Origin of the sequence: Amycolatopsis viridis (genome assembly GCF_011758765.1) — a bacterium.
Taxonomy (GTDB): domain Bacteria; phylum Actinomycetota; class Actinomycetes; order Mycobacteriales; family Pseudonocardiaceae; genus Amycolatopsis_E; species Amycolatopsis_E viridis.
On the sequence record NZ_JAANOU010000001.1, the window covers coordinates 2,695,737 to 2,752,243 of the forward strand.

General features: G+C 72.6%; 58 protein-coding genes (2 of these 58 cut by a window edge). 44 read left to right on the plus strand and 14 right to left on the minus strand.

Going from position 1 to position 56,507, the window contains the following annotated elements; genetic code table 11:
- The 15 genes from FHX46_RS13305 to FHX46_RS13375 all read left to right on the plus strand — a co-directional run.
- A protein-coding gene (locus FHX46_RS13305; protein WP_167113872.1) for an adenosylmethionine--8-amino-7-oxononanoate transaminase crosses the window boundary here: on the plus strand, positions 1 to 477 show its end. Its footprint begins 795 nt before the window's first position; only the last 477 of its 1,272 coding nucleotides appear in the window; the start codon falls outside the window, past its left edge; its stop codon occupies positions 475 to 477.
- Positions 474 to 1,655 carry an 8-amino-7-oxononanoate synthase gene (locus tag FHX46_RS13310; RefSeq protein ID WP_167113875.1) on the plus strand — a complete coding sequence of 394 codons (1,182 nt, stop codon included), beginning with the start codon at positions 474 to 476 and terminating at the stop codon, positions 1,653 to 1,655. The genes FHX46_RS13305 and FHX46_RS13310 overlap by 4 nt, the downstream gene beginning before the upstream one ends.
- Positions 1,656 to 1,883: 228 nt before the next feature.
- On the plus strand, positions 1,884 to 3,398 hold the full coding sequence (locus FHX46_RS13315; RefSeq protein WP_167113878.1) for a sugar transferase: 1,515 nt from the start codon (positions 1,884 to 1,886) through the stop codon (positions 3,396 to 3,398).
- A 25-nt stretch (positions 3,399 to 3,423) separates the two neighbouring features.
- Positions 3,424 to 4,080 (plus strand): PIG-L deacetylase family protein, encoded by a 657-nt coding sequence (locus FHX46_RS13320; RefSeq protein WP_167113880.1) that lies wholly within the window; start codon positions 3,424 to 3,426, stop codon positions 4,078 to 4,080.
- Complete coding sequence (locus FHX46_RS29020) at positions 4,077 to 5,150, plus strand: class I SAM-dependent methyltransferase (protein WP_167113883.1); 1,074 nt, start codon at positions 4,077 to 4,079, stop codon at positions 5,148 to 5,150. Before FHX46_RS13320 ends, FHX46_RS29020 begins: the two co-directional genes overlap by 4 nt.
- Before the next feature lie 214 nt (positions 5,151 to 5,364).
- Positions 5,365 to 6,639 carry a class I SAM-dependent methyltransferase gene (locus FHX46_RS13330; protein WP_167113886.1) on the plus strand — a complete coding sequence of 425 codons (1,275 nt, stop codon included), beginning with the start codon at positions 5,365 to 5,367 and terminating at the stop codon, positions 6,637 to 6,639.
- Complete coding sequence (locus FHX46_RS13335) at positions 6,640 to 7,443, plus strand: glucose-1-phosphate cytidylyltransferase (protein WP_167113889.1); 804 nt, start codon at positions 6,640 to 6,642, stop codon at positions 7,441 to 7,443. It begins immediately after the preceding gene.
- Positions 7,443 to 8,468, plus strand: a complete 1,026-nt coding sequence (locus FHX46_RS13340) for an NAD-dependent epimerase/dehydratase family protein (protein ID WP_167113891.1) — start codon at positions 7,443 to 7,445, stop codon at positions 8,466 to 8,468. The genes FHX46_RS13335 and FHX46_RS13340 overlap by 1 nt, the downstream gene beginning before the upstream one ends.
- A gap of 72 nt (positions 8,469 to 8,540) precedes the next feature.
- Complete coding sequence (locus tag FHX46_RS13345; protein WP_167113894.1) at positions 8,541 to 9,467, plus strand: glycosyltransferase family 2 protein; 927 nt, start codon at positions 8,541 to 8,543, stop codon at positions 9,465 to 9,467.
- Positions 9,464 to 11,620, plus strand: coding sequence for a glycosyltransferase (locus tag FHX46_RS13350; protein ID WP_167113897.1), 2,157 nt, complete (start codon positions 9,464 to 9,466; stop codon positions 11,618 to 11,620). The genes FHX46_RS13345 and FHX46_RS13350 overlap by 4 nt, the downstream gene beginning before the upstream one ends.
- Before the next feature lie 31 nt (positions 11,621 to 11,651).
- A complete protein-coding gene (locus FHX46_RS13355; protein WP_167113900.1) occupies positions 11,652 to 12,011 on the plus strand; it encodes a hypothetical protein in 360 nt (119 codons plus the stop codon).
- Positions 12,008 to 13,249 (plus strand): lipopolysaccharide biosynthesis protein, encoded by a 1,242-nt coding sequence (locus tag FHX46_RS13360; protein ID WP_167113903.1) that lies wholly within the window; start codon positions 12,008 to 12,010, stop codon positions 13,247 to 13,249. Before FHX46_RS13355 ends, FHX46_RS13360 begins: the two co-directional genes overlap by 4 nt.
- A complete protein-coding gene (locus FHX46_RS13365; RefSeq protein ID WP_167113906.1) occupies positions 13,246 to 15,270 on the plus strand; it encodes a hypothetical protein in 2,025 nt (674 codons plus the stop codon). Before FHX46_RS13360 ends, FHX46_RS13365 begins: the two co-directional genes overlap by 4 nt.
- Complete coding sequence (locus FHX46_RS13370; protein WP_167113908.1) at positions 15,267 to 15,830, plus strand: acyltransferase; 564 nt, start codon at positions 15,267 to 15,269, stop codon at positions 15,828 to 15,830. The genes FHX46_RS13365 and FHX46_RS13370 overlap by 4 nt, the downstream gene beginning before the upstream one ends.
- Positions 15,827 to 16,057 (plus strand): hypothetical protein, encoded by a 231-nt coding sequence (locus tag FHX46_RS13375; protein ID WP_167113911.1) that lies wholly within the window; start codon positions 15,827 to 15,829, stop codon positions 16,055 to 16,057. The genes FHX46_RS13370 and FHX46_RS13375 overlap by 4 nt, the downstream gene beginning before the upstream one ends.
- 5 nt (positions 16,058 to 16,062) lie before the next feature.
- Here the strand turns inward: FHX46_RS13375 and FHX46_RS13380 are convergent, their stop codons facing one another.
- Positions 16,063 to 17,442, minus strand: coding sequence for a hypothetical protein (locus tag FHX46_RS13380; protein WP_313886119.1), 1,380 nt, complete (start codon positions 17,440 to 17,442; stop codon positions 16,063 to 16,065).
- A 69-nt stretch (positions 17,443 to 17,511) separates the two neighbouring features.
- On the opposite strand from FHX46_RS13380, the gene FHX46_RS13385 reads away from it, so the two are divergent.
- From FHX46_RS13385 to FHX46_RS13405, 5 genes are all read left to right on the plus strand, one after another.
- Positions 17,512 to 18,348 (plus strand): glycosyltransferase family 2 protein, encoded by an 837-nt coding sequence (locus FHX46_RS13385; RefSeq protein WP_167113917.1) that lies wholly within the window; start codon positions 17,512 to 17,514, stop codon positions 18,346 to 18,348.
- Positions 18,349 to 18,380: 32 nt separating this feature from the next.
- Positions 18,381 to 19,181, plus strand: coding sequence for a glycoside hydrolase family 16 protein (locus FHX46_RS13390; protein ID WP_313886120.1), 801 nt, complete (start codon positions 18,381 to 18,383; stop codon positions 19,179 to 19,181).
- An 80-nt stretch (positions 19,182 to 19,261) separates the two neighbouring features.
- On the plus strand, positions 19,262 to 19,879 hold the full coding sequence (locus FHX46_RS13395; RefSeq protein ID WP_167113920.1) for a malonic semialdehyde reductase: 618 nt from the start codon (positions 19,262 to 19,264) through the stop codon (positions 19,877 to 19,879).
- Between the two features lie 74 nt (positions 19,880 to 19,953).
- The gene (thrS, locus tag FHX46_RS13400; RefSeq protein WP_167113923.1) at positions 19,954 to 21,990 is read left to right on the plus strand and encodes a threonine--tRNA ligase; all 2,037 of its coding nucleotides are present in this window, start codon (positions 19,954 to 19,956) and stop codon (positions 21,988 to 21,990) included.
- Positions 21,987 to 22,535 (plus strand): HIT family protein, encoded by a 549-nt coding sequence (locus tag FHX46_RS13405; protein ID WP_167113926.1) that lies wholly within the window; start codon positions 21,987 to 21,989, stop codon positions 22,533 to 22,535. Before thrS ends, FHX46_RS13405 begins: the two co-directional genes overlap by 4 nt.
- Before the next feature lie 57 nt (positions 22,536 to 22,592).
- Here FHX46_RS13405 and FHX46_RS13410 read toward each other — a convergent pair whose 3' ends face one another.
- Positions 22,593 to 23,141 (minus strand): YceI family protein, encoded by a 549-nt coding sequence (locus tag FHX46_RS13410; RefSeq protein ID WP_167113929.1) that lies wholly within the window; start codon positions 23,139 to 23,141, stop codon positions 22,593 to 22,595.
- Positions 23,142 to 23,239: 98 nt separating this feature from the next.
- Here FHX46_RS13410 and FHX46_RS13415 point away from each other — a divergent pair, with 98 nt between their 5' ends.
- The 6 genes from FHX46_RS13415 to FHX46_RS13440 all read left to right on the plus strand — a co-directional run bounded on the left by FHX46_RS13415 (position 23,240) and on the right by FHX46_RS13440 (position 27,571).
- A complete protein-coding gene (locus FHX46_RS13415) occupies positions 23,240 to 23,746 on the plus strand; it encodes a MarR family winged helix-turn-helix transcriptional regulator (RefSeq protein WP_167113932.1) in 507 nt (168 codons plus the stop codon).
- 147 nt (positions 23,747 to 23,893) lie between these two features.
- On the plus strand, positions 23,894 to 24,502 hold the full coding sequence (gene pgsA / locus FHX46_RS13420; RefSeq protein ID WP_167113935.1) for a phosphatidylinositol phosphate synthase: 609 nt from the start codon (positions 23,894 to 23,896) through the stop codon (positions 24,500 to 24,502).
- Complete coding sequence (locus tag FHX46_RS13425; protein WP_167113938.1) at positions 24,502 to 25,419, plus strand: phosphatidylinositol mannoside acyltransferase; 918 nt, start codon at positions 24,502 to 24,504, stop codon at positions 25,417 to 25,419. The genes pgsA and FHX46_RS13425 overlap by 1 nt, the downstream gene beginning before the upstream one ends.
- Positions 25,416 to 26,555, plus strand: coding sequence for a glycosyltransferase family 4 protein (locus FHX46_RS13430; RefSeq protein WP_167113941.1), 1,140 nt, complete (start codon positions 25,416 to 25,418; stop codon positions 26,553 to 26,555). Before FHX46_RS13425 ends, FHX46_RS13430 begins: the two co-directional genes overlap by 4 nt.
- Positions 26,552 to 27,046: an NUDIX hydrolase gene (locus FHX46_RS13435; RefSeq protein ID WP_167113944.1), complete on the plus strand. Its 495-nt coding sequence runs from the start codon at positions 26,552 to 26,554 to the stop codon at positions 27,044 to 27,046. Before FHX46_RS13430 ends, FHX46_RS13435 begins: the two co-directional genes overlap by 4 nt.
- Positions 27,047 to 27,055: 9 nt before the next feature.
- A complete protein-coding gene (locus tag FHX46_RS13440) occupies positions 27,056 to 27,571 on the plus strand; it encodes an XdhC family protein (RefSeq protein WP_167113947.1) in 516 nt (171 codons plus the stop codon).
- 37 nt (positions 27,572 to 27,608) lie between these two features.
- Here FHX46_RS13440 and FHX46_RS13445 read toward each other — a convergent pair whose 3' ends face one another.
- Positions 27,609 to 27,953, minus strand: coding sequence for a hypothetical protein (locus FHX46_RS13445; protein ID WP_167113950.1), 345 nt, complete (start codon positions 27,951 to 27,953; stop codon positions 27,609 to 27,611).
- Between the two features lie 33 nt (positions 27,954 to 27,986).
- Positions 27,987 to 30,110, minus strand: a complete 2,124-nt coding sequence (locus tag FHX46_RS13450) for an elongation factor G-like protein EF-G2 (protein ID WP_167113953.1) — start codon at positions 30,108 to 30,110, stop codon at positions 27,987 to 27,989.
- Between the two features lie 203 nt (positions 30,111 to 30,313).
- Between FHX46_RS13450 and pdxS the strand changes: the two genes are divergently transcribed.
- The 13 genes from pdxS (at position 30,314) to FHX46_RS13515 (ending at position 43,064) form a co-directional block, all read left to right on the plus strand.
- On the plus strand, positions 30,314 to 31,228 hold the full coding sequence (pdxS, locus tag FHX46_RS13455; RefSeq protein WP_167113956.1) for a pyridoxal 5'-phosphate synthase lyase subunit PdxS: 915 nt from the start codon (positions 30,314 to 30,316) through the stop codon (positions 31,226 to 31,228).
- Between the two features lie 73 nt (positions 31,229 to 31,301).
- On the plus strand, positions 31,302 to 31,937 hold the full coding sequence (gene pdxT / locus FHX46_RS13460) for a pyridoxal 5'-phosphate synthase glutaminase subunit PdxT (protein WP_167113959.1): 636 nt from the start codon (positions 31,302 to 31,304) through the stop codon (positions 31,935 to 31,937).
- Positions 31,934 to 32,686, plus strand: a complete 753-nt coding sequence (locus FHX46_RS13465; protein WP_167096023.1) for a YebC/PmpR family DNA-binding transcriptional regulator — start codon at positions 31,934 to 31,936, stop codon at positions 32,684 to 32,686. The genes pdxT and FHX46_RS13465 overlap by 4 nt, the downstream gene beginning before the upstream one ends.
- 244 nt (positions 32,687 to 32,930) lie before the next feature.
- Positions 32,931 to 33,449 carry a DUF4262 domain-containing protein gene (locus tag FHX46_RS13470; RefSeq protein ID WP_167113962.1) on the plus strand — a complete coding sequence of 173 codons (519 nt, stop codon included), beginning with the start codon at positions 32,931 to 32,933 and terminating at the stop codon, positions 33,447 to 33,449.
- A 97-nt stretch (positions 33,450 to 33,546) separates the two neighbouring features.
- Complete coding sequence (gene ruvC / locus FHX46_RS13475; protein ID WP_167113965.1) at positions 33,547 to 34,176, plus strand: crossover junction endodeoxyribonuclease RuvC; 630 nt, start codon at positions 33,547 to 33,549, stop codon at positions 34,174 to 34,176.
- Positions 34,173 to 34,760, plus strand: coding sequence for a Holliday junction branch migration protein RuvA (ruvA, locus tag FHX46_RS13480; RefSeq protein ID WP_167113968.1), 588 nt, complete (start codon positions 34,173 to 34,175; stop codon positions 34,758 to 34,760). The genes ruvC and ruvA overlap by 4 nt, the downstream gene beginning before the upstream one ends.
- A gap of 39 nt (positions 34,761 to 34,799) precedes the next feature.
- Positions 34,800 to 35,843 (plus strand): Holliday junction branch migration DNA helicase RuvB, encoded by a 1,044-nt coding sequence (gene ruvB / locus FHX46_RS13485; protein WP_167113971.1) that lies wholly within the window; start codon positions 34,800 to 34,802, stop codon positions 35,841 to 35,843.
- A gap of 98 nt (positions 35,844 to 35,941) precedes the next feature.
- Positions 35,942 to 36,349 carry a preprotein translocase subunit YajC gene (gene yajC, locus FHX46_RS13490; RefSeq protein WP_167113974.1) on the plus strand — a complete coding sequence of 136 codons (408 nt, stop codon included), beginning with the start codon at positions 35,942 to 35,944 and terminating at the stop codon, positions 36,347 to 36,349.
- Positions 36,350 to 36,484: 135 nt separating this feature from the next.
- Complete coding sequence (gene secD / locus FHX46_RS13495; RefSeq protein WP_167113977.1) at positions 36,485 to 38,059, plus strand: protein translocase subunit SecD; 1,575 nt, start codon at positions 36,485 to 36,487, stop codon at positions 38,057 to 38,059.
- A gap of 1 nt (position 38,060) precedes the next feature.
- Entirely contained in the window at positions 38,061 to 39,299 is a 1,239-nt protein-coding gene (secF, locus tag FHX46_RS13500) for a protein translocase subunit SecF (RefSeq protein ID WP_167113980.1), read from the plus strand.
- A 4-nt stretch (positions 39,300 to 39,303) separates the two neighbouring features.
- Positions 39,304 to 39,822 (plus strand): adenine phosphoribosyltransferase, encoded by a 519-nt coding sequence (locus FHX46_RS13505; RefSeq protein WP_167113983.1) that lies wholly within the window; start codon positions 39,304 to 39,306, stop codon positions 39,820 to 39,822.
- A gap of 106 nt (positions 39,823 to 39,928) precedes the next feature.
- On the plus strand, positions 39,929 to 42,268 hold the full coding sequence (locus tag FHX46_RS13510) for a RelA/SpoT family protein (protein ID WP_167096042.1): 2,340 nt from the start codon (positions 39,929 to 39,931) through the stop codon (positions 42,266 to 42,268).
- A gap of 22 nt (positions 42,269 to 42,290) precedes the next feature.
- Complete coding sequence (locus FHX46_RS13515) at positions 42,291 to 43,064, plus strand: enoyl-CoA hydratase-related protein (protein WP_167113986.1); 774 nt, start codon at positions 42,291 to 42,293, stop codon at positions 43,062 to 43,064.
- A gap of 6 nt (positions 43,065 to 43,070) precedes the next feature.
- On the opposite strand, the gene FHX46_RS13520 is transcribed toward FHX46_RS13515, so the two are convergent.
- Positions 43,071 to 43,928: a peptidylprolyl isomerase gene (locus tag FHX46_RS13520; RefSeq protein WP_167113990.1), complete on the minus strand. Its 858-nt coding sequence runs from the start codon at positions 43,926 to 43,928 to the stop codon at positions 43,071 to 43,073.
- Between the two features lie 144 nt (positions 43,929 to 44,072).
- Here FHX46_RS13520 and FHX46_RS13525 point away from each other — a divergent pair, with 144 nt between their 5' ends.
- Both FHX46_RS13525 and FHX46_RS13530 read left to right on the plus strand, forming a co-directional pair.
- Positions 44,073 to 44,693, plus strand: coding sequence for an MBL fold metallo-hydrolase (locus tag FHX46_RS13525; protein WP_167113995.1), 621 nt, complete (start codon positions 44,073 to 44,075; stop codon positions 44,691 to 44,693).
- Positions 44,694 to 44,704: 11 nt separating this feature from the next.
- The gene (locus FHX46_RS13530; protein ID WP_167113998.1) at positions 44,705 to 45,358 is read left to right on the plus strand and encodes a hypothetical protein; all 654 of its coding nucleotides are present in this window, start codon (positions 44,705 to 44,707) and stop codon (positions 45,356 to 45,358) included.
- On the opposite strand, the gene FHX46_RS13535 is transcribed toward FHX46_RS13530, so the two are convergent.
- Positions 45,315 to 45,593, minus strand: coding sequence for a hypothetical protein (locus FHX46_RS13535; RefSeq protein ID WP_167114001.1), 279 nt, complete (start codon positions 45,591 to 45,593; stop codon positions 45,315 to 45,317). The genes FHX46_RS13530 and FHX46_RS13535 overlap by 44 nt on opposite strands.
- A gap of 87 nt (positions 45,594 to 45,680) precedes the next feature.
- The gene (locus FHX46_RS13540; protein ID WP_313886121.1) at positions 45,681 to 47,252 is read right to left on the minus strand and encodes a YibE/F family protein; all 1,572 of its coding nucleotides are present in this window, start codon (positions 47,250 to 47,252) and stop codon (positions 45,681 to 45,683) included.
- A gap of 130 nt (positions 47,253 to 47,382) precedes the next feature.
- On the opposite strand from FHX46_RS13540, the gene FHX46_RS13545 reads away from it, so the two are divergent.
- A complete protein-coding gene (locus FHX46_RS13545) occupies positions 47,383 to 47,787 on the plus strand; it encodes an SsgA family sporulation/cell division regulator (protein ID WP_167114004.1) in 405 nt (134 codons plus the stop codon).
- A 58-nt stretch (positions 47,788 to 47,845) separates the two neighbouring features.
- On the opposite strand, the gene FHX46_RS13550 is transcribed toward FHX46_RS13545, so the two are convergent.
- The 5 genes from FHX46_RS13550 to FHX46_RS13570 all read right to left on the minus strand — a co-directional run bounded on the left by FHX46_RS13550 (position 47,846) and on the right by FHX46_RS13570 (position 52,773).
- Positions 47,846 to 48,073 carry a hypothetical protein gene (locus tag FHX46_RS13550; protein WP_167114006.1) on the minus strand — a complete coding sequence of 76 codons (228 nt, stop codon included), beginning with the start codon at positions 48,071 to 48,073 and terminating at the stop codon, positions 47,846 to 47,848.
- Between the two features lie 34 nt (positions 48,074 to 48,107).
- A complete protein-coding gene (locus FHX46_RS13555) occupies positions 48,108 to 50,213 on the minus strand; it encodes a transglycosylase domain-containing protein (protein WP_167114010.1) in 2,106 nt (701 codons plus the stop codon).
- 77 nt (positions 50,214 to 50,290) lie between these two features.
- Positions 50,291 to 51,007 carry a WbqC family protein gene (locus FHX46_RS13560; RefSeq protein ID WP_313886122.1) on the minus strand — a complete coding sequence of 239 codons (717 nt, stop codon included), beginning with the start codon at positions 51,005 to 51,007 and terminating at the stop codon, positions 50,291 to 50,293.
- A 13-nt stretch (positions 51,008 to 51,020) separates the two neighbouring features.
- Positions 51,021 to 51,674: a YdcF family protein gene (locus FHX46_RS13565; RefSeq protein WP_167114016.1), complete on the minus strand. Its 654-nt coding sequence runs from the start codon at positions 51,672 to 51,674 to the stop codon at positions 51,021 to 51,023.
- Positions 51,675 to 51,681: 7 nt separating this feature from the next.
- Positions 51,682 to 52,773 carry a helix-turn-helix domain-containing protein gene (locus FHX46_RS13570; RefSeq protein WP_167114019.1) on the minus strand — a complete coding sequence of 364 codons (1,092 nt, stop codon included), beginning with the start codon at positions 52,771 to 52,773 and terminating at the stop codon, positions 51,682 to 51,684.
- A 237-nt stretch (positions 52,774 to 53,010) separates the two neighbouring features.
- Here FHX46_RS13570 and FHX46_RS13575 point away from each other — a divergent pair, with 237 nt between their 5' ends.
- Entirely contained in the window at positions 53,011 to 53,634 is a 624-nt protein-coding gene (locus tag FHX46_RS13575; protein WP_167114022.1) for a TetR/AcrR family transcriptional regulator, read from the plus strand.
- Complete coding sequence (gene mmuM / locus FHX46_RS13580; RefSeq protein WP_167114025.1) at positions 53,631 to 54,506, plus strand: homocysteine S-methyltransferase; 876 nt, start codon at positions 53,631 to 53,633, stop codon at positions 54,504 to 54,506. Before FHX46_RS13575 ends, mmuM begins: the two co-directional genes overlap by 4 nt.
- On the opposite strand, the gene FHX46_RS13585 is transcribed toward mmuM, so the two are convergent.
- Both FHX46_RS13585 and FHX46_RS13590 read right to left on the minus strand, forming a co-directional pair.
- The gene (locus tag FHX46_RS13585; RefSeq protein ID WP_167114028.1) at positions 54,472 to 55,362 is read right to left on the minus strand and encodes a UbiA family prenyltransferase; all 891 of its coding nucleotides are present in this window, start codon (positions 55,360 to 55,362) and stop codon (positions 54,472 to 54,474) included. The genes mmuM and FHX46_RS13585 overlap by 35 nt on opposite strands.
- Positions 55,350 to 56,507: the 3' portion of a cytochrome P450 gene (locus tag FHX46_RS13590; protein ID WP_167114031.1), read on the minus strand. The gene runs 75 nt beyond the window's last position; only the last 1,158 of its 1,233 coding nucleotides appear in the window; its start codon lies off the right edge, out of view; the stop codon is at positions 55,350 to 55,352. The genes FHX46_RS13585 and FHX46_RS13590 overlap by 13 nt, the downstream gene beginning before the upstream one ends.

Below are 56,507 nucleotides of genomic sequence, written 5' to 3' on the forward strand. Positions count from 1 at the left end.
GCCGGGAACGTCGTGCCGGACGTGCTGTGCGTCGGCAAGGCCCTCACCGGCGGCTACCTGTCGCTGGCCGCGACGGTGTGCACCCGCGAGGTCGCTCGTGGACTGTCCGCGAGCGACTCCGGCGTCCTCATGCACGGCCCGACGTTCATGGGCAACCCGCTGGCCTGCGCGGTCGCCTCGGCCAGTCTGGACCTGCTGTCCACAGGGGACTGGGCGGGCGATGTGCGCCGGATCAACGCGGGTTTGCAGGCGCTGTCCGCGATCGACGCCGCCGACGTGCGCGTCCTCGGCGCGGTCGGGGTGGTCCAGCTCGACCACCAGGTCGACGTCGTGAAGGCGACCGAGGCGGCGCTGGCCGAAGGCGTCTGGATCCGGCCGTTCCGCGACCTGATCTACACCATGCCGCCCTACGTGTGCACCGACGACGACATCGCCCGGATCTGCGCCGGGATCGCGGCCGCGGCGGCGGTCGCATGAGCACCTGGGCGGACTGGCTCGCCGCGCAGCGCACGGCGCGGGAGGCCGCCGGCCTGCAGCGCGTGCTCCGGCCGCGGGCAGCCGACGACGACCTCATCGACCTGGCGAACAACGACTACCTGGGGTTGGGCGGCCATCCCGCCGTCCGCCGGTCGGCGGCCGATGCCGCACTCCGGTGGGGTGCCGGTGCGGGTGCCTCCCGTCTGGTGACCGGCACGACCACGCTGCACGCCGAGCTGGAGCGCGAACTGGCGGGGTTCACCGGCCGCGAGGCGGCGCTGGTGTTCTCGACCGGCTACCACGCCAACCTCTCCGCGGTGACCGCGCTCGCCGACCGGGACACCCTGATCGTCTCGGACGCCCACGTCCACGCGTCCCTGATCGACGCCGCCCGGCTGTCCCGCGCGGCGATCCGCGTGGTGGCCCACAACGACGTCGCCGCGGTCCGGGCGGAACTCGCCGCGGCCGGCGGCCGGCGGGCGCTCGTGCTGACCGAGTCGGTCTTCTCGGTTCTCGGCGACACCGCGCCGCTGGTGGAGCTCACCGAGGTGTGCGCCGCCCGCGACGCCCTCCTCGTCGTCGACGAGGCGCACGGGCTCGGCGTGCTCGGCGACGGCGGCCGGGGCGTGCTGCACCGCCTGGGCCTCCACGACCATCCGCACGTGGTCATGACCGCCACACTGTCCAAATCGCTCGGTGCCATGGGCGGCGCGGTCCTCGGTTCCGCCGCGCTGGTCGACCACCTCGTCAACCGGGCACGCCCGTTCATCTTCGACACCGCACTGGCGCCGGCCGCCGCGGCGGGAGCGCTGGCGGCGCTGCGCGTCCTGCGCGGCGCGCCCGACCTGCCGGCCCGCATCCACGAGCGTGGTGCCGAGCTGGCCGGCCGTCTCGGGGTGCCCCGCTCGGCGGGCGCGGTGCTGTCGGTGCCGATGCCGTCGCCGCGGCGGGCGGTCGCCGCCCAGGCGGAGGCTCTTGCGGCGGGCGTGCGGGTCGGTTGTTTCCGGCCGCCGTCGGTACCCGACGGCATCTCCCGGCTGCGGATCACCACCCACGTCGGACTCGACGAGGCGCGCTGGGCGCGCGCCATCGAGGTCCTGGCCCGGGTGATCGCGGATCGCGCGGAACCGGCGCCGTGGGGCGCACGGGGTGGCCAAATAACCGGCTACCAACAGTAGTTGTGTGCGCCTGAGCAACGGGAGCCGTCCGGCACCTCGACAGCCCCGAACGGGGGGCCGGGAACGCCGGGAATGCCGTGGAGTGGCGTGTAACGCCGCTCCGAATACCACCGACTCCAGGGCAGACGTAGCCCCAGACGGGGTGCGCCGAGCAAGAGGCACGGTTACTGACCGTAATCGTCGGCGTGGTCGGGGCGCCGGCACCAGCCGGACGTCGCGGGAGGTCGGATGGAAGAGCCGGTGCGGAAGCCCACGCCGCTGGGGGAAGCGCTCGTGGGCTCCGAGACGCCAGCGCCCGCCCGGCTGCACGCTGTCGGCCCCGCGGACAAGGCCACCCCGCGCGCCGCGGCCCAGCCCTGGGAGATCCGGTACCGCGCCGCCGTCATCGCCGGTGACGTGGTCGTCACCCTGGTGGTCGTCGTCGCCGGTGCCCTGCTCATCCTGGACCTCACCGGGCGCCCCTACTTCCTGCACGCCACCGGCACCGCCGGCGCGATCCTGTGCGCGCTGCCGCTCAACCGCGCGTGGAGTCAGCACGTGCTCGGCGAGGGCACCGAGGAGTTCCGCCGCCTGGGCCGCAGCCTGCTGGTCGCCGGGGTGGTCGTCGCGCTGGCCGGTCTGCTGTTCGGCGCCCTGGACGTGCAGCCGTGGGTCTTCTACGCGGTGCCGGCCGTCGCCGTGCTCGCGTTCCCGCTGCGGTACGGGCTGCGGCAGGTGCTGCACCGCGCCCGCCGCGCGGGGGAGTGCATGCACCCGGTGGTGGCGGCCGGTTCCCCGGAGACGCTGCGGGACCTCATCGACCGGACCCGCAGCGAGACCCACGTCGGCTGGCAGGTGTCGGCGGTGTGCACCGCGACCGGGCAGGGCGAGCACGGCACCGGGGAGATCGGCGGCATCGCCGTGGCGGGCCGGCTCGACGACCTCGCCGACCAGGTACGCCGCGGCGGGTACCGCGTCGTGGCGGTCACCTCCGATCCGCAGTGGACACCGCAGCGCCTCCAGCAACTGGCCTGGGACCTCGAGGGCACCGGCGCGGAGCTGGTCGTGGCGCCGGTGCTGATGGAGATCGCCGGCCCGCGGCTCAACGTCTCGGGTGTGCTGGGCATGCCGCTGCTGCGGGTGTCCGCGCCGACGTTCACCGGCGGGCGGCGCGTGGTGAAGGACGTGGCCGACCGGCTGGGCGCCGCGGCGCTGATCCTCCTCACCGGGCCGCTGCTGCTCGGCATCGCGGCGCTGATCAAGCTCAACGACCGCGGACCGGTGTTCTACCGGCAGCTGCGCGTGGGCCGCGACGGCCGCACCTTCACGATGATCAAGTTCCGCACCATGGTCCTGGACGCCGACCGGCTGCGCAGCGGGCTGCTGGCCGACAACGAGGGTTCCGGACCGCTGTTCAAGCTGCGCCGCGACCCGCGGGTCACCCGGGTCGGTGCGGTGCTGCGCCGGTACTCGCTCGACGAGCTGCCGCAGCTGTTCAACGTCCTGGGCGGCACCATGTCGCTCGTCGGGCCGCGCCCGCCGCTGCCGGCCGAGACCGCGAACTACGAGCGCGCCGCGCGCCGCAAACTGCTCGTCAAACCCGGCATGACGGGCCTGTGGCAGGTCAGCGGCCGCAGCGACCTGTCGTGGGAGGAAAGTGTCCGGCTCGACCTGCGGTACGTGGAGGACTGGTCGCTGGCCCTGGACTTGGCGATCCTGTGGAAGACCCTGCGAGCCGTCGCCGGAGGCCGCGGCGCCTACTGACCGCGGTTCTGGCACGCTTCGGGAGGTGCAGGCAGTTTCCTTCCCCGATCTCCGTTCGGTCGCGCTGCTCGGCGCCCACTGCGACGATGTCGCCATCGGCGCCGGCGGCTCCTTGCTCACCCTGTGCGCGCACCGCCCCGGCCTCGAGGTGCACGCCCTGGTCCTGTCCGGCGGCGGCACCGCCCGCGCCGCCGAGGAACACGCGGCGCTGACCGAGTTCTGCGCCCCGGCCCGCGTCACGCTGACCGTCCTGGACCTGCCGGACGGCCGGATGCCCGCGCACTGGGACGCGGTCAAGGACGCGGTCACCGCGCTGCGCGGCCGCGTCACGCCGGACCTGGTGTTCGCGCCGCAGCCCGGCGACCGGCACCAGGACCACCGGCTGCTCGCCGAGATCGTGCCCACCGTGTTCCGCGACCAGCCGGTGCTCGGCTACGAGATCCTCAAGTGGGACGGCGACCTCGGCCGGCCGTCGGTGTACCAGCCGCTGACCGACGAGGTCGCCGAGGCGAAGGCCGACCTGCTGGCCAAGCACTACCCGTCGCAGCACGGCCGGGACTGGTACACCCGCGACGCGTTCCTCGGCCTGGCCCGGCTGCGCGGGGTGCAGCAGCACACCCGCTACGCGGAGGCGTTCTACGTGGACAAACTGGCGCTGGCGCTGGGGACGGGGGAGCGGTGACGACCTGCCGTGCATGCGGTGCGACCGACGGGGAGATCGTGCTCGACCTGGGCGAGCAGCCCCCGTGCGACCTGTTCCCGCCGGCCGCCGACCCGGGTCCGGACCCGGTGTGGCCGCTGCGGATGTGGATGTGCGCGCGGTGTGCGCTGGCCCAGCTCGTGGAGGATCCCGGTACCGCGGAGGAGCCGGCCGGTGTGGAACCGAAAGCGCTGACCGACCAGGCCGCCGACGCGGTCGGACGGCTGGTGCGCGCCGGGATCGCGCGTCCCGGGGCGACCGTCGCCGAGTTCGGCAGCCCGCACGGCGGCTCGTGGCTGCCGTTGCTGCGGGATGCCGGGATGCGCGAGACGGCCGGGGACGAGCCCGCGGACGTCGTGGTGGACTCCTTCGGGCTGATGCACGAACCGGACCAGCGGGCGGCGATGGCGCGCCGCGCGGCCCGGCTCGCGCCCGGCGGCGCCCTGCTGATGCAGTTCCACTCGCTGGCCGCGATCGTGGCGGGGGGACAGTGGAACGCCTTGCGGCACGGGCACTTCGCCTACTACTCGGCACCCGCGGCGATCACGCTCGCCGCCTCGGCCGGACTGCACCCCGGCCGGAGCTGGGCCTTCGACCTCTACGGCGGCACGGTCCTGCTGGAACTGCGCCGCGACGCGGAGCCGGACGAGACGACCACCGCACTGGTCGCGGCCGAGCGGGCTGCGGGGGTCACGCAGATCCCGGTCGTCGCCGGGCTGGGCCGGGCGGTGGACGCGGGCTGCGACCGGGTGGTGACGCGGCTGCGGGAGCTCGCGGGGCGCCGGGTCGTCGGTTACGGTGCCGCGTCCCGCGCGGTGGTACTGCTGCGGCGTGCCCGGATCGATGTCGATCTGCTGCCGGAGATCGCGGACGTGTCCCCGGCGAAGCAGGGCCGGCGAATGCCCGGCACCCGGATTCCGGTGGTCTCGACCGACGCCCTCACCCACCCGATCCCGCAGGCCGTCCTGCTGTTCGTCCCTGATCTCGAGCCCGAGGTGCGCGCGGCCTTCCCGCAGCTCGACGGGGACCACTGCGAGTGGATTCCCGGCTGAGCCGCGCGGGGGTGAAATGATCGAATAGAGCAATTCATCTGATGTTGGTTAATCACTGTCCGGCGGGGAATTACAGAGAGTGTGCTGATTCACTCGATCGGCGGCAACCGACCACCCGGTTACTCGTAACGCCTCCCCCCGTGATCCCTATAGTCACGTTGGTGAAGCCCCGCTCCAGGACGGGGTGACGTGACCACACGGGAGTAGCCGACACATGCCAGCCGAGCCGCTGTCCTGCCGCCTGTGCGGTGCGCCTGGCCTGTGCAGTGTTGTCGATCTCGGCGCGAGCCCGCCGTGCGAGTCGTTCCTCGCCCCCCAGGATCTCGACGCGCCCGAACCGGCCTATCCGCTGCACCTGCGGATTTGCCCGGCGTGCCTGCTGGTCCAGCTGCCGCCCCTGATCGATCCCGTGGAAACGTTTACCGAATACGCCTATTTTTCGTCCTTTTCCCACTCCTGGCTGGCGCACGCGGCCGAATTCGTCGGCACTGCCGCCGCCCGGCTCGGTCTGGGCCCGGACTCGTTCGTCGTCGAGGTCGCCAGCAACGACGGCTACCTGCTGCGCAACGTCGTCGCCCGCGGCGTGCGCTGCCTGGGGATCGAACCGTCGGTGAACGTGGGTGAGGCGGCGCGCGCGGCCGGGGTGCCGACGCTGACCGCCTTCCTGTCCGCGGAGACCGGCGCTGCGGTCCGTGCCGAGCACGGGCCCGCGGACCTGGTGGTGGCGAACAACGTCTACGCGCACATCCCGGACATCCTCGGGTTCACCCAGGGGCTGCGCGCCCTGGTGGCCGACGACGGCTGGGTCTCCATCGAGGTGCAGCACCTGCTCCGCCTCGTCGAGCTGACGCAGTACGACACGATCTACCACGAGCACTTCCAGTACTACACGCTCGCCACGGCGCAACGGGCCCTGGCGACGGCCGGGCTGGCCGTGACCGATGTCGAGCTGCTGGACACCCACGGCGGTTCGCTGCGCGTGTGGGCCCGCCCGGCGGAGGCCGCCGGCGAACCGGGTCCGCGGGTGGCCGAGGTGCTGGCCCGGGAGCGCGCCGCCGGGCTGCACGACCTGTCCGGTTACCACGGTTTCGCGCACCGCGTCGGCGAGATCCGCCTGGCCCTGCTGGAGTTCCTGATCGGCGCGAAGCGCCGCGGCGAACGGGTGGTCGGCTACGGTGCGCCCGGCAAGGGCAACACCCTGCTCAACCACTGCGGGATACGGCCGGACCTGCTCGAGTACACGGTGGACCGCAACCCGTACAAGCATGGCCGGTTCACCCCGGGCACCCGCATCCCCATCCTGGAGCCGGAGCGGATCGCCGCCGATCGCCCGGACTACGTGCTCGTGCTGCCCTGGAACCTGCGGGCCGAGCTGACCGAGCAGCTGCGGTACGTGGCCGAGTGGGGCGGCCGCCTCGTCTTCGCGATCCCCGAGCTGGAGATCGTCTCCCTGGAACTCCCCGTGCCGCTGGCTGTCGAGGTGAACTGAATGAAGGTGGTGCTGTTCTGCGGTGGCTACGGCATGCGCATGCGCAACGGGCCCGCGGACGACGTCCCGAAGCCGATGCAGCTGGTCGGCCCGCGGCCGCTGCTGTGGCACGTGATGCGCTACTACGCGCACTTCGGGCACACCGAGTTCATCCTGTGCCTGGGCTACGGCGCCCGGCACATCAAGGACTTCTTCCTCACCTACACCGAGACCGCGTCCAACGACTTCGTGCTGCGCGACGGGCGGGTGGAGCTGCTGTCCACCGACATCAGCGACTGGTCGATCACCTTCGTGCACACCGGCATCGAGTCGCCGATCGGTGAGCGGCTGCGCCGGGTCCGGGAGCACGTCGCGGGCGAGGAGATGTTCCTCGCGAACTACGCCGACGTGCTCACCGACGCCCCGCTCGACGTGATGGTCGCCAACCTGGCGGAGTCCGATGCGGGCGCGTCGATGATGGTGGTGCCGCCGCAGTCGTCGTTCCACTGCGTGGAGTTCCGCGACGGCTCCAACCGGGTCGCCGGGATCAGCTCGGCGAGCCGGCTGCCGCTGTGGGAGAACGCCGGCTACTTCGTGCTGCGGCAGGAGATCTTCGACCACATCCCGGAAAACGGCGACCTGGTCGAGGACGGCTGCGCGGCACTGGCCGAAAAGGACCGGCTCATCGCCTACCCCTACCGCGGGTTCTGGCAGCCGGCCGACACGTTCAAGGAACGGGCCGCGCTCGACGCGGCCTACGAAAGCGGCGCGCGGCCCTGGATGCTGTGGGAGCAGCCGTCCGCGATCCCGGCGGGGGTGCGGTGATGCGCGTCCTGCTGACCGGGCACCAGGGATACCTGGGATCGGTGATGGCGCCGGTCCTGCGCGCGGCCGGCCACGAGGTGCTCGGCCTCGACTCCGGCCTGTTCGCCGCGTGCGTGCTCGGTCCGCCGCCCGACGACCCGCCGGGCGAGCCGGTCGACCTGCGGGACGTCCCCGCCGCCCGGCTGTCCGGGGTGGACGCGGTGATCCACCTGGCGGCGCTGTCCAACGACCCGCTCGGCGCGCTAGCGCCGGAACTGACCTACGAGATCAACCACACGGCGTCGGTGCAGCTGGCGAAACTCGCCAAGGACGCCGGTGTGCGCCGGTTCCTCTACGCCTCGACCTGCTCGGTCTACGGCGCGGCGGGGGACGACCTGGTGACCGAGGACGCGCCGCTGCGCCCGGTCACCCCGTACGCGGAGTCGAAGGTGCGGGTCGAGGACGACCTGCACGACCTGGCCGACTCCGGGTTCAGCCCGGTGTACCTGCGCAACGCGACGGCCTTCGGGTTCTCGCCGCGGCTGCGCGCCGACATCGTGCTGAACAACCTGGTGGGCCACGCCGTGCTCACCGGGCAGGTGCGGGTGCTCTCCGACGGCACGCCCTGGCGGCCGCTGGTGCACGCGCACGACATCGCCACCGCCTTCGCGGCGGCGCTCACCGCCCCCACCGAGGCGGTGCACGACCGGGCGTTCAACGTGGGCACCGAGGTCAACAACCTGACGGTGCGCCAGATCGCCGAGTCCGTGGTCAGCGCGGTGCCGGGCTCGCAGCTGCTGATCACCGGCGAGGCCGGTCCCGACCCGCGCTCCTACCGGGTGGACTTCTCCCGGATCCGGCAGGCGCTCCCCGGATACCGGGCGGAGTGGACGGTGGACGCCGGCGCGCGTGAACTGGCCGGGCACTACACCCGCCACGGCCTCACCCGGGACGCCTTCGCGCAGCGCTACACCCGGCTGGCGTGGCTGAAGGCCGAACAGGCCCGCGGCGCACTGGCCGCCGACCTGCGAAGACAACCGACCTGACCGCAGGGCCCCGCACGGCACCCGTTTCGAGCAAGCCCCGCCCTCCCCGACCCGCACACCCCCGCAACCGGTGTGCCCGCCAGCAAGGACAGCACGGCGTTGACGATCATGGATTCGCACAGTCCCGTCGCCGATTACGAGAACCTCGGCGACGCGTTCGCCTTCGCCGCCGCGCGCCCGCCCCGCCGCGGTCCCGACCCGCGTGTCACGATCGTGGTGCCGGCGAAGAACGAGGCGGCGAACCTGCGCGAGGTCCTGCCCGAGCTGCCGCCCGTGCACGAGGTGCTGGTCGTCGACGCCGACACCGGGGACGGCACCCCGCAGGTGGCGCGGGAGGTACGCCCGGGCGTCCGGGTGATCAAGCAGACCCGCCGCGGCAAGGGCAATGCGCTGGCCTGTGGTTTTCTCGCCGCGTCCGGCGACGTGATCGTGATGTTCGACGCCGACGGCTCGGCCGACCCGGCGGAGATCCCGCGGTTCGTGGAGGCGCTCACCGGCGGTGCCGACTTCGCCAAGGGCACCCGCTTCGCCCCAGGTGGCGGCAGCCACGACATCACCCACCTCCGTGCCGCGGGGAACGCCGGGCTCAACCGCCTGTCCAACACGCTGTTCAGCGCCGGGTTCACCGATCTCTGTTACGGCTACAACGCGTTCTGGCGCGATCTGGTTGCCTCGCTGAACCTGCCGCCGGTGTTCGCGCCTGCCGGTGAGGAGATGCTGTGGGGGGACGGCTTCGAGATCGAGACCGTCATCAACTGCCGGATGGCCGCGCTGGGCCTGTGGATCACCGAGGTGCCCAGCGTCGAGCGGCGCCGCCTGCACGGCGAGACCAACCTGCGTACCTTCGCCGACGGCGGCCGGGTGCTGCGCACCCTGATGGCCGAGTGGCAGCGGGTCGGCCGGCAGCGCCGCCGCCGCCGGTTCGGCCTGTTCAGCCCCGAGCCGGTCGCGGGCATCGCGGCCCCGCTCGCGCTGGAAACGGGGGCGCCGGAAGCATGACCTCGTTCGACACCAGCGTGGTGATCTGCGCCTACACCGAGGGCCGCTGGGCGGATCTGGCGGCGGCGGTCGCCTCGGCCCGCGACCAGTCGGTGCCGCCCCGCGAGATCATCGTGGTCATCGATCACAACCCGGAACTGGAGCGGCGGGCCGCCGCCGAGTTCGTCGGGGTCACGGTGGTGCCCAGCACCGGACGGCGGGGCCTGTCCGGCGCCCGCAACACCGCCGTGGCGCTCGCCAAGGGCGAGATCATCGCGTTCCTCGACGACGACGCCGAGGCCGCACCGGACTGGCTGGAACAGCTGCTGGCCGGCTACCGCGACCGGGACGTACTGGCCGTCGGCGGGGCGGCCCGGCCACGCTGGCCCGGTGGGCGGCGGCCGGCGAAACTGCCCGCCGGGCGCGGGTCGGTCACCGGTGAGCTGGACTGGGTGGTCGGCTGCACCTACACCGGTCAGCCCACCGCGGAGGAACCGGTGCGGAACCTGATGGGCTGCAACATGTCCTTCCGCCGCGAGGCGTTCACGCTCGCCGGCCCGTTCGCCGAGGACCTGGGCCGCATCGGGCGCACCCCGCTGGGCTGCGAGGAGACCGAGCTGTGCATCCGGCTGCGCCAGGCGCATCCCGGCGCGCGGATCGTGTTCCGGCCGCAGGCCGTGGTGCGCCACCGCGTCACCCCGGACCGCACCACCTGGGCCTACCTGCGCCACCGGGGCTGGGGCGAGGGACTGTCCAAGGCGTACGTCTCGCGGCTGGTCGGCAGCGAGGCCGCGCTGGCCACCGAGCGGGACTACCTGAGCCGGATCATTCCCGCGGCCGTGGTCCGCGAGCTCGGTTGGCTCGCCCTCGGCCGGACGGCCGGCGCCTCCGGCGTGCTCGGGCTGGTGACCGTGGTGTCCGCGACCGCGGCCGGCTACCTGCGTGGCAAGGTCCAGGTCCGCCCGCCCCGGCCGCGCCCCGTGCCGTCGCTGGTGCACGGCCCGATCCACATCGCCACGGTCGACGCGCGCACCGCACCCGAGGAACTGCCCGTGCCGGAGCGGCCGGTGGGCCGGTACCGGGCCGCGCAGGTGCTCGTCCGCGACGGCGACCGCACCGTGGACGTGCTGCTGCTGCCGGTCGAGCGGGGCGTCGTTCGGCTGCCGAAACCGGCCACCGCGCCCGCCCCGCGGCGGCGCCCGGAGGTCACCCGGCCGCCGGTCAGCGTGGTCATCCCGACGGCCTACCGCAAGCGGCAGGCCGTCGTCAGCGCCCGGGCGGCGCTCCAGGCCGGCTATCCGGACCTCGAGGTGATCGTCGTGGACAACCTGCCGCGGCTGCCCGGTGGCGACGACGGGCTGCGTGGCGAGGTGGAGGCGCTGGGCGCCCGCTACGTGGTCGAGCCGCGCCAGGGCGTCAGCGTCGCGCGCAACACCGGCGCCCGCCTCGCCCGCCACGACCTGATCGCGTTCGTCGACGAGAACATCACCGTGGAGCCCGGCTGGTTCGACGCGGTCACCGAGGAGTTCGCCGCCGACCCGTCGGTGGGCTGCGTGACCTCGCTGGTGCTGCCGGCCAGCCTGGAGACCGACGCGGAGGTCCTGTTCGAACGGCTCAAGGGCTACAGCAACGCGGTGCGGTGGCAGCGCATCGACCGTGACACCGCCCGCGAGGACCCGCTCTACCCGCTGTCCATGGCGCGTTACGGCCCGGGCAGCTGCGCGACCTGGCGGCGCGAGGTGTTCGAGGAGCTCGGCGGGTTCGACCCGCTGCTCGGCGCGGGCACGCCGACGATGGCGGGGGAGGACCTGGACCTGTTCGTGCGGCTGGCCCAGGCCGGCGGTGCGGTGGTGCACACCCCGCACGCCGTGGCCCGGCACATCCACCGCGCGGACTGGCTGGAGCTGCGCGAGCGGATGCGCGGCTACGGCGTCGGCCTGGCCGCGATGCTGATGCTGTCCGTGCGGCGCCGCCCGGTCACCGCGTTCTCGATCCTGCGCCGGGTACCGCGCGGCGTGGCGCGGCTCGCGGCCCGCACCCCCGAACTCCCGCTGTCCGACCGGGCCGCCCGGTCCCGGTTGCGCCAGCTGCGCCGCGACGAACGCCTCGGTCTGCTCGGCGGTGCCGGTGCGCTGGTGCGGGCCCGGCGCGTGGGCGGAACCGGCCGCCCCTGATGATGGCGGGCGACGGGCAGGAAGGGCACGTGTGGTCGAGCAGCAGCTGAGGATCCGGCGGTACACCGCCTACGGGCTGCTTGCCGTCTGCCTCGTCACGATCGTCCTGGTCTGGTCCGGTTCCGGTGTTGTGCTGCGGCCACCGGCGGTCCTGTTGTTCGTCCTCACCGCGCCCGGCTGGGCGCTGATTTCCTACGTCAACGTGCGGCACCTGTCGGTCACCTGGATCAGCGCGGTCGGCATCTCGCTGGCGATCGCGCTGATCGTGGCGCAGGTCCTGGTGCTCACGCACACCTGGCACCCGGAGGCGGCGGTGGTGGTGCTCGCGGCCATCACGACGATCCCGCTGGTGCACCACGTCCTGCGCAGCCGCCCGGGCGGGGCCCGATGACGGTCGGCAGGGAGACGGCCCCGGGGAAGGGCATGGTGGCCGACGGCCTGGCGCTGTCGGCCTCGGCCGCGATCACCGCCCTCGCCGGGATGATCGGCTGGGTGCTGGCCGCGCGGCTGCTGCCCGCCGCGGAGGTGGGCGACACCTCGGCGTTCGTGTCCGGGTTCCTGCTGGTGGCCGGCATCGCCGAACTCGGACTCGGCCCGGCGATCCTGCGCTGGCTGCCGCGCGCCGGGGCGCACCGGCCGCGGCTGCTGTTGCGGACCTACCTGTCCGTGCTGGCCGGTGGCGTGGTGGGTTCGCTCGTGTTCGTCCTCGTGCCGGCCGGGGCGGAGGTCGTGGACCGGGTCCCCGCCGGCGCCGCCTGGTTCCTGGTTGCCGGGATCGGCTGGACCCTGTTCCAGTTCCAGGACGCGGTGCTCACCGCGCTCGGCCTGGCCCGCTGGGTCCCGGTGGAGAACAGCGCGTTCAGCGTGGCGCGGCTGGGCCTGCTGGCCGGGCTGGGCGCGGTCGCCGGCGCGCTCGGGCTGGTGTTGTCGTGGGCCGTGCCGACGCTGATCGGCGTCGTGGTCGTGACGGTTCTCGTCGCCCGGTCGGTGCGCCGCACCTCCCCGGGCCTCGCGCCGGGCGTGCTGCCGGACCGGCGCGAGGTGCTGCGGCTGCTCGCGCCGTCCTACCCGGCCATGGTGTGCGTGGTCGTGCTCTACAACCTGGTGCCGCTGATCGTGCTGCACCGCTTCGGCGCCGAGGCCAACGCCGTCTTCTTCGTGGTCTGGACCGCGATCAACGCGCTCGACGTGGCGGCGACCGCGTTCGTCAACCCGCTCGTGGTGCGGCTGTCCGCCGAACCCGGGCACGCCCGCTCGCTGGTCACCGGCGCGGGCAAGCGCCTCGCGCTCGTCTTCGTGCCCCTGCTCGCCGTCGGTGCGCTGCTGGCGTGGGTGATGCTCGCGATCTTCGGCCCGGAGTACACCGCCGGCGCCGGCCTGCTGCGCGTGCTGCTCGCGGCCCAGGTGCCGCGCCTGGTCGTGGTGCTGGGGGTGGCGGTGCACCTGGCCGCCGGCCGCGGCGCGGGGGTGGCGCTGCTGCAGGCCGTCACCGCCGCTTCCGCCGTGCTGCTCGCGCTGCTGGTGCCGGCCGAATCCGGGTTCGGCGTCGGCATGCTCGTCGTCCAGGCGGTGATCGCCGCGGCGGTGCTGGTGGACCTGCGGCGCCGGCTGTCCGGGGTGCGCCCGTGACCGAACCGCCCACCCGGTCCCTGCGCCCGGACCGGCCGCTGCGCCCGTCGCCCTGGCCGCGTGAACCGCTGCGCTTCCCGCAGCCGCCGCCGGGCACCCCGACCCGCTACATCCCCGCCTCCGGCCGCCTCGCGCCGGCGAAACCGCCGGAGTCCCCGGAGTCGCGGGAGTCACCGGAGTCACCGTCCCGCGCGGGCGGCTCGCGTCCCCGGCGGGGTGCCGGGGCGGGGCGGCCCGGGTTCCTCGCCGACCCGTTCTTCGGCCCCGGCCTCGCCGCGGTCGCGGTGGTGCTGTGGATCGTCGGGCTGCACCCGGTCCCGCCCGAGGCGATCGGCGGGCTCGGGCTCGTCGCCGAGCTGTCGGTGCCGACGTTGCTGTCCTATCCGCTGCTGGTCGCGGCGGTGGTGCTGGAACTGCTGCGCTACCGGCCGCGCACCTGGCTGCTCTCGCTCTACACGCTCGTGGGCGTGCTCGGCGTCTACGGGCTGCAACCCGCGGTCGAGGAGGTCGCGCGGCTGCCGGTGGCGTGGCTGCACGCCGGGTTCGCCGATTACATCGCCACCCACGGCGACATCCTGCACGACTACGACGCCCGGTTCTCGTGGGCCGGGTTCTTCTCCCTGGTCGCGATGATCACGCGCGCGGCCGGGATGCCGGACGCGGTCCCGTTCCTGAACTGGGCCCCGGTCGTGCTGTCCGGCCTGGCGGTGCTCGGGGTGCGCGCGCTGGCCGTGTCCGCGCTGGGCAACCGGCGCGCGGCGTGGCTCGCGCCGTGGCTCTACCTGGTCGCGAACTGGACCGAACAGGACTACTTCTCCCCGCAGGGCACCGCGATGGTGCTGCTGCTCGCCGCGCTGGCGCTGACCTTCCGGCACCTGGTGCGGCCGCGGCTGACCGAACCGGTCAAGGCACGCCTGCGCGCCCGGCTCGCGCCGCGCTCGAGCCCGAAGGCGCGGCTGGTCGCGCAGGGCGCGGTGGTCCTGATCGGGCTGGCGCTGGCCCCCACGCACCAGCTCACGCCGTTCGTGCTCGGCGTGCTGCTGCTGCTCCTGCTGGTGTTCGGGCGGCTGTGGCCGGCGTGGGTGCCGTTCGTCATCCTCGGCGGCGCGGTGGTGTGGTTCTCGCTGGGCGCCTCGGAGTTCTGGAGCGGGCAGCTGGTCCAGATGATCCTCAGCCCGCTCGGCGACGTCGGGTCCTCGGTGGACCAGGGGATCGTGGCCCGGTTCGCCGGCAGCCCGGGGCGGCTCGTGGTGCTGACGGTGCGCATCGGCATCACCCTGTGCGTCGCCGGGCTGTCCGCCTACGGGATCTGGCTCATGCGCCGCGACAACCTCAAGTCCTGGCTGCTGCCGGCGCTGAGCATCGCGCCGTTCGGGCTCGCCGTCGCCCAGCCCTACGGCGGCGAGGTCTTCATGCGCTGCTTCCTGTTCTCGCTGCCGGTCATGGCGCTGCCCGCCTCGCTCGCGCTGGAGAAGGCCGTCACCGCGGCGCGGCGGCTGCGCTGGCGCAACCGGCCCGCCCGCACCGTGCTGACCGCGGCGGTGCCGTGGGTCGTGCTCACCGGGCTGCTCGCCGCGACCGTCACCGCCCGCGGGGGCAACGACGCCTACGTCAGTTTCCACGACAGCGACATCGCCGCGGCGAGCTGGGCGGTGCAGCAGGCGCAGCCCGGGCAGCGGGTCGATTCGCTGGTCAACTCGGTGCCGTTGCAGTTCGCCCGGGTGGGCGAGGTGTCGCAGTACGAGGTCGACGGCTACTGCGAGGGTGCGATGGCCGACGTACCCGCACTGGTCGCGTGCCTGCGCGGCAAGGGCCCGGACTATCTTGTCCTCACCGAGCCGCAGTGGGCCTACCTGAAGATCTTCGACCAGGTCCCCGACACCTTCGGCGCCGACCTCGTCCGCGAGCTCGAGGCGACCGGGGTGTACCACCTGGTGTTCGACGATCGCGGGTCGCTGGTGCTCGGCCGGACGACGCCCGCCGACAGGTTCGTGCAGGGCAGTGGCGGAGGGAACACGTGAGCGAGACCCGGACCCTGGGACGCCGGCTGCGCGATCAGGTCCACATCGAGCTGTGGGCGACGACGGTCGGCGCGTTCGTCAACGGGGTGCTCGGCAGCGCGCTGATGCCGCGACCGCTGCGGCTGCTCGGCTATCGCGCGCTCGGCGCCCGCGTGCGCTCCGGCAACATCTTCCCCGGGCTGCGCATCTACGGCGCGCTGCGCAACGTCGAGATCGGCCGCCGCACGTTCCTCAACGCCGAGTGCTACCTGGAGGCCCTCGGCCCGATCACCATCGGCGAGGCGTGCCAGTTCGGCCCGCAGGTCATGATCGTCACCTCGCACCACCGGACCCTGCCCGACGGCCGCGTGTCCCGCGTCGCGGAGGCCAGGCCGGTGGTGATCGGCGACCGGGTGTGGGTCGGCGCGCGTGCCCAGATCCTGCCCGGGGTGCGCATCGCCGACGACTCGGTGATCGCCGCCGGTGCGGTCGTGGCCCGCGACTGCCCGGTGCCCGGGGTCTACGCCGGGGTGCCGGCCCGCCTGGTCCGCGAGACGGCCGTCGTCACGGAGCCCGCGTGAGCCCGGCCGACTGGCTCACCCTGTGCACCGCGGTCGCCGGGGTGGCCCTGCTGGTGGTGCTCGTGGTGCGGACCGTGCTCAAGGAGATCGCGGTCGGGCGCCGCTCGACGGATTCGGCGTCCGCGCGGGACCGCCGGATCCGCACGCTCGACCTGGTCGCGGTGGCGCTGACGGTGCTGACCGCGGCCGGCGCGGTGTGGCGGATCGTGGTGGGTCTCGCGGTGTGATCCGGTCAGTGCGGCAGCAGGATCGCCAGCGGTGGCAGTCGCAGGCTGACCCCGCCGGTCCGCAGGAGCTGGGGCGTGCTCCGCGGATTGACCGTGACCTGCCCGCGCGGCGTGCTGAACTGCACCGCGTGCGCCGGCCGGGCCACGTCGACCAGCCCGGCCCGCAGCCGCGGCGCGAGCCAGGTCCAGGCCGCGGTCAGGCTCATCGGCCGCAACCGGTCCACGCCCGGCCGCGCCTCCGACCACAACGCGGCGTAGGGCAGGTCGTCGCTGGCCTCCGGCTGCCACAACAGCATCGCGGCGGCACCGGCCTCCTCGGCCCAGGCCACCGCGTCCAAAGTGGCCACCGCGCGCGCCTGGTCCACCGGTGGCGCGGCCTGCGCGGTGCCGGCGCTGCGGGTGAGGGCGGTGCCGGCCGGGAGCGTGGTGTCCGGGGCCTTGCCGTCCGGGGGTTTGGGGTCCGGCGGTTTGCTGTCCGGGTAGAACTCCGACCACCACACCGGCAGCCCGGTGACCCCGCGGGCCCAGCGGGTCGCGTCGGCGTAGATCTGGGACGCCTTGTCCGGCGTGGTGATCAGGCCCTTGTCGCGGGTGCCGGTGGAGGCGTCCAGCGCGACGAAATCGCCGCCGTGCTTGTGCTCGTTCCAGTACGACACGACGTCCAGCGACCGCTGGTCGACCACGCCGTACGGGCCGCGCAACTGCGACGGGTGATCGGTTGCCGCCGGCGCGGACCAGCTGGTCAGCACCACGTACGGGCCGCCGATGCGGGCGTCCGGCCGCACCCGTTTCACCGCGTCGTAGACCTGGTTGTACAGGTCGGTGTAGGCCGCCACGTCCCAGTTGTCGCGGGCGGCGTTCCAGAAGCCCTTGAGCTCGTTCCACACCTGGAAGTACTGGACCTGGGGATAGCGCTGGGCGACCTGCGCGGACAGGCGGGCGAAGTCGGCGAAGTGCGCCCGCAGCGGCGCCGCGGCCAGATTGTCCCAGTTGGTCGTGCCGATCGCACCGCCCTTCATCCAATCCGGAGCGCAGCACAAGGTGATCACCGGTGTGCCGCCGGTTCGCTCGATCAGGTCCATTCGTTCGTCCAATCGGGACCAGTCGTAGCGGCCGGGTGCGGGCTCGGGATTGCCCACGCCGAAGCCCATGATGTGCTGGTTCTGCAGCATCGGTGTGGCGCCCAGGATCTGCTCGCCGCTCTGCCGCTGTCCGGGTGTGAGCCACGAGTCCAAGCTGTACTGTGCGTGCGTCACCCCGAGGACCAGACCACCCTCGCCGGGATGCAGCACCACGGGCGGTGGCTCCGGGGTTCGGTCGGACTTCCCCGGAGGCCAGCTGAACAGCCCCGCCACCAGCAGGGCGACCATCGCTACGATCCCCACGCGAGCCAGCATGCGTGACCGACCACTGTCTTGCCTGTTCAGAGCTACACCCGGAAGGGGGAAATGCCCGTGAGCGCGGCCTCGGTTTCCGTGTGCATCCCGGCATACCAGGCCGGGCGATACGTCGCCGGCACCGTCCGCAGCGTCCTGTCGCAGACCTTCGAGGACTTCGAAGTCGTCGTGCTGGACAACGCCTCGAGCGACGCGACCCCGGAGATCGTGCGGGGTTTCGCGGACCCCCGGGTGCGTGTGCTCCGCAACGACCGGGTGCTGCCGCTGGCCGAGAACTGGAACCGCGCCGTCGCCGAGTCCAGGGGGCGCTACGTGAAGCTGCTGTGCGCCGACGACCTGCTGCACCCGGACTGCCTGCGCCGCCAGTACGAGGTGCTCGCCACCGATCCGGGGATCGCGCTGGTCTGCGCGCGCCGCGACATGATCGACGAAACCGGCGCGGTGCTCGCCGCGAACAGGGGGTTGCGCGGGCTGGTGGGCCGGCACGAACCGGACGCGGTGATCCGCAAGGTCGTGCGGCACGGCGGCAACCCGCTGGGCGAACCGGGGGGCGCGCTGTTCCGCCGCGAGCAGTTCGACGCCGTCGGCGGCTGGGACCCGGGCTGGAAGTTCCCGATGGACCTCGCGCTGTGGATCCGCCTGCTGGGTCACGGGGCCTTCTACGGCCAGCCGGAGTCCCTGGCCGCGTTCCGCATCGCGCCGGGCACGTTGTCGGCGCAGGCGGGGCGGGCCGAGTACGCCGAGCAGCGGGCGCTGTCCGAGGACCTGGCGAGCGACCCGGTGTGGGGGGTGCGGCCGGTGGACCGGCTGGTCGGTTCGGCGATGGCGCCGTGGGCGCGGTTGCGGCGGGTGGCCCTGTTCCTGATGGCCCGCAGCCAGGGGGCGCGTAACTAGTCCCTCGATGGGGGGAAGGTAGTTTGACGCGCGTGGCGCGTCGCGTAGTCATCCTGGTCGCCTGCGTAATCCTGGTGGGTGTGGCCGTCCTCGCCGTCCGGGTGACCTCGGGCCGCTTCAGCGGCGGCGACTGGCCGACGGTGCGCACCCAGGCGCCGAGCACGGCGCTGGTCACCCCGGACCGCTCAGGCGAGGCCGCCGCCGACTACGGCTGGCGGCTCGTCGCGCAGGACGACTTCGACGGCCGCCGGGTGAACACCGCCGACTGGGAGGTCTACGCCGGGCGGAACCCGGTGTCCGGGGAGACGCTGAGCGCGGACCAGTGCGTGGTCCGCGACGGCATCCTCACCCTGGTCGGCAACGGTGACGACACCGCCGCGACCTGCGGTATCGCCTGGCGCGCCGACCGCACCTACGGCCGGTGGGAGGTCCGTGCGCGCTTCCCGGCTCCGGCGGACCCCGACTTCAACCCGGTTCTGCTGCTGTGGCCGGAGAGCGACACCAACACCGACGGCGAGATCGACTTCGCCGAGATCTACGATCCGGCGCGGCAGTACGTGGAGAGCTTCCTGCACGGCCCGGGCAACACCGCCGCCGGGCAGACCAGGAAGTCCCCCTTCGACATAACCGGGTGGCACAACTACGCCCTCGAATGGCAGCCCGACCACGTCACCTGCTACATCGACGGCGTGGCCTGGGCGACCTACGGCAGGCCCGGGACCATCCCGGACCAGCCGATGCACCTGGTCATCCAGCAGAACCACAACCGGCACAAGGCCGCGGCCCCGATCCGCAGCACCGCGGAGATCGACTGGGTGCGTCTCTACGAGTGACGACCCGCACACGCGAAATAGTCAAGCACTCAACTATGTTGGCCGTTGAGCAGGCCCACAAATCGTCCAGGGGAGTACCCATGACCTCGACCGCCAGCCTCGCCGACCTCCTGCACCTGCCGCCGGACGTGCAGAACCTGTTGTTCCGCGAGGCTCGCACCGCGAACTCGTTCGCCGACGAGCCCGTCGGTGAGGAGCAGATCCAGGCGATCTACGACCTGGTGAAGTGGGCGCCGACGTCGATGAACACCCAGCCGCTGCGTGCGCTGGTCGTCCGCACCGAGGAGGGCAAGCAACGGCTGCTGCCGCACATGTCCGAGGGCAACCGCGCCAAGACTGCGAGCGCCCCGGTGACCGTGGTGCTGGCCGCCGACACCGACTTCCACGAGAAGCTGCCCCGCACGTTCCCGCACAAGCCGGGCGCGAAGGACCTCTTTTCCGGGGACGAGAGCGCCCGTGAGCGCGTGGCGCGGCTCAACGCGCTGCTGCAGGTCGGCTACTTCATCGTCGGCGTCCGCGCCGCCGGGCTGGCGGCCGGTCCGATGACCGGCTTCGACGCCGCCGGGATCGACCGCGAGTTCTTCGCCGACCGCACCTGGAAGTCCCTGGTCGTGGTCAACATCGGCAAGCCGGGCGAGAACCCGTGGTTCGACCGGCTGCCCCGGCTGGACTACGACGAGGTGACCGACACCGTCTGAAGTCCCTCGCGCGAAGCGGCAGGCGGGCGGCGGATAGCATCGGTGGGACATCACTTCGTTCGAAGGAGCCCATCGTGAACCAGCCGTCGTCCGCCGCAGCCGCACCCGCCGTCAGCGTGGTGGTGCCGGCCGGGACCACGGCCGGCGCCGCGATCCGCGAGGCGGGGCTGCCGACGAAGGGGCCGGAGGCCATCGTCGTCGTCCGCGACGCCGACGGGCGCCTGCGTGACCTGGCGTGGGCGCCGGAGTCGGACGCCACGGTCGAGCCCGTCGCGGCCGGCACCGAGGACGGCCGCAGCGTCATCCGGCACTCCGCGGCCCACGTGCTCGCCCAGGCCGTGCAGCAGCAGTTCCCGGAGGCCAAGCTCGGCATCGGCCCGCCGATCAAGGACGGCTTCTACTACGACTTCCTGGTCGACAAGCCGTTCACCCCGGAGGACCTGCAGGCGCTGGAGAAGCGCATGAAGCAGATCATCAAGGGTGCGCAGCAGTTCTCCCGCCGCCGGTTCGACTCCGTCGAGCAGGCGCGGGAGGAACTCGCGGACGAGCCGTTCAAGCTCGAGTTGATCGACCTGAAGTCCGATCTGGACACAGTGGACACCGCCGAGGTGATGGAGGTCGGCGGCGGTGAGCTGACCATCTACGACAACCTGGACCCGCGCACCAAGGAGCGCGTGTGGAGCGACCTGTGCCGCGGCCCGCACGTGCCCACCACCAAGTTCATCCCGGCCTTCACGCTGACCCGGGTCGCCGCCGCCTACTGGCGTGGCAACGAGAAGAACCCGCAGTTGCAGCGCATCTACGGCACCGCGTGGGAGTCGGCCGAGGCGCAGGAAGCCTACCTGGAACGGCTGGCCGAGGCGGAGCGGCGCGACCACCGCCGGATCGGCGCGGAGCTGGACCTGTTCTCCTTCCCCGAGGAGATCGGCTCGGGCCTGCCGGTCTTCCACCCCAAGGGCGGCATCATCCGGCGCGAGCTGGAGAACTACTCGCGCCGGCGGCACGAGGAGTCCGGCTACGAGTTCGTGAACACCCCGCACATCACCAAGAGCGGGCTGTTCTACACCTCGGGCCACCTGCCCTACTACGCGGACACGATGTTCCCGCCGCTGCCCCTGGAGGGCGAGGAGTACTACCTCAAGGCGATGAACTGCCCGATGCACCACCTGATCTTCCGCTCGCGCGGGCGGTCCTACCGGGAGCTGCCGCTGCGGCTGTTCGAGTTCGGGACGGTGTACCGGTACGAGAAGTCCGGCGTGGTGCACGGCCTGACCCGGGTGCGCGGGCTGACCATGGACGACTCGCACATCTACTGCACGCCGGAACAGATGCCGGGCGAGCTGCGGTCGCTGCTGCGGTTCGTGCTGGACCTGCTGGCCGACTACGGCCTGTCCGACTTCTACCTCGAGCTGTCCACCCGCGGCGACTCGGACAAGTTCATCGGCTCCGACGAGGAGTGGGAGGAGGCCACCGAGACGCTGCGGCAGGCCGCGATCGAGTCCGGGCTCGAACTGGTGCCGGACCCGGGCGGGGCGGCCTTCTACGGCCCGAAGATCTCGGTGCAGGCCAAGGACGCGATCGGCCGGTCCTGGCAGATGTCGACCATTCAGCTGGACTTCAACCACCCCAAGCGGTTCGAGCTCACCTACACGGCCGCGGACGGCAGCCGCCGGCAGCCGGTGGTCATCCACCGCGCGTTGTTCGGGTCGATCGAGCGGTTCTTCGGCGTGCTCACCGAGCACTACGCCGGCGCGTTCCCGGCCTGGCTGGCCCCGGTGCAGGTGGTCGGCATCCCGATCGCCGACGAGCACGTGGAGCACCTGCAGGGTGTGGCGAAGGCCTTGCGCGCCAAGGGGATCCGCGTCGAGGTGGACAGCAGCGACGACCGGATGCAGAAGAAGATCCGCACGCACACCACGCAGAAGGTGCCGTTCATGGTGCTGGCGGGCGGCAAGGACGTCGAGGCCGGTGCGGTCTCGTTCCGGTTCCGTGACGGCAGCCAGATCAACGGTGTGCCGGTGGCGGACGCGGTGGAGGCTGTCGCCGGCTGGGTCGCGCGGAGGGAGAACAGCTCGCCGACCGCGGAGGCGTTGCAGGCGGTACTGCCTTGACCGAGCCGGAGCTGGTGGAGCAGGACGGGGCCGGGGTCCCGGACGCGTTGCAGCGGCTGTGGACCCCGCACCGGCTGGCCTACGTGCAGGGCCAGGACAAGCCGGCGGGTGACGAGCCCGAGGGGTGCCCGTTCTGCCGCCTGCTCGGCCTGGACGACGCCGACGCGCTGATCCTGGCGCGCGGCGAGCACGTCTGGGCGGTGCTGAACCTCTACCCGTACAACCCGGGGCACCTGATGGTCCTGCCGTACCGGCACGTGGCCGACTACCCGGACCTGACCGCGGACGAGACGCGTGAGCTGGCGGAGTTCACCCAGCACGCGATGAAGGTGGTGCGGTCGGTGTCCGGGGCGCACGGGTTCAACATCGGCATGAACCAGGGCGTCATCGCGGGTGCGGGGATCGCCGCGCACCTGCACCAGCACCTGGTCCCGCGCTGGGGTGGCGACGCGAACTTCATGCCGGTGATCGGGCAGACGAAGGTGCTGCCGCAGCTGCTCGGCGAAACCCGCGAGCTGCTGTCCGCGGCGTGGCGCCGGGTCTAGCGAAGCGGGACGGGCCCGGACGCCGTGGCGTCCGGGCCCGTGTCCGGTGGGTGGTCCTCAGCTCTGCAGGAGGGCCTCGATGTTCAGCTCGATCCGGACCTTGTCGCTCACCACGGCGCCCGGCACGTTCGCGCCGACACCGAAGTCGGTGCGCTTGATCTCGGTGGTGGCGGAGATGCCGAACACCTTGCTGCCCTCGGCCAGGCCGTCGGCGAAGCCGCCGACCTCGGCGTTCAGCGTGACCGGCTTGGTGACCCCGTGCAGGGTCAGCTCACCGTCGATGAAGTACTCGCCGTCCTCCGCCCGGACCCCGGTGGAGACGAAGGTCAGCGTGGGGAACTGCTCGACATCGAGGAAGTCGGCGTTCTTGACGTGGGCGTCGCGGTCGGCGTTGTTGGTGTCGATGCTGGCGGCCTGGATGGTGGCGGTCACCTTCGAGTCGGTCAGGTTCGCGCCCGTCACGATCTCGCCTTCGACGGAGTCGAACCGGCCGCGGACCTTGGACACGCCCAGGTGGCGCACGACGAAGTCGACGTCGGAGTGCACCGAGTCGATGGTCCAGGTGCCCGCGATGTAGCCGGGGATCTCGGTGGTCGAAGCAGTCATGGGTCGTCTCTCCTCGGGGAAGCGGGGGTCTGGTTGAGCCCTCAACCAGACCGTAGCGGAAAAAGATTGAGCGCTCAACTAGGGGTAGGATGTGTGACATGTCCGAACCGCGATGGCTCAGCGCAGAGGAGCAGCGCGTGTGGCGCGAGTTCTCGATCGCCGTCACGATGCTGCGTGGCCACGTGGAAACCCAGCTCCAGCGCGACGCCGGCATGCCGCACACCTACTACGAGGTGCTCGTCGTGCTGTCCGAGGCGCCCGGGCGCACCCTGCGCATGAGCGAGCTCGCCGAGAAGTGCCATTCCTCACGCAGCCGCCTCTCGCACGCGGTCGCCCGGCTGGAGGCCAACGGCTGGGTGCGCCGCGACAGCTGCGGCACCGACAAGCGCGGCTCCTTCGCCCGGCTGACCGATCGCGGCTTCGCCGCGCTGCAAGCCGCGGCCCCCGGACACGTGGAGGCGGTCCGTGAGGCGTTGTTCGATGCGCTCACGTCCGACCAGGTCCGCGCGCTGGGCGAGATAGCCGAGGCGATCCAGCACAAGCTCACGCCGCGGTGCGCCGCGGCCATGGCCGCCCTGGAGGAGCCGCTGGACGAGCGGGTCTGATCTCCCGCGGCGGCGGGTTGGGCGCGCCGCGTCACCGGATCGTCGTAGCGGGTGGATAGGCTGCGTCCAGCACACCCGACCCCGCAGCCCCAGGTGAACGCCGAGAACGATGGACATGCCCGCCGAAACCGCCATCCCGACGATCCGATGCTGAACATCTTCGCGCGAGCGTCCGTCTCGCGAGCCCTGGACCCGCTCGGTCACGCGCTGGTGCGGGCCGGCCTGACCCCGAACGCGATGACCGCCATCGGCACGGCCGGGGCGATCGTGTCCGCCCTGGTGTTCTTCCCGAACGGGATGCTGCTGGCCGGCACGTTCACCGTGTGGGGTTTCGCGATGCTCGACCTGCTCGACGGCGCGATGGCCCGCGCCCGCGGGTACGGCACCCCGTTCGGCGCAACTCTCGACGCGACCTGCGACCGGCTCGCCGACGGCGCGTTGTTCAGCGGCATCGCCTGGTGGTGCTTCGCGGTCGAGCACAACCTGCGCGCGGCCGCTGCGTGCCTCATCTGCCTGGTGCTGGCCCAGGTCATCTCCTACATCAAGGCCCGCGCCGAGGCCGAGGGCCTCGCCGCCGACGGCGGGCTGGTCGAGCGCGCCGAGCGGCTGATCATCGCGCTCGTCGGCACCGGGCTGGAAGGGTTCGGCGTGCCGTTCGCGGTCGAGGGCACGCTGTGGCTGCTCGCGGCCGGCTCGATCGTCACCACGGTCCAGCGGATGCTGGCCGTGGCCGCCTCCGCACGGGAGGCGGGCTGATGGGCCGGTTCGGCGAGCGGATGGCGGACCTGGGGTACGCCGCGGGCTGGACCGTGGTGAGCCGGTTGCCGGTCCCGGTGGCCCGGTCCGGGTTCGCGCTGGCCGCCGATTTCGCCGCGTGGCGCAAGGGCCCCGGGGTGCGGCAGCTGCGCCGCAACCTGGCTCGCGTGGTGCCGCAGGCCGGCGAGACCGAGCTCGACGAGCTGACCCGCCAGGCCGTGCGCTCCTACGCCCGCTACTGGCACGAGGCGTTCCGGCTGCCCAGCCTGGATCCCGCGCGGATCCGGTCGCGGGTCGAGGCGACGATCAGCGGCGTGGAGAACCTCGACGCCGCGCTCGCCGAAGGCAACGGTGCGGTGGTCGCGCTGCCGCACAGCGGGAACTGGGACGTGCCGGGCATCTGGGCGGTCGGCCGGTACGGCCCGTTCACCACCGTGGTCGAGCGCCTCAAGCCGGAGTCGCTGTTCCAGCGGTTCGTGGCCTACCGCGAGTCCCTGGGCTTCGAGATCCTCTCCGCCGACGGCGGCACCGGCTCGTTCCGGTTGCTGCTGCAGCGGTTGCGGGAGAACCGGGTGGTCTGCCTGATCGCCGACCGGGACCTCTCCGGCGGCGGCGTGCCCGTGTCGTTCTTCGGCGAGAAGACGAGCATGCCGGCCGGCCCGGCGCGGCTGGCCGCGAGCACCGGCGCCGCGCTGCTGCCGGTGGGCAGCTGGTTCACCGAGGACGGCTGGGGCATCCGGATCCACCCGCGGATCCGCGTCACGCACCGCACCGAGGTGCCCGCCGCGACCCAGGCGCTGGCCGACATCTTCGCCGGCGACATCGCGGCCCACCCCGCGGACTGGCACATGATGCAGAAGCTGTGGACCGCCGACGCCGGGGAGGACGGCGTTCCGGCGCGGGAGGAAGCGGCGTGAAGGTCGGGATCGTCTGCCCGTACTCCTTCGACGTCCCCGGCGGCGTCCAAGGGCACGTCACGGACCTGGCGCGCGCGCTGCTGGCGCGCGGGCACCAGGTGTCGGTGCTGGCACCCGCCGACGACGACGCAGACCTGCCGGACTTCGTGCAGCCCGCGGGCAAGGCGCTCGGCATCCCCTACAACGGCTCGGTGGCGCGGCTCCAGTTCGGGCCGGTCTCCTACGCCCGGGTGCGGCGCTGGCTGCGGGAGGGTGCGTTCGACGTGCTGCACCTGCACGAGCCCGCCGCGCCCAGCCTGTCGCTGCTCGCGCTGACGGTCGCCGACGGGCCGATCGTCGCCACGTTCCACACCTCCACGCCGCGCTCGCGGACGCTGTCGGCGTTCCAGCCGGTGCTGCGCCCGCTGCTGGAGAAGATCACCGCGCGGATCGCGGTGTCGGCGCTGGCGCGGCGCGTGCAGGTCGAGCACGCCGGCGGGGACGCGGTGGAGATCCCGAACGGCGTGGACGTCGAGTTCTTCTCGCGCGCGCGACCGCTGGACGGCTATCCGCGGGCCGGCGGCACGATCGGGTTCGTCGGCCGGTTCACCGAGCCGCGCAAGGGCATGGACGTCCTGCTCGACGCCGCCCGCCGCCTGCTGCCGGAGTTCGGGGACCTGCGGCTGCTCGTCGTCGGGCGCGGCGAGCCCGAGGTGCTGCACCGGATGGCCGGACCGGAACTCGCCCCGCACCTGGAGCTGCTCGGTCAGGTCGACGACGCCACCAAGGCTCGGGCGCTGCGCAGCGTGGACGTCTACTGCGCGCCGAACACCGGCGGCGAGAGCTTCGGCATGATCCTCACCGAGGCGATGGCCGCCGGCACCGCTGTCGCGGCCAGCAACCTCGACTCGTTCCGCCGGGTGCTCGACGACGGCCGGGCGGGCGCGTTGTTCCCGACCGGGGACGGCGCGGCGCTCGCCGCGTGCCTGCGCGAGCTGCTCGGCGATCCGGCGCGGCGGACGTCGCTCGCGGCGGCGGCGGGGGAGCGGGTGGCGATCTTCGACTGGCCGGTCGTGGTGACGCAGGTGCTGCGGGTGTACGAGACCGCGATCGCCGCCGATCCGCGCCGGGTCAGTGCGCGGGAGGCGCCGCTGTGAACGTCTTCGTGCTGGTCGTCACGATCGTCGCGGCGGTGGTCGTGCTCGGCGGCCTGTTCCTCGTCGCCACCGCGAACCGGCTGGACCGCCTGCACGTCCGGCTCGATGCGGGGTGGGCGGCGCTGGACGCGGCGCTCGCCCGGCGGGCGGTGGTGGCGCGGGCGGTGGCCGCGGTCGACGGGGCCGCACCGGGCCTGCGGGAGGCGGCCGACCTCGCGGAGAAGGCCCCCCGCGCGGAACGGGAGGTTGCGGAGAACGAGCTCACGCGCCTGCTCGCGACGATCGACCGCACGCGGCTGCCCGCCCAGCTGGCCGGGGAACTCACCGACGCCGAGCACCGCGTGGTCATCGCGCGCCGCGTGCACAACGACGCGGTGCGGGACACGCTGGCGCTGCGCCGGCGGCGGAAGGTGCGGTACTTCAAGCTCGCCGGCACCGCGCCGCGGCCGGAGTACTTCGAGATCGCCGAACCGCCGCTGCCCGGCGCCTAGGATCGGGGCATGGCTTCCGAAACCGACCCGGCGTGCGCGGTGGCGCACGGCGCCGGCGGCCCGGTGACGGAGACCCGCACGCTGGTGGCGGTGTTCTCCTCGCCGGTCGCGGAGTTCCTGCTGCGCTACGGCCAGGACCTCGGCTACCGCGCGGTGCTGTTCGATCCGGACGAGACCCGGACCGCCGGGGTCCCGGGTGCGGAGGCGACGGCCGTGCTGCCGGACCTGGACGCGGACACGGACGTCGTGGTGACCGACCACCACCGGGCCGAGCTCGGCCCGGTGCTGCGCGACGTCCTCGCGCAGCCGGTGCGATGGGCCGGCGTGATGGGGAATCCGCGGCACGAGGGCCCGCACGTCGCGGCGCTGCGCGCGCTGGGCGTGGCCGAGGCGGACATCGCGCGGGTGCACCGGCCGATCGGCCTCGACATCGGCTCCCGCCGCCCGGCCGAGATCGCGATCGCCGCGCTGGCCGGGCTGATCGCCGACCGCAACGGCCGCCCCGGGGGCTTCTTCCCCCGCTGAGCGCGGGCCGGGGCGCGTGGGTGCACCCGGCGTCCCGCTAGCCGCGCGCGGCACGCACCGCGGCGCCGGCTGCGTCCAGATCCAGGTCGACGGTCACGACCGAACCGTCACCGTCGGTGCGCCCGCGTTCGTCGATCGCGAGGCCGATCAGGGCGAGGTCAGCGGCACGATCGCGCAGCATCCACTGCTGCGGGGTTTCCGCACCCGCCTCCGCACCCGCCGGTTCCGTCTCGTCCCGGCGCCACGCGGCCACCGCTGCCGCCGCGAGCTCCCGCGGCAGCCGCACGGTGATGCGCTGCTCCCCGATCGCCGTGCTGATCGCCGCGCCGATGGCGGCGAGCACCTCGGCGTCCTGCCCGTAGCGCGCGTACTCGCTGGTCATGATCACGAGCTTACGTGCGGCACCCGCGTCCGGTCAGGCGTGCGCCGCGGCCAGGTTCTCCGGCAGCGGGTCGTATCGCGCGTGCCGGCGGGTGAACAGCGCCGTGCCGGAGCTCAGCGAGCGCAGCTCCGTGGCGTACCGCAACAGCTCGGTCGCGGGCACCTCGGCCCGGATCACGCTGCGGCCCTGGCCCACCGACTCGGTGCCGAGCACCCGTCCGCGCCGCGACGACAGGTCGCCCAGCACCGCGCCCAGGTACTCGTCGGGCACGCGGACGTCCACCTCGTCGAGCGGTTCGAGCAGCACCACCCGCCCGTTCGCGGCCGCGTCCTTGAGCGCCAGCGCCCCGGCGGTCTGGAACGCCGCGTCCGAGGAGTCCACGCTGTGCGCCTTGCCGTCGACCAGCGTGACGCGCACGTCGACCACCGGGTGGCCGGTCACCAGCCCGCGGTGCAGCTGCGCCCGCACCCCCTTCTCCACACTCGGGATGAACTGGTTCGGGATGGCGCCGCCGACGATGCGGTCGACGAACTCGAACCCGGTGCCGCGCGGCAGCGGCTCGACCTCGATGTCGCACACCGCGTACTGGCCGTGCCCGCCGGACTGCTTCACGTGCCGCCCGTGCCCCTTGGCCGGGGCGGCGAACGTCTCGCGCAGGCTGACCTTGACCGGTTCGGTGTCCACCTCGGCACCCCCGGCGCGCAGCCGCGACAGCACCACGTCGGCGTGCGCCTCGCCCATGCACCACAGGACCAGCTGACCGGTCTCGGCGTTGCGTTCCAGCCGCAGCGTCGGGTCCCCGGCGACCAGCCGGGACAAGTTGCGCGCCAGCGCGTCCTCGTCGCTGCGGTTGCGGGCCACCACGGCGACCGGCAGCAGCGGTTCGGGCATCGGCCACGGGCGCATCAGCAGTGGGTGGTCGGGGGCCGAGACGGTGTCACCGGTCTCGGCCGAGCCGACCTTGGTCAGCGCGCACAGATCTCCGGCCACGCAGTAGGGCACCTCGCGCAGGTTCGCGCCCAGCGGGGAGTACAGGTGGGCCACCCGCTCGTCGGTGTCGTGGTCGGAGTGGCCGCGTTCGGCCATGCCGTGCCCGGACACGTGCACCGGCCGTTCCGGCCGCAGCGTCCCGGAGAACACCCGCACCAGCGACACGCGCCCGACGTAGGAGTCCACGGCGGTGCGCACCACTTCGGCGGCCAGTGGCCCGTCCGGATCGGTGCTCAGCGCCGGGTGCGGCGCGCCGTCCGGCCCGGTGACCGGCGGCAGCGTGTGCTCCAGCGGTGACGGGAACGCCCGGACGATGCCGTCGAGGACCTCGGCCAGGCCCACCCCGGTGGTGGCGCACACCGGGATGACCGGGTGGAACGAGCCGCGTGCCACCGCGGTCTCCAGGTCGGCGATCAGCGTCTCCTCGCTGATCTCCTCGCCCGCGAGGTAGCGGTCCATGAGGGTCTCGTCCTCGCTCTCGGCGATGATGCCCTCGATCAGCTCGTTGCGTGCCTCGGTCAGCCGCTCCAGGTCGGCCGGCGCGGGGTCGCCCAGCCTCGGCGGATAGCCCTGCGAGTAGTCGTAGAGGCGGCGGGTGATCAGCCCGACCAGACCCGGCTCCGGGCCGGTGGCCGGCAGGTACAGCGGCAGCACGCCCGCGCCGAACGCGTCCTGGCACGCGGCGATCTCGTCCTCGGGGTCGGCGCGGTGGTGGTCCAGCCGGGAGATCACGACCGCGCGCGGCATGCCCACCGCGGCGCACTCCTCCCAGATCGCCACCGTGGCGGGGTCGACGCCCTCGAACGCGCTGACCACGAACAGCGCGGCATCGGCGGCGCGCAACCCGGCCCGCAGCTCGCCCACGAAGTCGGCGTAACCCGGGGTGTCGATCAGGTTGATCTTGTGGTCCTGGTGCAGGACCGGTGCGACCGACAGCCCCACCGAGCGCTGCTGGCGCACCGCCGCCGGGTCGTGGTCGCAGACGGTGGTGCCCTCCACGACGGAACCGGCCCTGGCCACGGTGCCGGACACCGCGAGCAGGGCCTCGGTGAGGGTGGTCTTGCCGGAACCCGAGGGACCCACCAGGACCACGTTGCGGACCTTGACCGGGTCGTCCACAGCGACCGCGGCTCCGGCATCGACGGTGCGGGCTTGTTTGTCGGCCATGGCGCGCTCCCCGGGACGACAGCAGCAGGTGTGTCCTCGATCACACACCCGGCGGGCATGGTCCGGCAACCCCGGCCGGTCAGGTTGCGCCTGCGGGGCGAAAGTGGACTGCTGGAATCGCGGCGAACTGGCCTGGGGGAGCGGTCCACCAGAACCTAGACTCGACCGTGCACCCCTTCGTGTTTCGTGAAAGGCGTCCCGTCGTGTCCGAAGTTGAATCCCGCAGTTCCGCCACGCCCGAGCGGGGCACCGCGCGCGTCAAGCGCGGCATGGCCGAGATGCTCAAGGGCGGCGTGATCATGGACGTCGTCACCCCCGAGCAGGCGAAGATCGCCGAGGACGCCGGTGCGGTGGCCGTGATGGCGCTGGAGCGCGTGCCCGCCGACATCCGCGCCCAGGGCGGGGTGGCGCGGATGAGCGACCCGGACCTCATCGAGGGCATCATCTCCACGGTGTCCATCCCGGTGATGGCCAAGGCCCGGATCGGGCACTTCGTCGAGGCGCAGGTACTCCAGTCGCTCGGGGTGGACTACATCGACGAGTCCGAGGTGCTCACCCCGGCCGACTACGCCAACCACATCGACAAGTGGGCGTTCACCGTGCCGTTCGTGTGCGGGGCGACCAACCTGGGCGAGGCGCTGCGCCGCATCAACGAGGGCGCGGCGATGATCCGCTCCAAGGGTGAGGCCGGCACCGGCGACGTGTCGAACGCGACCACCCACATGCGCAAGATCCGCGCGGAGATCCGGCGGCTGACGGCGCTGCCCGAGGACGAGCTGTACGTGGCGGCCAAGGAGATGCAGGCGCCCTACGAGCTGGTGCGCGAGGTGGCCGAGCGCGGGAAGCTGCCGGTCGTGCTGTTCACCGCCGGAGGCATCGCGACCCCCGCCGACGCGGCGATGATGATGCAGCTGGGGGCCGAGGGCGTGTTCGTCGGATCCGGGATCTTCAAGTCCGGTGACCCGGCCAGGCGTGCGGAGGCCATCGTCAAGGCCACCACGTTCCACGACGACCCGGACGTCATCGCGAAGGTCTCCCGCGGCCTCGGCGAGGCCATGGTCGGCATCAACGTCGACGACGTGCCCGAGCCGCACCGCCTCGCCGAACGCGGCTGGTAGCTCCAGCTCGCCCGGCCCGCTCCGCCGCGCCCGGGCCGAATACCGTCAGCACGATGTGTTCCAGGAGGTCAGGGTGTCCGCGGTACCGGTGATCGGCGTGCTCGCGCTGCAGGGAGACGTGCGGGAGCACGCCGCCATGGTGGCGCGCGCCGGCGGGCACGCCGTCACCGTCCGCCGGGCGTCCGAGCTGGACGCCGTCGACGGGCTCGTCCTGCCCGGCGGCGAGTCCACCACCGTGTCCCGCCTGCTCGACACCTTCGACCTGCTCGAACCGCTGCGCCGGCGGCTCGACGGCGGCATGCCGGCGTTCGGGTCGTGCGCGGGCATGATCCTCCTCGCGAAACAGGCCCTGGACGGGCGGCCGGACCAGCACCAGCTCGGCGCACTCGACGTGATCGTCCGGCGCAACGCCTTCGGCCGCCAGGTCGACTCCTTCGAGGAGGATGTGGACTTCGCCGGGGTCGCCGGCGGCCCGCTGCACGCGGTGTTCATCCGCGCCCCGTGGGTGGAAAAAGCGGGTGACGACGTCGAGGTGCTGGCCACGGTGCCCGCGACCGGGAGCACCGGCGCTAGGATCGTCGCGGTCCGGCAGGGGCCGGTGCTCGCCACGGCCTTCCACCCGGAGCTGACCGGGGACGATCGGGTCCATCGCCTGTTCGTGGAGATGGTGCGGGACGCGGCGACGACGAGCGAGACGGAGGAGAGATGAGCGGCCACTCCAAGTGGGCCACCACGAAGCACAAGAAGGCCGCCCTCGACGCCAAGCGTGGCAAGCTGTTCGCGAGACTGATCAAGAACATCGAGGTCGCCGCGCGGACCGGCGGGGGTGATCCCGAGGGCAACCCGACCCTCTACGACGCCATCCAGAAGGCGAAGAAGAACTCGGTCCCGCAGGACAACATCGAGCGCGCCCGCAAGCGCGGCGCCGGCGAGGAGGCGGGCGGCGCGGACTGGCAGACGATCAACTACGAGGGCTACGGCCCCAACGGCGTCGCCGTGCTGATCGAATGCCTGACCGACAACCGCAACCGCGCCGCCGGCGAGGTGCGCACCGCGCTGACCCGCAACGGCGGCTCGCTCGCCGACCCGGGCTCGGTGTCGTACCTGTTCAACCGCAAGGGCGTGGTGATCATGCCCAAGAACGACCTGTCCGAGGACGACGTGCTGATGGCCGTCCTGGACGCGGGTGCGGAGGAGGTCAACGACCTCGGCGACAACTTCGAGATCGTCTCCGAGGCCACCGACCTGATCAGCGTCCGCAAGGCGCTGCAGGACGCCGGCTACGACTACGAGTCCGCCGACCCGACGTTCCTGCCGTCGGTGAGCGTCCCGCTCGACGCCGAGGGCGCCAAGAAGGTGTTCCGGTTGATCGACGCGCTCGAGGACTGCGACGACGTGCAGAACGTCTACGCCAACTTCGATGTCTCCGACGAGGTGCTGGAAGAAGTCGGCGCGTGACGGGAACGTCTCCGCGCTGTGTCCGATTCCGTGTCTCCGACGAGGTGCTGGAGGAAGTCGGCGCGTGACGGGAACGTCTCCGCGCTGTGTCCGATTCCGTGTCTCCGACGAGGTGCTGGAAGAAGCCGGCGCTTAACACCGCGTGCTTCGAGGCCCTCCGGTGCACCCGCGCCGGAGGGCCTTGTCGTGCAACGGGAACTTCCCACCGACGGGGTCTGTCCCGCGCTAGTGCGGGTACGGCAGAATGCCGCCCGTGACCGAGACCCTCGCGCCCGAAGAATCCGACCTCCTCGAGTGGATCGTCAACCAGGCCGAGACCCGTGGCAACGCGGTGATCTCCGTGGCGGGGGACGAGTCCGGGCCGGGGTTCGCGTTCACGGCGTGCGTGTGGGCGCTGCACGAGGTTCCCGAAGCGGTCGTCGTCGGGCTGCCGGAGCGGATGGCGCCGGTCCTGCTCGACGCCTACGTCGACCGCGCGGCCAACGGCGAGCAGTTCGAGCCCGGCAAGGTCTACCACGACTTCTTCGAGGGAGTCCCGGTCACCTTCGAGCGCGTCGCGAAGGGGCACTACCTCGAATACTTCGGCAGCGCGTTCCTCGTCTACCCGGACGGCGACTTCCCGGCGCTGCAGATCATCGTCGCCACCCCGGACGGGCACTGGCCGTGGAGCGACGAGGCGCCCGAGGGGTTCGCCGACTGGCAGCCGGTCCTCACCGAGAGCGGGCGGCCGGAGAGCTGGACCCCGGGCACCGACGGTCCATAGTGGACGCTCAGTGATCCCGGCGCGTCGTGCCGGGACCGGGCCGTCCGGCACGGTAGCCTCACCTCGAACGCGTGTTCGGCGCTAGGAGGGTGGAGCGGTGCGAGTGCTCGGCGTGGACCCCGGGCTGACCCGGTGCGGCCTCGGCGTGGTGGACGGGGGCACGGGCCGCACGGTCACGTGTGTCGCGGTGGACGTGGTGCGCACCCCGGTGGACGACACGCTCGAGCGGCGGCTGCTCGCGGTCTCCGACGCGGTCGAGCAGTGGCTGGACACCTACCGGCCGGCGGCGGTCGCCGTCGAGCGCGTCTTCAGTCAGCACAACGTGCGCACCGCCATGGGCACCGCGCAGGCGGGGGGAGTGGTCGCCCTGGCCGCGGCCCGCCGCGGGCTGCCGGTCGTGTTCCACACCCCGAGCGAGGTCAAGGCCGCCGTCACCGGCAGCGGCCGCGCGGACAAGGCGCAGGTGACCGGCATGGTCACCCGGCTGCTCGGGCTCGCGCAGGCGCCCCGGCCGGCCGACGCCGCCGACGCGCTCGCGCTCGCCATCTGCCACCTGTGGCGCCAGCCGATGCGCGACCGCCTCGCCGAGGCCGAAGCCCGCGCGGCCGAACTGGCGCGCACGCACCGGGCCCGCCTGGCCGCGGCGGCGAAGTCGGCCAATACCGTATCCCGGACGGCGGTGACGCGGCTGAACACGCGGACACCGGGGAAGGGAGTGCGCGGATGATCTCCTCGGTCCGGGGCGAGGTGCTCTCGGTCGGGCTCGACCACGTGGTGGTGGAGGTCGGCGGCGTCGGCCTCGCGGTGCAGGCCACGCCGGCGACGCTGGCCACCCTGCGCCGCGGTGAGCAGGTCCGGTTGCACACGTCGCTGGTGGTGCGCGAGGACTCGCTGACCCTGTTCGGGTTCGCCGACGCCGAGGCCCGCGAGCTGTTCGGGCTGCTGCAGACCGTGTCCGGGATCGGCCCGCGCCTGGCGCTCGCCGCGCTGGCGGTGCTCGACCCGGACAAGCTGCGCACCGCACTGGCCGAAGGCAACATCACCGTCCTCACCCAGGTGCCCGGCATCGGCCGCAAGGGCGCCGAACGGCTCACCCTCGAACTGCGCGACAAGGTCACCGCGGCGGGAGCGGAGACCGCCGCGGTTCCCGCGGCCGGCGCGGTGCGCGCCGAGGTCGTCGAGGCCCTCACCGGTCTCGGGTTCCCGGCCAAGCAGGCCGAACAGGCCGTGGAAAAGGTGCTCGCCGCGGGCGAGGCCGGCACCACACCGGCCGTGCTGCGCGCGGCCCTGAGCGCTCTCGGGCGCAAGTGAGGCAGCTGACGCGTGCACGACGATGACCACGATGACGGCGTGACCGAGTACCCGGCGGACGAGACCCTCTCCGCGCTGCCCCAGCTGGGCGAGCGCGAGATGGAGACGACGCTGCGCCCGAGCAGGCTGAGCGAGTTCATCGGCCAGCCGCGGGTCCGCGAGCAGCTGGAACTGGTGCTGGAGAGCGCCCGCCGCCGCGGCGTGCCGCCGGACCACGTGCTGCTGTCCGGCCCGCCCGGCCTGGGCAAGACCAGCCTGGCGATGATCGTCGCGGCCGAGCTGGACGCCTCGATCCGGATCACCTCCGGCCCGGCCCTGGAACGCGCCGGCGACCTGGCCGCGATGCTGTCCAACCTCGCCGAGGGCGACGTGCTGTTCATCGACGAGATCCACCGCATCGCCCGGCCCGCCGAGGAGATGCTCTACCTCGCGATGGAGGACTTCCGCGTCGACGTGGTGGTCGGCAAGGGGCCGGGTGCGACGAGCATCCCGCTGGAGATCGCGCCGTTCACCCTGGTCGGGGCCACCACCCGGTCCGGTGCGCTGACCGGTCCGCTGCGCGACCGGTTCGGCTTCACCGGTCAGATGGAGTTCTACGCCGACCACGAGCTGGACCAGGTGATCCGGCGTTCGGCGACGATCCTGGGCATCGACATCGACCCGGACGGCAGCGCGGAGATCGCCCGCCGGTCGCGCGGCACGCCGCGCATCGCCAACCGGCTGCTGCGCCGCGTCCGGGACTACGCCGAGGTCCGCGAGGACGGCCGGGTGACCCTCGCGGTGGCCCGTGCCGCGCTGGAGGTCTACGACGTCGACGAACTGGGCCTGGACCGGCTGGACCGGGCGGTGCTGTCGGCGCTGGTGCACTCCTTCGGCGGCGGCCCGGTCGGGGTCTCCACGCTCGCGGTCGCCGTCGGCGAGGAGCCGACGACCGTCGAGGAGGTGTGCGAGCCCTACCTGGTGCGTGCGGGCATGCTCGCACGCACGCCACGTGGGCGGGTGGCGACGCCGAGTGCGTGGGAACACCTCGGGCTGCGCCCGCCGCCACGCCCGGACCAGGCAGGGCCTACCCTGTTCGACTAACCGGGTGCCGGCCGGCCAGTGGTGCCTGGCACACTCGAAAGAGCACATCCGGACAAAAGAGGTGCGCGGCCGGTGCGTCGCACACCGAATGGAGAATCATGGAACAGCTTTTCCTGCCGTTGCTGCTCATGCTCGTCGTGGCGATCCCGCTGGTGATGGGCACCCGTAAGCAGAAGCGTGCCGCGCAGGAGCAGCAAAAGCTGCAGGGCAGCCTGTCCGAGGGCGACCGGGTGATGACGACGTCCGGCCTGTACGGGACGGTGGCCGACACCAGCAGCGACACCACGATCGACATCGAGATCGCTCCCGGTGTCGTGACGACGTGGCTGCGCCAGGCGGTGCGCGAGAAGGTCGCGCCCGAGGTGGCCGACGAGACCGGGGCCGACGACGCGGAGGACGTCAACGACGCCGCCGTGGTCGAGCCGGTGGAGACCACCGGGCCCGCCCAGGCCGAGGAGAAGCCCGGCCCGCAGATCGCGCCGCCGCTGGAGCACGAGAAGAAGTAGGCCCGACCGGAGGGCAACCCCGGCGTCCGACGGTGACGCCGGGGTCAACGCCGCGTTCACAACGCGGCGAGTAGTGTCTGCGTACCGCCGCGTAGGCGGACGATCCACCGCTGACCGTCGAGGAGAACGACCACCGTGGCACCACCGGCCGGGCGGATCCGCCCGGGACGCTATCTCGGCCTTTTCGTCCTGATCGTGGTCGTCCTCTACGCGCTGGTGTTCTTCACCGGCGGGGGCAAGCCGACGCCGAAGCTGGGCATCGACCTGCAGGGCGGCACCCGGGTGACGCTGAGCGCGCGCACCCCGGACGGATCGGCGCCCTCGCGCGACTCGCTCAACCAGGCGCGCCAGATCATCGAGACCCGCGTGAACGGGATCGGCGTCAGCGGCACCGAGGTGGTGCTCGACGGCAACAACATCGTGATCACGGTGCCCGGCGAGCAGGGCGACCAGGCCAAGAAGCTCGGCCAGACGGCCCAGCTCGGATTCCGCAAGGTGCTCGACGCGCAGACGGTCACCACGCCGCCGGTCCCGCCGCCGCCCGGCCAGGCCGACGACCCGGCCACGATCCAGCAGGCCAAGGCGACCCGCCAGGCCGCCGCTCTGGTCACCGGCAACGGCGACACCCTCGCCCCCGCTCCAGCGGCTTCCCAGGCGCTGGCTGCGTACGCGTGCTCGACGCAGGACCCGCTGCGCGGCAACGACGACCCGAACCTGCCGCTGATGACCTGCGACCAGAACGGCACCGAGAAGTACCTGCTCGGCCCGGTGTTCCTGAAGGGCACCGAGATCGCCAACGCGGCCGCCGCGCCGCCCGCGCAGAACAAGCCGGGCTGGACCGTGGAGCTGTCGTTCAAGTCCGACGGCCGCCAGACCTGGGCCGACTTCACCACGAAGAACATCGGCCAGCGCGCGGCGTTCGTGCTCGACACCGAGGTCGTCTCCGCACCGACGATCCAGAGCGCGATCCTCGACGGCAACACGCAGATCAGCGGCAGCTTCACGCAGCAGCAGACCAAGGACCTGGCGGACATCCTCAAGTACGGGTCGCTGCCGCTGTCGTTCGCCGCGTCCGACGCCACCACCGTCTCGGCGACGCTCGGCCTGGCCTCGCTCGAAGCGGGCCTGATCGCCGGCGGCATCGGTCTCGCGCTGGTCTTCGTCTACTGCCTGGTCTACTACCGCCTGCTCGGGTTCCTGACGATCGTCTCGCTCGGACTGTCCGGCCTGATCGTGTACGCGGTGCTGGTGCTGCTCGGGCGGTGGATCAACTTCACCCTCGACCTGGCCGGTGTCGCCGGGTTCATCATCGCCATCGGCGTGACCGCGGACTCGTTCGTGGTGTTCTTCGAACGGCTCAAGGACGAGATCCGGGAGGGCGGGCGCAGCTTCCGCTCCGCGGTCCCGCGCGGCTGGGTGCGCGCCCGGCGCACCATCCTCGCCTCGGACGCGGTCATGTTCCTCGCGTCCGCGGTGCTCTACGCCATCGCGGTCGGCGACGTCCAGGGCTTCGCCTTCACCCTGGGCATGTCGACCGTGCTCGACCTGATCGTGGTGTTCCTGGTGACGCACCCGCTGGTCGCGCTGGCATCGAAGTCGAAGTTCCTGTCCCGGCCGAAGCTCACCGGGCTCGGCGGCGTGCAGACGCTGGCCGCCCAGCGGCGGCCCGCGCGCAAGGTGCCCGCCGGCGCGGGCGCGAAGGAGTCCTGACGTGGCAGACGAGCTGAACACCGAGACGGCGACGTCCACCGGCGCCACCCCGGCCGCGAAGAAGGCCGGCAAGGAGAGCGTGTTCCACCGCCTCTACGTCGGCACCGGCGCCTTCGACATCGTCGGCAAGCGCAAGCGCTGGTACGTCTTCTTCGCGGTGCTGGTGCTGGTCTGCCTCGCCTCGATCGGCATCCGCGGTTTCAACCTGGGCATCGAGTTCGAGGGCGGCACCCAGATCCAGATGCCGGCCCGCGGCGCGAACGGCCCGATCACGACCGACGCGGCCAAGCGGGCGTTCGCCGACGCGCTCGGCGAGCAGTCCGAATCGGCGCAGACCGTCGGCGTCGGTGACGCGGCCACGGTGCAGCTGCGGTCCAGCACGCTGGATGCCGATCAGGTCGCCAAGGTCAAGCAGTCGCTGTTCGACGAGCTCAAGCCGATCGGCAGCAACGGCCAGCCGAGCGCGCAGGCGATCAGCGACAGCGCGGTGAGCGCCTCCTGGGGACAGGAGATCTCCAAGCAGGCGCTGATCGCGCTGGCGGTGTTCATGGTCCTGGTGACCGTGTTCCTGGCGATCTACTTCGAGAAGTGGATGGCCATCACCGCGCTCATCGCGCTGGTGCACGACATCCTGGTCACCGCGGGCATCTACTCGCTGGTCGGGTTCGAGGTCACCCCGGCGACGGTGATCGGCCTGCTGACGATCCTCGGGTTCTCCCTCTACGACACCGTGGTGGTGTTCGACAAGGTCAAGGAGAACACCCGCGGAATCCTCGGCCTGACCCGCCGCACCTACGCCGAGACGGCGAACCTGGCGCTGAACCAGACCCTGATGCGGTCGATCAACACCTCGGTCATCGCGCTGCTGCCGGTGCTGGGCCTGCTGGTCGTCGGCTACATCCTGCTCGGCTCGGGCACGCTGCAGGACCTCGCGCTCGTACAGCTGACCGGTATGCTCGCCGGCGTGATCTCGTCGCTGTTCCTGGCGACGCCGCTGCTGGTGGACTTCAAGATGCGCGACCCGAAGTACCAGCAGCAGGCCGACCGGGTGCGGGCGCGCCGCGCCAGCCAGGCGCGCAAGGCGGCCGAGCGCGAGGAGGACTTCGACGCGGGCGACGACGAGGCCCTCGGTGCGGAGCTGCGCAAGGAGAAGGCGTACGCGGCAGCGGCGAGTGTCCCGGCGCGCACCCCGAAGGCGCAGCCGCGGCGCGGACGGCCGTCGGGCAAGCGGAAGCGCTGAGCGCGTGGAGCTGGAGCGCGCGCTCGGCCTGATCGCCGAGGTGCCGGACTTCCCCGAGCCCGGTGTGCTGTTCCGCGATCTGTCGCCGCTGTTCGCCGACGCCGGCGGGTTCCGTGCGGTCGTCGACGCCCTGGCGGCGACGGTCGACCCGGAGACCGACGTGCTGGCGGCGGTCGAGGCGCGCGGGTTCCTGCTCGCCGCGGCTGTCGGCTACGCCCGCGGGCTCGGGGTCGTGCTGGTGCGCAAGCCCGGCAAGCTGCCCACCGTCGCGGGACGGGTGGACTACGCCCTGGAGTACGGGACGGCTGCGCTGGAGCTGCCTGCCGGTGTCGTCGCGCCCGGGCAGCGGGCGGTGGTGGTCGACGACGTGCTCGCCACGGGTGGCACCGTCGCCGCCGCGTGCGAGCTGCTGGAGAAGGCCGGTGCGGCCGTGTCCGGTGTGTCGGTCGTGATGGAGCTGGCCGCCCTCGACGGGCGGTCGGCGCTGGCCGGGCGGAAGGTCAGCTCACTGCTGGTCGCCTGACCGTTCACCGCGCCGGGGCGGCGGTCGGCGCGGCTGGGAACAACGCGGCGGCCCGCCGGGGTTACGCTTGTTGGTCTACAGGCCGCGCGATCAGCAGGAGGTGGGCTTGAGCCAGGAGCTCGAAAGCCCGGCGCCCGCCCGGGACACCGCCGACAACCGCGGCGCGCAGCCGCAGGGTGTCACCCGGGCCCCATCCGCGACGCGCCGCGTGCGAGCGCGTCTCGCCCGGCGCATCACCGCGCAGCGGGCGGCGCCGGTCAAGCAGGTCCTGGAACCGCTCGCCGCGATCCACCGCGACCTGCACCCGAACGCGGACCTGAGCCTGCTGCAGCGCGCCTACGACGTGGCCGAGGAGCTGCACCGGCACCAGCGGCGCAAGTCCGGCGACCCGTACATCACGCACCCGCTGGCGGTGGCCACCATCCTCGCCGAGCTGGGCATGGACACCACCACCCTGGTGGCGGCCCTGCTGCACGACACGGTCGAGGACACCGGCTACTCGGTGGAGCAGCTGACCGCCGACTTCGGCGAGAAGGTCGCCCAGCTCGTCGACGGTGTCACGAAGCTGGACAAGGTCAAGCTGGGCACCGCGGCCGAGGCGGAGACCATCCGCAAGATGGTCATCGCGATGGCCCGCGACCCGCGGGTGCTGGTCATCAAGCTCGCCGACCGGCTGCACAACATGCGCACCATGCGGTTCCTGCCGCCGGAGAAGCAGGTCCGCAAGGCCAAGGAGACCCTCGAGGTCCTGGCGCCGCTCGCGCACCGCCTGGGCATGGCGACCGTCAAGTGGGAGCTGGAGGACCTCGCGTTCGCCATCCTGCAGCCCAAGAAGTACGACGAGATCGTCCGCCTGGTCGCCGACCGCGCACCGTCGCGGGACATCTACCTGCGCAAGGTGATCGACGAGCTGACCGGCGCCCTGGGCGGCTCGCGCATCACGGCCAAGGTCGAGGGCCGGCCCAAGCACTACTACTCGATCCACCAGAAGATGATCGTGCGCGGCCGCGACCTGGACGACATCCACGACCTCGTGGGGGTGCGGATCCTGGTCGAGGACGTGCGCGACTGCTACGCCGCCATGGGTGTCGTGCACGCGCTGTGGCAGCCGATGCCGGGCCGGTTCAAGGACTACATCGCCCAGCCGCGGTTCGGTGTGTACCAGTCGCTGCACACCACCGTGATCGGGCCGGACGGCAAGCCGCTGGAAGTGCAGATCCGCACCTACGAGATGCACCACACCGCCGAGTACGGCATCGCCGCGCACTGGCGCTACAAAGAAACACGAGGCACCCACAGCAGTTCTCACGGCACCGCCGTCGACATCGACGAGATGGCGTGGATGCGGCAGCTGCTCGACTGGCAGCGGGAGGCGGCGGATCCGGGGGAGTTCCTCGATTCGCTGCGTTACGAGCTCGCCGCCCGCGAGATCTTCGTGTTCACGCCCAAGGGCGACGTGGTGACGCTGCCGGTCGGTGGCACGCCGGTGGACTTCGCCTACGCGGTCCACACCGAGGTGGGGCACCGGTGCATCGGCGCGCGCGTCAACGGCCGGCTGGTCGCGCTGGAACGCAAGCTGGAGAACGGCGACGTCGTCGAGATCTTCACCTCGAAGGCGGAGAACTCCGGGCCGAGCCGGGACTGGTTGACCTTCGCCAAGTCGCCCAAGGCACGGGCGAAGATCCGCCAGTGGTTCGCCAAGGAACGCCGCGACGAGGCGATCGACGGCGGCAAGGACGCCATCACCAAGGAGGTCCGCAAGGTCGGGCTCCCGTTGCAGCGCCTGGTGTCCGCGGAGGCGATGGGCGCGCTGGCGGCCGAGCTGCACCACCCGGACATCAGCTCGCTCTACGCCGCGGTCGGCGAGGGACACGTCAGCGCGAAACACGTGGTGCAACGCCTCGTCGCGCTGATCGGGGGCGTCGAGGAGGCCGAGGACGAGCTCGCGGCCCGGTCCACGCCGTCCACGGTGACCCGGCGCCGCGCGTCCAACGACGTCGGCGTGGTGGTCAAGGACGCCACCGACGTGTGGACCAAGCTGGCGCGCTGCTGCACCCCGGTGCCCGGCGACGAGATCCTCGGGTTCGTCACCCGCGGCGGCGGGGTCAGCGTGCACCGCACGGACTGCACCAACGCCGAGGACCTGCGGGCCCAGCCGGAACGGCTCGTCGAGGTGGAATGGGCGCCGTCCGCGAACTCGGTGTTCCTGGTGTCCATCCAGGTCGAGGCGCTCGACCGGCATCGCCTGCTCTCCGATGTGACCAAGGTGCTCGCCGACGAGAAGGTCAACATCCTGTCCGCGTCGGTGCAGACCTCACGCGACCGGGTCGCGGTCAGCCGCTTCACGTTCGAAATGGGCGACCCGAAGCACCTCGGGCACGTGCTGAAGGTGGTCCGGGGGGTGGAGGGCGTCTACGACGTGTACCGCGTCACATCGGCCTCCTGAGACCGGTCGCTAGGGTGCCGGTATGGCACCTGGGCTGGAGTTCGCGCGCGACGGGGAAGTGGCCACGCTGACCTTCGCGCGGCCGGAGAAGAAGAACGCGATCTCCCACGACATGTGGGCGGCGATCCCGGACGTCGTCGGCGAGGTCGAAGCCGACCCCGGGCTCAAGGTGCTGGTGCTGACGGGGGCCGGTGCGGATTTCTCCGCCGGCGCCGACATCAGCGAGTTCGGGGCGCTGCGCGCCACCGCGGACGGTGCCGCCGCCTACGACAAGGTCGTCGAGGGCGCGGTGACCGCCCTGGCGGGCATGACCAAGCCGACCGTGGCGAAGATCCGCGGCAACTGCATCGGCGGTGGCTGCCAGATCTCCGTCGCCTGCGACTTCCGCTTCGCCGAGCCGGGGGCGCGTTTCGGGATCACCCCGGCCAAGCTGGGCATCGTGTACGACTTCCGCTCCACGCACCAGCTCGTCTCGCTGATCGGGCCGGCGCACGCGCGGTACTTCCTGCTGTCCGGCCGACTGATCGACGCCGTTCGCGCCCGCGAGATCGGTCTGGTCAACGACACGTTCGACGACCTCGACACCGGGGTCGCGGACTTCGCCGCGACGCTGTGCTCGCGCTCGCAGACGTCGGTGCGCGGCATGAACCGGATCGTCGGCAAGATCCTCGACGGACAGTCCGAAAGCGACGCCGAGGTCGAGGAGATCCGGCTCGCCGCGATCCACGGCGCCGACTACGCGGAGGGCGTGGCCGCGTTCCTGAGCCGCCGCCCGCCGCGTTTCACCGCCCGCTAGGGGTGGTCAGCCGACCGACACCGCGGTGAACTTGACCTCCATGTTCGGCTTGCCGCCGCCCGGGCTCGGGTCGAAGCTGCCGTCGTGACCGGCCCGGGCGACCTTGTCCAGCACCTGGAGTCCGGCGTCGGAGATCGAGCCGAACACCGTGTAGGCCGGGCTCAGCTCGGCCGGGCCGTAGACCATGAAGAACTGGCTGCCGTTGGTGTTCGGCCCCGCGTTCGCCATCGCCAGCAGGCCGCGGCCGTACTTCAGTTCCGGGAACGTCTCGTCCGCGAAGGAGTACCCCGGGCCGCCGCTTCCGGTGCCGGTCGGGTCGCCGCACTGCAACATCATCAGGCTCGCGTCGGTGCCCAGGCGGGCGCACGAGGTGTCGGTGTAGTAGCCCTGCTGGGCCAGGCTGAGGAAGCTGTTCACCGTGCACGGCGCGAGGGCGCGGTCCAGCGTCAGCGGGATGTCGCCGGCGGTCGTCTTCAGCGTGACGTTCACCGTGCCGGTGGACGGGACGTTCTTGGTCTGCGGCGGCTTGTTCGGCTTGGCCGCCGGCTCGTTCGCCGTCGCCGGGTAGGAGCACTGCACCGGGTTCGGCAGCGGCGTGGGCCGCTGCGGCAGGGCGGCGCGCTGCGCCGGGATGTTCAGCGCCGAGGACGGTGCGGACGGCGACGTGGTCGGGGCGGCCGCGGCCGAACCGTTGTCGGTGCCCCGGGTTGCGAAGAACACCACCAGCCCGGCGACGACGACCACCGCGCCGACCGTCGCACCCACACCGACGATCTTCCGCCGTCGCGCGCGTTCCGCCCGGCGGGCCATCTGCCGCTCGAGCTTGCGCTTCGCGGCCTCACGGCGCTGCTGGTTGGTCGCCACCTGCCCTCCAGAATCCACTCGACGTCACCGACCCGGTGGCGGCAGTCTATGGGCACAGCCTGTGAGGACCCTGTACAGCCCCGGTTAGGGTGGTGCCGGACATCCCGGGCGCGGGTGGACGGGTGGACGCGGAGGTGGACTTTCGTGCTCGTCGTCGGGTTTCCGGCAGGCGCGCTGCAGGCCAACTGCTATCTGCTCGCGCCCGGCCCCGGCACGGCCTGCGTGATCGTCGACGCGGGGGAGGACTGCGCCGGCCGCGTCGCCGAGGCGCTCGCCGAACACGACCTGACGCCGGCTGCCGTGCTGGCCACCCACGGCCACCCCGACCACGTGGCCGGTGCCGCGGCCGTCACGGCGGCCCACGGCGTCCCGCTGTGGATCCACCCGGCCGACCGCGGCCTGCACGACGGCGACCGGCCCGCCGACGTCCGGGCGCTCACCGGCGCGCCGCTGGAGCTCGCGGACCTGGTGATCGACGTCGGACTGGTGCCGGGGCACACCGCGGGGTCGGTGGTGTTCCGGCTCACCACACCCGAGGGCGGCCGACTCGTGCTGACCGGCGACACGCTGTTCGCGGGCTCGGTCGGGCGCACCGGCTCGGCCGGTGACCGGCGGCGGATGGGGGAGTCCCTGCGCGACCAGCTGCTGCCGCTGCCCGACGACACGGTGGTGCTGCCCGGGCACGGCCCGGCCACCACGATCGGCCGCGAGCGGGCCGGCAATCCGTTCCTGAGCGGGGCGCGCAGCGTCGTCCCGGTGCCGTGACGGGGGAGGATGTGACCGAGCTGAGGAAACCGGCGGAACCGGAGCCGCTGCCGCTGCACCAGGAGGGCCCGGGGCTGACCCGGCGGCGCCTGGTGTCCGGGCTGGCCGGCGTGGTGATCGTGGCTGCGGCCTCGGGCGGTCTCGCCGGGCTGATCGGCGGCCGGATCGCGGGCCTGGTCGCGGCCGCCGTGGTGGGCCTGCCACTGCTGTGCGTCGTGGTGGGGAACGTGCGGCGCAGACTGTGGCTCACCGGCACCACCGTGGTGGTCCGCGTCTTCCGCACGCGCCGCGTCGATCTGGTGTCGGCGAGGCGGATCGACCTCCTGGTGACCGACGTGCGCGGCGCCCGCACGGTGAGCCTGCTGGTCGGCCCCGGGCAGCGGGGCCGGGCCGTCAAGATCGACCTGGCGGTCTACGCCGGGACCGGCGGGCGTGAACTGCCCGTCCTCACCCTCCGGCGGCTGGCTGATGCGCTGGCGGACAACATCGAATCCAACGGCCTGGTGTTCGCCGAGCTGCTGGTCGCGCAGCTGCGGGCGGAGGCCCGGGGCGCGGGGTTGTCCGAGCGGCCGCTGCACCAGCTGGTGTCCGCGGCACCGGCCGGCCGGATCGCGCAGCGGTTCACGATGGACGCGGTGAGCCGGTTCGTGGCGCGGCTGGGCTGACCGGGGGTTGCGCGCCGAGGCGCGCCTCGATGGCGGCCAGCTGCGCGCGGATGCCCTCCAGCTGGTAGACGATCTCCGGCAGCTCCTCCGCCGCGAAGGTCGCCAGCCGCTGCAGGTGGTCGGCCGCGTCGCGCAGTTCGCTGAGCACGGTCGCGATCCGCGGCAGGCTCGTCAGCGCGCGGACGGTCCGGGCCGCGGCTTCGGACACGTGCCGCGGCAGTGCGTGAACGACCAAGACCCCTCCCGGCAGGACCGCAACCGTGTGCCCGGTCTTCGTACCCCATCGGGACGGCCACGAGCGGGGCGGGGTGCGGGCCTGGGACTACTGATCGCTGCTGTGACTGATGTGGCTGCTGGGTTCCCGTGCGGCGATGAGCGCGGCCAGGACGGTGGTGACCGGCACGGCCGCGACGATGCCGACACTGCCGGCCAGCGTGCGCACGATCTCCTGTGCCACATCCTGCGAGCCGAGGATCGCGCCCAGGCCGACACCGGAGATCGACGAGTACAGCATCACCGGCAGCGCCGCACCGGCGTACGCCATGACCAGGGTGTTCACCGCCGAGCCCACGTGGTCGCGGCCGATCCGCAGCCCGGCCGAGTACAGCTCCCGCCAGTTCAGCGACGGGTTGGCGCGGCGCAGCTCCCACACCGCGCTGGTCTGGGTGACGGTGACGTCGTCGAGCACGCCGAGCGCGCCGATGACGACCCCGGCCAGCAGCAGTCCGCGGGCGTCCACGCCGTGCCCGAGCGACGCGATGAGCGTCGAGGTGCTGTCGTCCAGGCCGGTCAGCGAAGCGGCGGCGGAGAAGACCGCCGACAGCACGCCGATCAGCGCCAGGCTGGTGAGCGTGCCCAGCACGGCGACCGAGGTGCGTGCCGACAGGCCGTGCGTGAGGTACAGCGCGATGAACATGATCAGCCCGGCGCCCACGATCGCGACGAGCAGCGGGTTCTGCCCGGCCAGGATCGCCGGCAGCACGAACGCCACCAGCACCACGAAACTCAGCGCCAGCGCGCCGAGCGCGGCGAGGCCCTGCCACCGGCCGAGCACGACCACCGCCACCGCGAACAGCGCGGCGAGCACGGCGAGCGGGAAGCCGCGCTGGAAGTCGACCAGCTGGTAGGACGCCGGGTCGGCGGCGTCACCGCCGTTGTAGGCCAGCACGACGTGGTCACCGGCGCCGAACCGAGGGGTGCTGGGTTCGATCGGGGCCGTCAGCTCGACGGTGCGCCCGCTCGCCGGCCCGTCGGTGAGCGCGACCCGCGCCGTCAGGCACGGCTTGGCATCGGGGCCGGGCTGGTCCCCGACCTGCACCTGTCCGGCAGCGAGGCAGGGCCCCGAGGCGGCGGTGGTGATCGTGCCGTGCACCGGGGTGCCCTGGGAGATCGCCGAGGTGGGTTTCGCCTGGCCCCAGGGGTAGAGCAGCAGCATCCCGGCGACGGTGGCGACCGCGACCGGCGCCAGCAGCCAGGTCAGCAGCAGTTTGACCCGGCGGGACGCCGGTGGGGCGGGGGAGTGCCCATGCCCGTGCCCGTGACCGTGCCCGGTGGAGGGTGGCGTGGCGGGCCGGTGGCGCCGCGGGCGGGAGTCCGCGGTGGTCGACCGGCGGGCGCGGGCGGGTGCCGTCCCGGCGCCGGTGGCGCGAGCCGCGGGTGTGCCGGTGGTGTGCCCCGCGGTCCGTGGCCCCGCGGTCCGTGGCTCGGCGGGGCGTGCCTCGGCGGGGCGGCGGGGGCGGTCCGGCGACCCGGCCCGGCGCCCGGTGGGGTCGCTGTCGCTGCTACGACGGGCCGGCCGCGCCCGCCGCGGCGCCGGATCGGCAGCAGGCGGCCCGGGCACGCGGCGGATCGGGCCGGTCACCGCTGTGGGGTCGGGCTCGTCGTCGTGCTGCACCGCAACATGGTGCCGTCCGCGGCCCTCACTCCTCCGGGTGGGTCGGCGAACTCGTCCGGGAAACGGCGTAACAGGAACCGCCCTGGTCCGTCCTCACAGTGCAGAGCCAGCAGGGGACAGGAGGCCCATCGTGCACGCCGAAACGGTCGAGGAGCACCAGTTCGTCAGCCTGGACGGCTACGACGTCCCGGTCTTCTCGCGGTGGAGCTACACCACCGCCGATCCCTACGCGGTCACCTTGTCCTTCCGCGCCGACCGTGGCCGGTGGGTCGAGTGGTGCTTCGCCCGCGAACTCCTCGTCGCCGGGCTGGGCCGGCCCACGGGCGAGGGTGACGTGCGGATCCGGCCGGACCTGGCCGGCGGCGCCGACCAGCTGCTGATCGAGCTGGAGTCGCCGGACGGGTACGCCGTCGTCGAACTCGGCCGTGCGGGCGTGGCCCGGTTCGTCGCCTCCACGCACGCGCTCGTGCCGCTCGGCGCCGAGGGCGCCTTCGTCGACGTGGACGCGTTCATCGCGGAGGTCACCAAGGTCTGAGCCCGCGCGGTGCCCTGCCCGGACGAGGGCGCGGCCCTGCTGGGGATCGACGGCCGCATCAGGGTCCACAAGGGACGGACAACCACTCCTGCGGGCTCACGCCCAGCCGGATCCGGTCCTGCTGCTCCAGCAGCGTGTCCGGCCGGTGCAGAGTGCGATCCCGCGCCAGGTGGATCAATCCGAAGGCGCCGCGGGCGAAGCAGTTCAGCACCTCGTACTGCCCGGCCACCAGCTCACCCCGCGTGAGCCCGCCGCCGGGGTCCGGGGGCTCCGCGTCGACGCCCACTCACCGCAGGTTACGACACGACGGCGCTGCGTGGCTAGGACCGGGCGCGCAGGTAGGTGGGATCGGCGGCGGGAATGGCCGTGTCCGGCCGGCCGCCCAGGACCTGGCTCATCGCGGCGAAGTACGGCGGCGCCGCGACCGTGCCGCCGAACGCGCCGCGCCCGCAGGAGCCCAGGTGCACCGGTGTGCCGGGACAGATCTCCGCCGGGTGCGGGCCGTCGGCGAACACCATGGACGACACGGCGTAGTCGTCGACGCCGCCGATGAACGCCACCGACTCACTCTGCTGCGTGGTGCCCGTCTTGCCGAAGTCGGCGTGGTGCCACCCGGCCGCGGCCGCGGCCGCGGCGGACGTGCCCGAAATCGTGTCCTGGCTCAGCCCGTTCAGCAGCGTGTTGGCCAGCCCTGGTGGCACCACCTGCTCGCACGGCGGCTGTTTCACGGCGACGTCGTGGCCGTTGCGGTCGGTGACGGACAGGATCGGATCCGGCTGGCACCAGGTGCCACCGCTCATCAGCGTCGCCGACACGTTCGCCATCTCCAGCGGGCTCACCGGGCTGTTGCCGAGGGTGAACGACAGCTTGTTCTGGAAGTACTGCGACTGCGGCTCGCTGTACTGCGGGTTCGGCGACGACGGGTCCGGCTTCGCGCCCGCGTCGTTGGTGTTGAGGCTGGTGCGCAGACCCAGCCGGCGCGCCATGTCCAGTACCGCCGGCATGCCGACCCGCTGCTCCAGGTTGACGAAGGCGACGTTCGGCGACGTGGCGAGACCGTCGCGCAGCGAGATCGGGTTCGGGTAGTTCACGCCGTCGTTCTCCACGCAGTACTGCGGCGTGTACTGGTTGGCGCCGGGCTGGGTGAAGCACTCGCCGGCCTGGTTGGGCAGCAGCGTTTCCAGGCCCGCCTTGCCGGTCTCCAGCGCCGCCGCCGAGGTGAAGATCTTGAACGACGACCCGGCACCGAACACGTTGCTGGGGGCCGCGACGATGTTCGTCGACGTCTCGCCCTTGGCCGGATCGGTGCCGTAGTTGCGGTTGGCGACCATGGCGAGCACCTCGTGGCTGTTCTGCCCCGGCCGGACGACCGCGAAGGTGTTCGCCACGCCGTCCTGCGTGGTCGGCACGTTGGCCTCCACGGCCTGCTTGACGGCCCGGCTCACCAGCGGATCCATCGTCGTGCGGATGAGGTAGCCGCCGGTCTCCAGCTGGTCGGCGGTGAAGCCGGACTGGATGAGGTAGCTCTCGGCGTACTGGCAGAGGAACCCCGCATCCGGCGTGGAACCCAGGCAGGTGCTCGAGGGCACGTCCGGGCCGTCGGGCAGCACACCGAGCGGCGCGGCCTTCGCAGCGGCGCCGTCCGCCGGGGTCAGGGTCCTCGTGCTGACCATCGCGTCGATGACGACGTTGCGGCGCTGCGTGGCCTGCTCCGGATGCGTGTAGGGGTTGTACAGGCTGGGGTTGTTCACCATGCCGGCGAGCAGCGCGGCCTGCGGCACGGTCAGCTTGTCCGGCGTGGTGCCGAAGTAGGCGTGCGCGGCGGCGCCGACGCCGTAGACGTTGCCGGTGAACTCCACCACGTTCAGGTAGCCGCTGAGGATGTCGTCCTTGGACACCGTCTGTCCGAGCTGGACGGCGATCTTCGCCTCACGCAGCTTGCGCGCGATCGTGTCGGCCTGGTCGGCGAGCTGGTCGGCCCGGTTGTTCCGGTCCACGACGTTGATGAGGTAGTTCTTGACGTACTGCTGGGTGATCGTCGACCCGCCCTGGGTGCTGCCGCCGGAGGAGTCGTGCAGCGCGGCGCGGACCATGCCCTTCACGTCCACGCCGCCCTCGTCGTAGAACCGGCGGTCCTCGATCGAGATGATCGCCGCCTTCATCGCGGGGGAGATCTGGTTCGCGGTCACCGGGAGGCGGTACTGGTCGTACAGCGTCGCGATCGGGTTGCCGTCCCGGTCGGCCACCGTCGTCACCAAGGGCTGCTCGCTGTTCACCAGCGCTGCCGAGATCCCGTTCACGGAGTCGGCGACCTGGTTGGACAGCACCCCGGCGCCGAGCGCGACCGGAGCCACCACCCCGGCGACGAGGAGCCCGGCGAGCGCGCAGTAGCCGAGGAGCCGGGGCACACCACGAGACAGACGCACGCAACCCAGGATAACTCCGCCGCGGTGAATTGCCGGTTGCCGGAATTGTCTTTACCCGGTGTGGAAACAATCTTTGCTCACTGCGCCGGCACCCGGTCCGGGACCAGGCAGTCCCGCACGCCCGCGGCTCCGCGCCCGGCGAACGCCCACAGCGCGCTCGCGGTGCGCATCCCGCGCTCGCGGGTGAGCGGAGGCGGCGACGGGTAGCGCACCCGCAGCCCCCGTTCGGCGAACGGGCGCTCCGACAGGTACCTCGCCCCGCCCGGACCGCACAGGTACGTGCCGGCCCCGACCGCTGCGGTGAGGTCGGCCAGGCGCTCGGACCGGCCCTCGCGCGCGGCCAGCTCGCTGCTGTGCACCACCGCGCCCGGCCACCCCATCCGGTCGAGCATGGCACGCACCGACACCTCGGCCACCACCGCGAGCCGCTCGTGCAGCGCCAGCGCGGCGAGCACCTCGTCGACGATGCCCGCGGTCTCGGCCCAGTGCGGGCAGCGGCCGTAGTACTGCCGGATCAGCCGCGACATCGTGCGATGCGCCGCGGCGGGATCGGCCGGCCGCAGCTCGCGGATGCGGCTGGCCCGGCCGCGCGGCCGGTGCACCGGCACGGTCAGCCAGCGCTGGTCCTCGGGGTCGGCGGCCGCGGCCAGCCGCGCGCGGTGCTGGTAGTCGCGGCCGTTGAACTGCACGTCGTCGAGCACGACCCACACGTCGGCGCGGAACAGCTTGCCCAGTGTGGACAGTCTCGGGAAGAGATTCGGCTGGTGGACCGCGCAGGACAGCGTCTGGGGCACGGGCGGTATGGAATCACAGCATCCGGCTGCGGAATCCGGCATCCACCAGTCGCCGATACGCGGAATACACGAACGGGGGAATTTTCTGCGGAATTGCGAAACCCTTTCGCGGATATTCGATGAGGCGCTGGAAATCGCCCACGATCATGTCGATCAGCTCGGTGCCGTGCCGGGTCCGCAGCGCGTACTCGGTGAGCGACACCGGCGCCGAGGCGCACACCGGCTCCACCTCCGGCCACACCTTGCGCGTCGTGGCGAACGCGCGGCGCTCCATGTAGGGCATCGAGACCAGCATTAGCGAGGTCACCTCGACCCCCGCTGCGGCGAGGACCGCCCGGGACAGCGCGATGTTCTCACCCGTGTTGGCTGCGTGCGGCTCGACGAGGATCGCCTCACCGGGCACACCTAGTTCGAGCGCGCGCTCCCGGTAGTGCACGCTCTCGCCGCGCGGGAAGGCGTGCGCCGTTTCCCGGCTGTTGCCGCCGGTGAACACCACCACCGGGAACAGGCCCCGGTGGTAGAGCTCGGCCGCGTACGCGGCGACGCCGAGGTCGTGGCAGCCCAGCGCGACGGCCGCCGAGCACGGCTTCGGGCGGTGCCGCAGCCGGTGGAACTCCCACACCAGCTCGGCGTCGGCCCACACCCGGTCGAGCAGCACCTTCCGCATGACCGGGCTACCGGCACTCGGAACCGCGGCGGATGCCCTCGATGCTGCGCACCTGGTGCATGAGCCCGTAGCGGGCGGACAGGCGGGCGGTCCGGTCCAGCGTGGCGAGCCCGGAACCGGCGGTCGCGCTGTCGGACAGCAGGATGTGCGCGTGCGCGGTGTCCAGCCGCACCTGCTGCAGCGGGGTGTCGTCGACGCGGTGCGACAGCGCTACCTCGATCGCCCGCCCCGCCGCCGTCAGATCGCCCGCCCCGCGGTGGGCCAGCGCCAGTTTCTGGTGCGCGATCGACCAGTCCGCGGGCTCCTCGAGCCGCTCGAACGCGCGGATGGCCGGCACGATGTGGCGCGTCGCGGTCTCGTGCAGGCCGCGCTTGCTCAGCGCGGTGCCCACCCACAGCCGCGCGCGGGTGCGGTCGTGCGCGCTGAGCCGATCGTCGGTGGTCAGGCTCGTGTAGCGCGCCGCCGCCGACGCCAGCTGCCCGGACATCTCGGCGATGACGACGAGTTGCAGTTCCAGCTGGGCCACCCGGCGCGGGGACTTCAATTCGGTGAACACCCGCAGTGCCTGGCGGTAGACGGGTTCGGCGGACAACGGCCCGCGCAGTGCACCCTGGTCCTGCCGCACCTCCCCGAGCAGCCGCAGCGACCGGCCGTAGAGGTACAGACCCTGCGCATCGGAGCTGTCCGGCTGGAAGCGGCCCAGCCAGCGGCCCAGCAGAGTGCTCGCGAGGCGGAACTCCTGGCGTCCCAGGCAGGCGACGGTGCGGTCCAGGTCGTCGGTCCAGGCCTCGTAGTCGTGGCCGGGTGCCGGACCGCGCGCGGGGCCGGACTCGCGCGCCCCGGTCACCAGCACCTCGAACCGGGTCCGTGCGCCGTCGTCCGCCCTGGCCAGTGCGGTGTCCAGGATCGCCTGGGTGTCCGGGCGCGGGACCGTCGAGGTGCCACCGCTTTCCCACTTCGCGACGGTGCGCGCGGCGACACCGAGGTAGGCGGCGAAGCCGCGCACCGACAGGCGCAGGGCGTGCCGCAGCAACCGCGCCTCCCGTCCCGTCCACTGGTGGGCGGTAGCGGCTGCCGCAGGTCTGGTCCCGGCGCTCACACGATCAGGGTAACCACATCGGGGGCGCGCCAGGACACCGAAAGGGCAACGGTAGTTCGTTTCCGTCATGAGTTCGCTCGTTCAGGCTAGAGCGAGGCACCCGGCGCCGGGGCTGACTCCTTGTCCCGGGCCGACCCTCGGCGCCGGGTGCCGTGGCACGCCCTCCGGCAGCAGCTTTCCCCTGCCCACGCAGGGGAAAGCGCGCGCGCCGTCCGGACGGCGCACTACGATGGGGTGATGACCGGCATCTCCACGCCTGCCCGGAACACGTTCCGCGAGCAGCAGTGGCGGGAAGCGCACGACCGTTACCTCGAGTGCGCGCGGGAGGTGTTCGCCCGTCTCGGGTACCACGCCGCCACGGTCGCCGACATCGTCGCCACGGCCAACGGCAGCCGGGCCACCTTCTACGCGCACTTCCGCGACAAGGCCGACATCGCGGCCGCGCTGTTCGAGCGGATCCTGCCGGACACCGCGGCGCTGTACCGGATGCCGGCGCACTTCCCGGAGCTGACCCGGGCGCGGGTGCGCACCTGGCTGGACGAGCACGTGCTGGCGTTCTGGTCGCGGTACGCCGTGGAGATCGACGTCCTGACCCAGGCCGTCGCCGACGATCCGCGGGTCGCCGCCCGGCACTACCAGTGGGGTGTGGACGCTGCCCGCGAACTGGCGCCGTACCTGACACAGTGGACCGGCGAGCACGAGCAGGCTGGGCTGACCCGGGCGTTGTTGCTGGTGCTGCAACTGGAACAGGCGTGCTACCACTGGCTGATCCGGGGCGTCGGGCACGACCGGGCGCTGGTGCTGGACGTGCTCGCCGACGTGTGGTGGCGCGAGCTGACCTACCTGCGCACCGGCCCGTGACCGTCGTCCTCGATGGTGGCCTGGCCACCGAGCTGGAGGCGCGCGGGCACGACCTCTCCGACGCGTTGTGGTCGGCGCGGCTGCTGGCCGACGACCCGGACGCGATCGTCGCCGCGCACCGCGCGTTCTTCCGCGCCGGCGCCCAGGTCGCGACCACGGCCAGCTACCAGGCCAGTGTCGCCGGGTTCGCCGAGGCCGGCATCGCCCGCCAGGAGGCGGTCCGGTTGCTGCAGTTGAGTGTCGAACTCGCCCGGGAGGCGCGGGTGCGCGGTGACGAGCTGATCGCCGCGTCGATCGGGCCGTACGGCGCGACGCTCGCCGACGGCTCGGAATACCGCGGCCGCTACGGGCTTCGGATCGGCGAGCTGGTCGCGTTCCACCGGCCGCGTGCGGAGATCCTGGCCGCGGCCGGACCGGATCTGCTGGCCTGCGAGACGGTGCCCGATGTGGACGAAGCCGAGGCGATGCTGCTCGCCATCGAGGGGCTCGGCGTGCCCGCGTGGCTGTCCTACACGATCACCGGCGAGAGCACCCGCGCCGGCCAGCCGCTGACCGAGGCGTTCGCCGTGGCGCGGGGCAACGACCAGATCGTGGCGGTCGGCGTGAACTGCTGCGATCCCCGGGACGTCGCGGCGGCCGCCGGGATCGCGCGTGCGGCGAGCGGGAAACCGGTGATCGCCTACCCGAACAGCGGCGAGCGCTGGAACGGTCGGCGCTGGACCGGTACCTCCCGGTTCGCACCGGAGATGGTGCACGACTGGCTCGCCGCCGGCGCCGGCTACGTCGGAGGGTGCTGCCGGGTGGGACCGGAGGACATCGCGGCTCTGGCCGCGGCCGTCAGCGGGCCAGGAACGGAATCGCGACCAGGGTGAGATCACCGGCCAGTGCGGCCGGTGCCGCCGCCATCCGCATGCGTGACCACGACCCGTGCGGACCGCGCAGCGCGCCCATCCCGGCGAGGAACGACCCCTCCCCGAGTACCCCGAAGGCGGCCCAGCCCGGCCCGTACCGCCACCACAACCCGGATCCGAGCAGCGCGAGCCCGGCCGCGGTGATCAAGCACGAGACGACCAGCGTCCGCCGTGGACCGTGCCGCGCGCCCGGCGTGCCGACCCCGGTCCGGGCGTCGACGGCGTGGTCGGGCACCGAGAACCACGCCGTGCGGCCGAACCCGAGCACGCACAGCCCGGCCAGCACCGGCACCATCGACCCCTCCAGTTCCGGCCGCACCGCGAGGTACGACGCCAGCCCCGGCACCGCGAGGAACCCGGCCCCGAACACCGCGGGGCCGGCGAACCCGCGCCGCTTCAACCGCACCGGTTCCACGTTGTAGAGCACGTGCGCGACCACCACCGCGGCGATCACCAGCACCACCGCCCACCGCGCCAGCCACACCGCGACCACCGCTGCCAGGGCCAGCGCCGCCCCCGCCTCGGCCGCCACCCAGGCCATGATCCGGCCACGCCCGACCTTCCGCGCCGCGCCGGCCAGCCCGGCCTTGTCCGCATCCAGCTCGTCGGTCGGCATGTCGGCTGCGGTGTTCATCGCCAGCGCGGCCAGCAGTGCCAGCAACGTCGCGGCCACGGTCACCAGAACCGGCCCGTCGAGCAGGTGCCGCGGACCCGCGAACGCCGCACCCCAGCACGTGTAGGCCAGGTAGCTCACCGGCAGGGGGAAGTGCAGGCGGTGCACGGCCAGCACCTCGCGCCACCCCCTCAATCGCGGCATGCCACCACTTCCAGGCGCAGCCGCGACGACGGTGCCATCGCGTGTCCCCGCAACTCCGGCACACCGGCGCCGGGGTTGACGCACCGCAGTACCCGGCGCCGCAGCAGAGCGGCGACGATCATCCGGATCTCCAGCTGCCCGAGGCGGCTGCCGAGGCAGAACCGCGTGCCCCCACCGAACGGCAGATATCCCTCCGGGGTGCTGCGGCGGCCGAGGAACCGTGACGGGTCGAAGGTGTGCGGGTCCGGGAAGTACTCGGCCCGGTGGTGGGAGAGATAGATTCCGGGCGTGATCACCGTGCCGGCCGGCAGTGTCCGGCCCAGCAGGTCCACCGGTTCGGGCAGCGCCCGGTTCCCGGCCACCTCGACCGGCGGGTGCAGCCGCAGCACCTCGGAGATCACCGCCTGCAGCACCGGCACGTCCGCCGGGTCGGAACCGTCGCTGGTGGTCGAGGCGAGTTCGGACACCACGGCGTCGTGCAGATCCGGTCTGCGGGTGAGCCAGTACAGCGTCCACGCGGTGGCCGATGCGGTGGTCTCGTGCCCGGCGAACAGCAGCGACACCACCTGGTCACGCAACTCGTCGTCGGGCACCGGCCCGAGCGGGCCGTTCGCGCGCAACAGCGGCGCCAGCAGGCCGTCCGGGGCGGACCGCGCGGCGGCCACCAGCCGTGCGTCCAGGTCCGGGCCCGAGCGGGGCAGCCCGCCGCGCAGGAACCGGTACGCCAGCGTGCGGTGACGCGAGCCGAGTGCCCGGTCGAGCCAGGCCGTGACCTCCCGCAGCAGCACCGGATCCACCGCACCCAGGATCATCCGCCCGACGATGTCCAGGGCCAGCCGGCGTGTCCAGGCCGGGAGCCCGAACACGGTGCCCGCCGGTAACTCCTCGATCGCCGCGTCGATGGTGGCGGCGATCAGCCCGCGGCTGGCGGCGAGACGGCTGCCCCGCAGCGGCGCCCCGAGCACCTTTCGGTACGTCGCGTGGCGGGAGCCGTCGGCCCACAACAGCGATTTCGGTCCCAGCAACGGGTTCAGCGAGCGGCTGCCCGGGTGCCGCAGCCCCGCGTCCTGCCGGAACAGTCCGGTGAGCGCTTCGTGGTGCCACACCAGCAGCTTCGGCGCGGGACCGCCACGCACCTCCAGCAT

What these genes read in the sequence shown, in the direction of transcription:
- FHX46_RS13315 (WP_167113878.1), top strand. Translation starts at nt 1,884, where the DNA reads ATGGAAGAGCCGGTGCGGAAGCCCACGCCGCTGGGGGAAGCGCTCGTG.
- FHX46_RS13450 (WP_167113953.1), bottom strand. Translation starts at nt 30,110, where the DNA reads ATGGCCGACAAACAAGCCCGCACCGTCGATGCCGGAGCCGCGGTCGCT.
- FHX46_RS13515 (WP_167113986.1), top strand. Translation starts at nt 42,291, where the DNA reads ATGGCACCTGGGCTGGAGTTCGCGCGCGACGGGGAAGTGGCCACGCTG.
- FHX46_RS13335 (WP_167113889.1), top strand. Translation starts at nt 6,640, where the DNA reads ATGAAGGTGGTGCTGTTCTGCGGTGGCTACGGCATGCGCATGCGCAAC.
- FHX46_RS13575 (WP_167114022.1), top strand. Translation starts at nt 53,011, where the DNA reads ATGACCGGCATCTCCACGCCTGCCCGGAACACGTTCCGCGAGCAGCAG.
- FHX46_RS13465 (WP_167096023.1), top strand. Translation starts at nt 31,934, where the DNA reads ATGAGCGGCCACTCCAAGTGGGCCACCACGAAGCACAAGAAGGCCGCC.
- FHX46_RS13470 (WP_167113962.1), top strand. Translation starts at nt 32,931, where the DNA reads ATGCCGCCCGTGACCGAGACCCTCGCGCCCGAAGAATCCGACCTCCTC.
- FHX46_RS13360 (WP_167113903.1), top strand. Translation starts at nt 12,008, where the DNA reads ATGACGGTCGGCAGGGAGACGGCCCCGGGGAAGGGCATGGTGGCCGAC.
- FHX46_RS13440 (WP_167113947.1), top strand. Translation starts at nt 27,056, where the DNA reads ATGGCTTCCGAAACCGACCCGGCGTGCGCGGTGGCGCACGGCGCCGGC.
- ruvA (WP_167113968.1), top strand. Translation starts at nt 34,173, where the DNA reads ATGATCTCCTCGGTCCGGGGCGAGGTGCTCTCGGTCGGGCTCGACCAC.
- FHX46_RS13310 (WP_167113875.1), top strand. Translation starts at nt 474, where the DNA reads ATGAGCACCTGGGCGGACTGGCTCGCCGCGCAGCGCACGGCGCGGGAG.
- FHX46_RS13425 (WP_167113938.1), top strand. Translation starts at nt 24,502, where the DNA reads ATGGGCCGGTTCGGCGAGCGGATGGCGGACCTGGGGTACGCCGCGGGC.
- FHX46_RS13395 (WP_167113920.1), top strand. Translation starts at nt 19,262, where the DNA reads ATGACCTCGACCGCCAGCCTCGCCGACCTCCTGCACCTGCCGCCGGAC.
- FHX46_RS13350 (WP_167113897.1), top strand. Translation starts at nt 9,464, where the DNA reads ATGACCTCGTTCGACACCAGCGTGGTGATCTGCGCCTACACCGAGGGC.
- FHX46_RS13415 (WP_167113932.1), top strand. Translation starts at nt 23,240, where the DNA reads ATGTCCGAACCGCGATGGCTCAGCGCAGAGGAGCAGCGCGTGTGGCGC.
- FHX46_RS13340 (WP_167113891.1), top strand. Translation starts at nt 7,443, where the DNA reads ATGCGCGTCCTGCTGACCGGGCACCAGGGATACCTGGGATCGGTGATG.
- yajC (WP_167113974.1), top strand. Translation starts at nt 35,942, where the DNA reads ATGGAACAGCTTTTCCTGCCGTTGCTGCTCATGCTCGTCGTGGCGATC.
- FHX46_RS13445 (WP_167113950.1), bottom strand. Translation starts at nt 27,953, where the DNA reads ATGACCAGCGAGTACGCGCGCTACGGGCAGGACGCCGAGGTGCTCGCC.
- FHX46_RS13410 (WP_167113929.1), bottom strand. Translation starts at nt 23,141, where the DNA reads ATGACTGCTTCGACCACCGAGATCCCCGGCTACATCGCGGGCACCTGG.
- FHX46_RS13565 (WP_167114016.1), bottom strand. Translation starts at nt 51,674, where the DNA reads ATGCGGAAGGTGCTGCTCGACCGGGTGTGGGCCGACGCCGAGCTGGTG.
- FHX46_RS13585 (WP_167114028.1), bottom strand. Translation starts at nt 55,362, where the DNA reads ATGCCGCGATTGAGGGGGTGGCGCGAGGTGCTGGCCGTGCACCGCCTG.
- FHX46_RS13330 (WP_167113886.1), top strand. Translation starts at nt 5,365, where the DNA reads ATGCCAGCCGAGCCGCTGTCCTGCCGCCTGTGCGGTGCGCCTGGCCTG.
- pgsA (WP_167113935.1), top strand. Translation starts at nt 23,894, where the DNA reads ATGCTGAACATCTTCGCGCGAGCGTCCGTCTCGCGAGCCCTGGACCCG.